Source organism: Klebsiella sp. HMSC09D12, from assembly GCF_001808475.1.
In the GTDB taxonomy this organism is placed as follows: domain Bacteria; phylum Pseudomonadota; class Gammaproteobacteria; order Enterobacterales; family Enterobacteriaceae; genus Klebsiella; species Klebsiella oxytoca.
This window is the reverse complement of sequence record NZ_KV793429.1, coordinates 57672-114031: the sequence shown is the minus strand read 5'-3', so window position 1 is coordinate 114031 and position 56360 is coordinate 57672. Positions and strand designations below refer to the sequence as shown.

Genomic DNA, 56360 nt, shown 5'->3' with positions numbered 1-56360 from the left:
GGTGATGTGCTTAATTTGCATGGTGATGTCAGCGGTAATTTATCTGCCATTCCTCCGCGCCTATGAACGCTCATTAATGAAAACTGAAGTCGAAAAAGCCAAAGCTGCGGTGCCGGTTGCCGAAACGGTCAGCCAATAATTAACTCATATATTTAATAGCATATTTATCATGACGGCATAAATAATGCGGAAAAGGGACTTTCACTGCATTATTTAAATAATAAGGTTAATGACCTCAGGAACTATTATGATTGAACTAGAAGATGCGGTAATGGAAATTATCGTTAATGCGGGACAGTCACGCTCATTATGTTTTGAAGCGCTGCATTGTGCCCGTAGCGGTAATATAGATGAAGCGCGCTTGCTGCTGAATGAAGCCGATGGCTACGCCCGCCGGGCGCACCAGATGCAAACCCAGCTTATCGCGCAGGATGCGGGCCAAGCGCGCCAGCCGATGACCCTCATTATGGTGCATGCTCAGGACCATCTGATGAATTCCCTGCTCGCGCGTGAATTTTCAGAAGAGCTTATTCATTTATACCAGCGTTAATTTATATCAATATTTAGCAACTGTACCCGGAATAAATAAACCAGCTTATCCTGGCGGGATAGCTATTATCTAAATATATAAATTACTAAAAGCGAGATAATGATGAAAACTGTAAAAATACTGCCATTAACCATGGCGGTCGTCGCCGCGCTGTGCCCAGTTTCCGTATTTGCACAAGAGTTTACTCAGGAACAGATCGACGCCATTGTCGCCAAAGCCGTCGATAAAGCCCTGGCCGAACGCCAGGCGAAAATCGATGCCGCCGCCGATAAAAAAGTGGACGTCATTACCAACCCGCAGACCACCGCAGCCACGCCGGATATGGCGATCCCCTTCGGCCTGAAGTTCAGCGGCTACGCCCGCTACGGCGCGCAGTTCCAGACCGGCGATCAGAAGTTTGTCGGCGTGGATGGTTCCTATAACGGCGCCTCGGCGATCGGTCGTTTAGGCAACGAAGGCAACGGCGGCGAATTTCAGATAACCAAAGCCTTTAAGAGCAGTCAAGGCGCGATCTGGGATATCAACGTCATGTTTGACCACTGGAGCGACGAAGTTAACCTGAAAAAAGCCTACGTCGGCGTTACCAACGTGCTGGAGTCTAACCCCAACGCCTATATCTGGGCCGGCCGCGACTTCCATCAGCGTCCGCAACAGGGGATTAACGACTACTTCTGGATGAACCATGACGGCCAGGGCGCCGGGGTGAAAAACTTTGACATCGGCGGCGTACAGTTTGACGTGGCGGCGGTGTCGCAGGTGGAATCCTGTAGCCCGGAAGTGATGGCCGACGAAGCGAACCCGTCGCGCATCACCTGTACCGGCGGCTCCGGAACCGGCGATGATGGCCACTATGCGCTGACCACTAAAACCCATAATCTTAAAGCCGGACCGATCGACGTTGAGGTTTACGCCAACTACGGTTTCGATTCGAAAGCGGTAGACAGCGACGAGCGTCTCGAAGCCTGGCAGGGCGGGCTGGTGCTGAGCCACACCAACGACAGCGGCGTCAATAAAGTGATTCTGCGCTACTCCGACAACTCGGATAACAGCGTCTATAACAAGACCGACGATCTCACCGCTATCTATGCCAGCTTTGAAGGGCTGCATAAATTCACCCAGCAGGCGCAGATCGAATATCTGCTGGCCTTCCACGACTATGACAACGGTAAAGACAATACCGACAATCGTAAAAACTACGGTGCCATTGTCCGTCCAATGTACTTCTGGAACGATGTCCACTCCACCTGGCTGGAAGCGGGCTATCAGCGCGTCGATTACGACCAGGGCGGCGATAACCACGGCTGGAAGCTGACGCTGTCGCAGAATATCGCCATCGGTATGGGGCCGGAGTTCCGCCCGATGCTGCGCTTCTACGTGACTGGCGGTCAGGTAGATAACAAGCGCACCGCAAAGGTCAACGGCACCAAAGACGAACAGCTGGATTCGCTGAACGTTGGCGGCATGTTTGAAGCGTGGTTCTAAGCTTGTGAAGCCGTCCCGGATGGCGGCTGTCGCCTTATCCGGGCTACCGTACCGCAGACAACGGTGAACCTGTAGCCCGGCTAAGCGCAGCGCGAGCCGGGAAGAAGCCGCATCGATATATTTATCCCGGCGTATTCCCCGGGTGGCGGCGTAACGCCTTACCCGGGCTTCCCTACCGAGCAACGGTGAATCCGTCGCCCGATGTGATGATTACCTCTGGCTCATCCGGCGGGCAATGCGCTCAAGCTTAATCATCAGCAGCAGCGTGATGCCCACCAGCACGATGGTCAGCGCCGAACCATCGGCAATATTGCCGCGATCGGTGAGGCTGAAAATCGTCACCGGCAGCGTCGTCCAGCCCGGCGGATAGATCATCACCGTCGCGCCCAGCTCCCCCATCGACAGCGACAGGCTCAGCGCCAGCGCGGAGATCATCCACGGAGCCATGAGCGGCAGCGTGACATGGCGCAGGCGATACCACGGCGATGCCCCGAGGCTGGAGGCGACGCTTTCAATATCGGCGGAAATCCGCGTCAGACCGGTGGAGACGTTGCTGAAGGTAAACGCAGAAATCAGCACGAAGTGCGCCGCCAGCACGATCCAGAAAGTACCGTTCATTTGTAGCGGCCCCTGGCTGAAAGCCACCAGAATGCCTAAACCCACCGATACCGAAGGAATGGCGCTCGGTAAATAGAACGCCAGCCCAAGATATTTTTGCAGCTTCGCGCCGTGCTGGCGCAGAGCCAGCGCAGCCCACGTGCCGCACAGCAGAGCGAACAGGCTGGCGCAAAATCCAACCATCAGGCTGGAAAAGAGCGCATCCCACGCAGCCCCGCGAAAGGCGTTCACAAAGTGCCCAAGGGTAAAACCGGACGGCAGCAGGCCGTTCCACTGCTGGCTCAGGCTGGACATCAGAATCACCGCCAGCGGCAGGAAGAAGAATCCGGCAAACAGCGTTGCCGCCAGCGCGCCCGCCGCCGCGCGGCCTTTACGCGACCAAATCAACATCGTTAGCTCCTCACGCCGGTACGCGCGGCGGCCAGGCGATAGATTATAAACAGTCCCAGCGACAGCAGAATATTTATCAGGGCAATCATGCAGGCCTGGCTGTAATCCGATTCGAGAATAGCCTTGCTGTACACCATCATCGGCAGCGTATTCACGCCTTTGGCGCCGATAAACAGTACGATGCCGAACTCGTTAGTCGTCAGCAGCAGGCACAGGCTACCGCCCGCCATCAGCGCCGGCAGCGCCGCCGGGAAAATCACCTGGCCGATAACCCGCAGCGGATGCGCGCCGAGAATACTCGCCGCCTCTAGCTGGCTTTTATCAATCTGCCGCAACCCGGCCATCAGCGGACGCATCACCAGAGGCGTGAAAACGGTGATTTCCGCCAGAATCACGCCCTGAATGGAATAAAGAAAATCGATCGGCGGCAGTTCGAAAGACAATAGCGACATTAGCGCGCCGTTCAGCAAACCCGCGGAGCCGTAGATAAAAGTAAACGCCAGGGTAATGAGAAAGGTCGGCAGGGCAATAAAGGTATCAATCACCCGGCTGATCAACTGGCTGCCGGGAAAGGGAATAAACACCAGAATCAGCGCCAGGACGCTGCCGAGCAGCAGGCAGCCCAGGGTGGCGAAGATCGCGATTTGCATCGTATTGAGCAACGCGTTGATAAAGCGCCGGGATCCCACGACCTGCCAGAAGGTTTCAAGGCTCAGGTGACCGCTGGCATCACGTAGCGCCTGTTCGCCGATCAGCAGCAGCGGATAGAAAAACAGGGTCGCCAGCACCAGCAGCGGCGGCAGAAGCCACAGTAAGGGCCGCAGCTGAACAGAGCGACGCGGGAGCGTTAGGATCTGCGACATTATGACACCTCAATCAGGACCGCATCGTTGGGTTCAAAATAGAGCGCCAGCCTGTCGCCGGCCCGCGGCAGCGGATCCACGTGGGTCATCACAATGCGCACCGCCTCCCCGGCCACGTCGCATAGCAGGTGGGTCAAATCGCCCTGCCAGTGCACCGACTGCAGGGTAGCGTTAAGCCGATTGCTGGTGGCCGTTCGCGGCGCGAGGCTCATATGCTGCGGACGAATACACAGAAGCTTATTATTGCCGTGCTGACCGCCGCGGCTGAAAGCGGTAATCAATCCACCGCCGCAGCTGACGCTGACCAGGCCAGGCCCTGCGGTATCTTTCAGCGCCGTCGCCTGCAGGATATTGGCGCGTCCGAGAAACTCGGCGGTGAAACGATTAGGCGGATAGTGGTAAAGCTGATGGGTTTCGCCATGGGCAATGAGCGAGCCGTCTTTCATGATGCCAATCTTGTCCGCCAGGGTCAGGGCTTCAGTCTGATCGTGGGTGACGTAGAGAATGGTCAGCTCCGGCAGTTCGCGGTGCAGGCGGGCAATTTCCTCCACCATGTTGTGACGGATTTGCGCATCCAGCGCCGAGAGCGGCTCATCAAGCAGCAAGACCCGCGGACGTACGGCGATGGCGCGGGCAATCGCGACGCGCTGCTGCTGGCCGCCGGATAGCTGGTGCGGATAGCGGCTGGCGTAATCCGCCATGCCGACGATTTTCAGGGCGTCTTTGACGCGTGCAGCTATCTCCGTTTTCGGCTGCTTCTGCGCCCGCAGGCCGAAGGCGACGTTATCTTCTACCTTCATATGCGGAAACAGGGCGTAGTTTTGCACCACCATGCCAAGGCCGCGTTGATACGGCGGCAGGTGGGTGACATCCGTATCGCCCAGCAAAATCCGCCCGCCCGCCGGCTGTACAAATCCGGCTATCGCCCGCAGCACCGTGGTTTTTCCGGATCCGGATGGACCGATCAGCGCCAGCACTTCACCCGGTTCAATAGTTAAGGTCAGTGGCTTCAGCACCACGTTGCCGTGATAAGAAACGCGCAGCGAGTCGAGAGTGATCCCGGACGTTCCCGTCGACGACGGGGGATGAGCGACGGTCGTTTTCATTAACATCACGCTTACTCGCTGTCGGTGACTTGATGCCAGCGGGCAATATCCGCCGACAGTGAAGCCGCAACCTCGTCCCAGTTGGGTTCCCAGCTTTTCACGCCGTTAAGCGCCGCTTTCGCCGCTTTAAAGTTAGCGTCTTCCGGCGTCACGTCGCTGCGCGCCGGCAGCCCCCAGGAGAGCGCGCTAACGCTGGCCTGAGCGGGCTTATCGAGCAGGAAGTTAATCAGCTTTTTACCGTTTTCACCGTTCGGGCCGTTTTGCACCAGACCGATGGTATAGGGCAGCGCCAGCGCGCTGCGTTCGCCTTTAGCGTCTGCGGGCCAGAAGATTTGCACATGCGGATTACGCGCCATCTGCGACAGGTTCATTTGCAGATCGCCGTTAGCGACGTACAGCTCACCTTTATTGACCAGCGCGGTCAGCTTACCGGTAGAAGCCGATGGTCCGACGTTGTTGGTCTGGAGTTTACCCAGATAATCGAACCCCGCATCTTTGCTGCCCAGGCTGTGGAACGCCTGCAGCATGACCGCCGTACCGTCGCCCGCCTGTCCCGGCGTCGAGTACTGCAGCTTGTTCCTGAAACGGCTATCGAGCAGATCCTGCCAGCTGGCCGGCGCGGTTTTCAGCAGCCTGCTGTTATAGATAAAGGTCAGATAGTTGTTCACCAGCGGCGAGTAGCGGTCGTGGACGCCGGGGATCTGGTCGCTGCCCTGCGGCTTAAATTCGGCCAGTAATTGTTCTTTGGCGGCGCGCTGGATAAACGGCGGCACCGTCACCAGCACGTCCGCCTGCGGATTGGTGCGCTCTTTTGCCAGCCGTTCGACAATCGCTCCGGAGCCGCCTTCAACGTACTGCACTTTGATGCCCGTTGCCTTTGTAAAAGCGGCAAACTGGTTCTGATACCAGCTGTTGTCGCCGTCGTGCAGGCCGTCGGCGGAATAAACGGTGACAACGTCAGCGGACCACACCGGGGCGCTGGCGAGTACGGTAACGGTTAACAGAGCAAGTCGGGAGAGTTTCATCGTATCAGCCTCTTCGGATGGTGATCTTTATGGTCTATACCAGATTGGCGTTCACGCTACCGGGGCTTTATGACAAAACGATGAATGAAGTGTGGCGAAAGGATTAAACGTAGGGAGATATACCGCTCCAGGAGGCGGCGCTTGACGCGCCTGTCCGGGCTACCCGTCCGCAGACGGCGGTGAACCCGTAGCCCGGGTAAGGCGCCAGCCGCAACCCGGGGAAAATGCTCGGACAGGACTCATAAAATCAATGGGTATCGACTTCGATGCGCAGGCTGTCGTGACGCCAGTACTCGATATCGTAATCGAGAATTCGCCCGTGTTGATCGTAGTTGAGCCGGCGCAGCAGCAGCGCCGGACGCCCTTCCATCACCCCCAGGGCTTCCGCGGCCTGGGGCGGCATCGAGGTGGGCCAGAACGACAGATGCATACTGGTATATATCAGGTCATAGCGGGTCTGATAAATCTCGGTCAGGCTGCCGTTTAAATCATGGCGCAGCAGCTCGGGAACCCTGGCGGGCAGACAGTGGTTTTCACAGTAGCAAATCGCCCGCCCGTCGGCATAACGCAGACGGGTGAGCAGGTAAACCTGATCGAATGGCTGCAGCGCCAGCGGCGCCATAACGTCCAGCGGAACGGCGGTTAAACGCCCGTCCAGCAGCACCGTTTTCGGCTCCCGCCCCTGCTCCAGGCACAGCTTATGGAAGTTGGTATTTTGCGTCGGATCCAACCAAAGCCGCTCCGGCGTGACAAACCAGCCGCGGCGGTCGGCGCGATAAATCACGCCGCTGGCCTCAAGCTGCGCCAGGCTCTCGCGCACCGTAATACGCGTGGTATTGAACAGCGCGCACAGCTCGCGCTCGGAAGGCAGTTTATCGCCGCTCTTCAACGCGCCGTTTTGAATACGCGCCTGTAGCTGCGCCTTGATCAGCAGATACTGTGGCGTCTCGCCAGAGGGTGATTTCATGTTCGCTCGCTGCCAAATTTGATGCGCTCATTATACATAACCAGATGAATTTTTTGTTGCAGCGCCACTTTCCCTTTGACCTTTTCCGCAGACGATCGCCATTATAAAAAATATCTGGTATAGACCAAATGGTGAAATAGATGAATTCACGCAATTATCTGCTGCTGACCCCCGGCCCGCTGACCACTTCCCGTACGGTAAAAGAGGCGATGCTGTTCGACAGCTGTACCTGGGACGATGACTACAATCTCGGCGTGGTTCAGGCCATCCGCCAACGGCTGGTGGAACTGGCGACGCCCGCCGACGGCTACACTTCAGTACTGCTGCAAGGCAGCGGTAGCTACGCGGTTGAGGCAGTGCTCGGCAGCGCGATCGGCGTGCAGGACAAGATTTTGATTATCAGCAATGGCGCCTACGGCGCGCGCATAATCGAGATGGCGAAACTGTTGAACATTGCGCACCACCCTTACGACTGCGGTGAAGTCGCGCGACCGGACGCTGCAGCGATCGAACGGATCCTGCAAACCGACCCGGCGATCACCCATATCGCTATGGTCCATTGCGAAACGACAACCGGTATGCTCAACCCGATCGAAGCGGTGGCGGCGCTGGCAAAACGGTACGACAAACGCTACATCGTCGATGCCATGAGCAGCTTCGGCGGCATTCCCATGGACGTCGCCGCGCTGAACATTGACTATCTGATCAGCTCCGCCAACAAATGCATACAGGGGGTGCCGGGCTTCGCCTTCGTCATTGCCCGGGAAGCGGAACTGGCAAACTGCCAGGGCCGCTCGCGCTCGCTGTCGCTGGATCTCTACGCCCAGTGGCGCTGCATGGAGGATAACCACGGCAAGTGGCGCTTTACTTCACCGACCCATACCGTGCTGGCCTTTGCCCAGGCGTTAAAAGAACTGGCGGAGGAAGGCGGCGTGAGCGCGCGTCACCAGCGATACTGCGCTAACCAGCAGCGTCTGGTGGCCGGAATGCGCGCATTAGGCTTTCAGCCGCTGCTCAACGATAGCCTGCACTCGCCGATCATCACCGCGTTTTACTCTCCGGATGCGCCGCAGTATCGCTTTAAGGATTTCTATCAGCGGCTTAAAGAGCAGGGTTTCGTGATCTACCCGGGCAAGGTGTCGCAAAGCGACTGCTTCCGTATCGGCAACATTGGCGAAGTGTACGACGCCGACATCACCGCCCTGCTGGCGGCCATTAAAAACGCCATGTACTGGCAACGCTAAGGAACCATCATGAACCGTATTAACGCCGTTATTCTTGATTGGGCAGGCACCACCGTCGACTTTGGCTCCTTCGCGCCGACGCAGATTTTCGTTGAGGCCTTCCGTCAGGCTTTTGCCGTGGAGATTACACTCGAAGAAGCCAGGGTGCCGATGGGTCTCGGCAAATGGCAGCATATTGCAGCGCTGGGGAAACTGCCCGCCGTGGACGCCCGCTGGCAGGCGAAGTTTGGCCGCGCGATGAACGCTGCCGATATCGATGCGATCTATGCCGCGTTTATGCCGCTGCAGATTGCCAAAGTCGTCGATTTTTCTGCGCCAATCGCCGGGGTTGTCGACACCATTGCCGCGCTGCGCGCCGAAGGTATAAAAATTGGCTCCTGTTCCGGCTATCCGCGTCCGGTGATGGAAAAGCTGGCGCCGGCCGCCGCCGCGCAGGGCTATGCGCCTGACCACTGGGTAGCGACGGACGACCTCGCCGTCGGGGGACGGCCGGGACCATGGATGGCGTTGCAGAACGTCATTGTCCTCGGCATCGACTCGGTAGCCCACTGCGTCAAGGTTGATGATTCCGCTCCCGGCATTACCGAAGGATTAACCGCCGGGATGTGGAGCGTGGGTCTGGCGGTTTCCGGTAACGAATTCGGCGCCAGCTGGGAGGAATATCAGCAGATGAGCGCCGAAGAGATCGCCGCCCGCCGCGAGCACGCCGCCGGGAAGCTGTCCGCCGCCGGGGCGCATTACGTCGTGGATACGCTGGCGGATTTACCGGGCGTCATTGCCGACATCAACCGTCGCCTGGCGCAGGGCGAACGCCCGTAGATTTATTGACGGTTCGCCTGACTGCGGCCGATTACACCCGTACTTTCGTCGCCACCAGTACACCGGTGAGCAGCATTAATGTACCGGAGAGGACCAGCGGCGAGAGCAGACCAAGGTGGTCCAGCGCCACGCCGCCCACCGCTGCGCCGCAGGTATTGGCCAGTTGGATCACCGCCACCTGAATCGACCCGGCTTTTTCCGCCTGATCGGACAGGGAGCGGGTGATCCACGTTGACCAGCCAACCGGCACCAGCGCGAAGGCAAAACCCCAGATAACGGCCACCGCCGACGCCACGATTTTACTCTCCCCCCACAGCACCAGCACCGCCGCGCTGATGGCCAGCACCACCGGAGCGATCGCCAGCGCCGCTTTCACCGATCGTTTGAGCAGCATCGAAGAGAGCGAGGTGCCGACGAAGCTGGCGATGCCGAAGCTCAACAGCACCAGCGTCAGGCCGTCAACGTCAAAGCCCGCCAGCGTCATATACACCGGGCGAATATAGGTAAAGAAGGCGAACTGGCCGGCGAAGGCCATAAAGATGGCGCACATCCCGGCCATTACGCCGGGGCGCTTTAACAGGCCAAACATATTTTGCTGCGCCGAGGTCGACTCGCCAGGCAAAGAGGGCAGCGCCTTCAACACCCAAATCGTACAGACCACGCCCATCACCGCGGCGGCGTTAAAGACGTTACGCCAGCCGATAATCCCGCCGAGGAAGCTGCCGAGCGGCGCGGCGATCACCAGCGCTATCGATACCGCGCCGAAAATGACCGACAGCGCTTTGGGCACCACGCGCATCGGCACCAGTCGCATGGTGAGCGACGCCGACATCGCCCAAAAACCGCCCAGCGCCAGCCCCAGGCAGGCGCGCCCCACCAGAAGCAAGGAGAAACTGTTGGCAAAGGAGACCAGCAGACAAGAGACGGTCAGCAGGACGGAAAACAGAATCACCACGTAGCGACGATCGGTACTGCGGATGATCGAGGTGATAAACAGGCTGGCAAACATCGCCACAAACGCGGTGGTGGTGACCGACTGCCCGGCAACGCCTTCTGAGATGCCCAAATCCTGTGCCATCGGCGTAAGCAGGCTTACCGGCAGGAACTCAACGGTAATCAGGCAGGCAACGCAGAAGGCCACCGCAAAAACCGCCGACCAGTTGGGTCGCGCCGCCTGATTAGCCTGCGGCGCAGAGGCATTCGAAGGAGTCATAAGTTACCTGCATGGTTGAATACGGAGGAGCCGCGCAGTGTAACATTTAAAATGTGACGAATTTAACGTTTTGACAACTTTCTCACCAGTATCGCCCGCGACAACAAGGTTCGCTGGATTAAAGATGGAATGCGATTCGCTTGCCGCCTGGCAGCTTAACATCAATACTTAACTCACCCCCGAGCGCCGCAACGTACCGCTTCAGCGTTGACAGGCGGGGGTCGTTATCGGCCTGCTCCATTTTAGCAATGGTGGGCTGTTTAACACCCATAGCCTTAGCCAGCTCGGCCTGAGACAAATTCAGCTCCTCCCTTAACATACTTAAAGCGATAACCTGACGCATCGCTTCGACTTTTTCAGCAATACGCGCCTGGCTTTCCGGGCTCTGTTTGGCCATTAATTCTTTAAGGGTCGCCATATTTTTTCCTTACTGATTAAGGTGCTTACGGTACTCAGCATCTGCAAGCTTGATCATATCTTTATAGAATCTCTTTTCATTTAACCCTGTTTTATCTCCGGCACATAACAGGATGCCACAACGAGAAGGATCAAATACAAAGAAAGCGCGGATCGGGCTACCTTGATGCTGAACGCGTAACTCTTTCATATTCGAAAAAGCAGAATCGTTTACTGTATCCGCAAACGGCCTTCCCAGTTGGGGGCCATACTCGGATAAGATCACCATAGCGGCGAGCATATCCTCTTTGAGTGCTTCGGTCTGCGCCTCAAACCACTTGTCGAAAACCTCCGTTGTTTCAACATTCCACATCAGCGATCCCTCATAGCCAATAAGCTATAAGCAAATTATAGCCTATTAGCTATAAAAACAATCCACCTCTTTGTAAAATGATTTATGCAGTGGTTAATCTGCTTTCAGGTATCGCCGTCGTCAGGCCACCCGTTAACGATGATTTCATTGGAAGTAAGGACAGATGATGCCACTTTGAGGTGATGACTTTTGCATAGTTGGTCTCGTCAGGAGGAGTTTTAACGAAGCCAACAGTGCACAGGGAAGCGCTATCAGTGTAGCCAGTGGACCCCATCTTCGGGTAAAAACAGCGTGTTATAGCGCTCCTGTAAAGCGTGCAGCTCGCTCACTTCCGGCTCCAGCTCGCGAAGGAAACCTTGCGCGAGGCGAATTTGCGCTTCGGTAATTGGCGCCGCGAGGCGGGCCTTTTTCATCAACCGATACCAGTAATGCAGGTTCTGCTCGCTGCCGTCGACGATAGCAGTCTGCCAAATCAGCAGCACCTGAGCGGCATTTTGCAAATGCGCTTCATTCGGCCGTTCCAGGTAGCGCAGATACTCGTTACCGGCCGTTTTTCCCAGCTGATCGATCATCGATTCCAGCGGTACCGGCGTAATGCCTAACCGTTCGCTCAGACGGCGAATCGCACGGCGTGAATCAGAGGTAAGCACCCGAAATCCCACAACAAATACCACTATCAGCGTGGCCAGTCCTAACCAGATCATGCATCCTCTCATTCAATCGCAGCACCACTATCATAATGGGAAATTGCCCGCTGTCGACTGTCGGTGGTACCAGAATGTGACTTATCGCGACCTCGTCTCGCTATCATCAAACCGCCCGGCAAGAGGTATAAAAAAGCCCGGCGCAAAGGCCGGGCAACGTGACTCACACCCAATGACTCAGGCAGTCTGCAAAGTTTGTGTCTTTTTCTGACGGCGAATTTTACGTTCTTCAAACACCGCAACGATGGCCATCAGGCAGATGCAGCCAATTGCCGCCGCATCCAGCGCCGCAAAGGTCCCCGCCCAGCCGGTGAGGCCAAAAATCGGCGTTCCGTCGGCGATCATCCCGAGGCCGAGCTTGGCGAAGCTATCGCCGATCAGATAGGCAAAGGTGCCCTTGATCCCGTCGGCTGCGCCAATCGCTTTTTTCGGCACAAAGCCTACTGCGGCAACGCCGATCAGCAGCTGCGGGCCAAAAACCAGGAAACCCAGCGCAAACAGCGATGCGAGATAAACGTACTGGTTACTGGCGTGCTGATAAACCCCAAGGGTGGCGATAATCAGCGCCAGCGCAATGCAGGCTACCAGCGCCCGACGACCGTTTGCCAGATCCGACAGCCAGCCCCATAGCAGCGTGCCGACCAGCGCGCCTACTTCAAAAAGGGTAAAGCCCTGAATCGCCACTTCTTTGGAGAGCTTCAGCTCCTGGAAAGCGTAAACGGTGGACCACTGGTCAATGCCGATGCGCACCACGTACAGAAAGATGTTGGAGAAACACAGCAGCCAGATAACTTTGTTCTTCAGCACGTACTCGACAAAGATCTGCCATTTGGTCATGGCGTTCTCTTCCGTCTCTTTATCCTCTTCGCTGATCTCTTCGCCAAACAGCTCTTCGGCGTTACCGAGACCGTAAGATTCCGGGGAGTCGCTGCCGAAGCGCAGGCCGATAAAACCGACGATTAGCGCAATAATCGACGGGAAGATAAACATCCCGATGACGTGGCCGTCGAACAGGTAGTTCGCGCCAAACAGCGCCACGCCCGCGGCGCCGGCGCCGCCGAGGTTGTGAGAGATATTCCAGAATCCGAGGAAGGTGCCGCGTTTACGGCGGGGCGTCCACTTGGTAATGGTCGAATAGCTGCACGACCCGCCGGTGCTCTGGAAAAAGCCGCTCAGGGCGTAGAAGGCGATCATCAGGAACAGGCTGGTCGACCCCGCACCCATGCTGGCGCTGAAGCCGAGCATACAAATGGCCGAGAGGATCAGCATAAACGGCAGGAACTGCTTGGTGTTCTTACCGTCTGCGTAGTAAGAAACCAGCGTTTTACCCACGCCGTAGGTGATAGAGAATCCGAGGCCGATCATCCCCAGCTGCGTCATGCTCAACCCGTAGGTGGAGATCATGTCGTTCTGCGCGATATTAAAGTTTTTGCGGATCAGGTACATGGTCAGATAGCCGATGAAAACCACCAGATACGACTGCATGAACGGTTTGAACCACATTTTGCGCCGCGCTTCGAGCGGCAGGTCCAGGGTAGGCTTGCGCACCTGGTTTAAGAAGGCCAGCATGATTGGGTGACTCCTGAGCTGATTTACTACCTGCGAATAGCAGGCATTGTAAAAATCAGCCGGAAGACCCGCCTGAGACAGCGTCCAGGCGAAACCGGGAAAATTTCTTAGTTTTACGCCATTCGGCGGAGAAAGGTGAGGCAGATCACGCTTCTCTCGGCGCCTGGGCATTTAGAAACGGCAGCAGCAGCAGAGCGGAGATGCCGGCAGCAATGGCGATGACCACGAAAAAACCGCTCCAGTGCCAGATCTCCATGACCTGCGCCAGCGGCCAGCCGGAGAGCGACGCGCCAAGATAGGCAAACAGCCCGACAAAGCCGGTTGCCGCCCCCGCCGCCTCTTTGTGCGAGCACTCCGCCGCCGCCATGCCAATCAGCATCTGCGGGCCAAAAACGAAAAAGCCGGCGGTAAAGAAACAGGCCGCCTGCATCACGTAGCTGGCGAACGGCATCAGCCACAGGCCGCCGACCGACAGCAAAATCCCGGCGGCGAAAATCAGGTTCATCGGCCCGCGATTGCCGTTAAACAGCTTATCCGAGCCCCAGCCCGCCACCAGCGCGCCGATAAAACCGCCTACCTCGAACATGGTGACCGCAGAATTCGCCGTGACCAGATCGACGCCGAGCGTTTCCGACATATAGAGATTGCCCCAGTCGTTAATCGCTGCGCGCACTACATATACCAGCACGTAGCACAGCGAGAGCAGCCAGATATAGGGATTCAACAGCACGTATTTGGTGAGGATCTCTTTGCGAGTCAGCCCTACCCCTTCCTGCTGCTGGGCAATCTCCAGTTCATCGTGACGCCAGTCGCCTACTGCGGGCAGCCCTACCGCCTGCGGCCGGTCGCGCAGTCGCCAGCAGAGAAACAGCCCGGCGAGGATCGCCAGCATGCCGGCAATCATCATTCCCGTTCGCCAGCCGTAGTGCAGCGCCGCCGCGCCAACCACCATCGGGATCAGCGCCCCGCCGACGTTATGCGCCGTGTTCCACAACGCCCACCAGCCGCCGCGTTCGGTACGCGAATACCAGGCCGTCAGCAGACGCGCGCACACCGGCGACCCCCAGCCCTGGAAGAAGGCGTTCAGGGCCCACAGCAGCGCGAAGGCCCACAGCGAAGTGGAAAAGCCAAACAGGATATTCACTACGCCGGTGGCGACCAGACCAATCCCCATAAAATAGCGAGCATCAGAGCGGTCGCTGACGATACCGGAGAAAAACTTCGATAGCCCGTAGGTGATGTAGAACAGCGTTGCCAGCAGGCCGATATCGCTACGCGTCAGTACGTTGCTGGCGAGGATTTCCGGCACGGCGGCATTAAAGCTTTTACGCGTAAAATAAAACAGCGCATAGCCCAGCCAGATGGTCAGCAGAATATGTCGACGCCAGTAGCGGTAGCGCTCGTCCAGCGCCTGTTTATCGGTAATCGGCGGAGCATCGGGCGGAGATTTCAAAAAGGCAAACATCGTCGTTCCTCAGGCGTAGCGCAGCGGCAGGCTGACGCAAACGCGGGTGCCGTGGGTGCAGGAGATGGTTAAGGTGCCGCCCAGCGCGCTGACGCGTTCGCGCATGCCGGTGAGGCCAAAGCCCTGCTGACCGGAGCCCGGCGGCAGGCCGCAGCCGTCGTCCTCCAGCACCAGCATCAGCCGCTGCTCCTGCTGCCAGCCCTGCAGCGTGACGGCGCTGGCGCTGGCGTGTTTGACAATATTATTCAGCCCCTCCTGACAAACGCGGAACAGGGTGACTCGCTGGTTTTCACTCAGCAGCGACTCATCAATACGCCACTCCAGATGGCTGACCATACCGCGATCCTCCAGCTCCATTTCGCGCATCAGCGAGCGAACCGCCTGCTCAAGCGTCAGATCGTCCAGCTGGCGCGGGCGCAGGCGGCCCAGCAGGCGGCGCACCGAATCATAGACGCCGAGCGAAAGCTGTTCAATCAGCTGCCCGCTCTGCCTGACGCTGGCGCTGTTCGGCGCCAGACGCTGGACGATCCCCGCCTGGGTGCGGATGGCGGTAATGGTCTGGCCGATATCATCGTGCAGCTCGCGGGCGACCTCGCGACGTACGCTCTCTTCGGTTTCCAGCAGACGTTCCGCCAGCCGCTGGTTACGCACCAGCTCGTTTTGCAGCGACTGGTTCAGCTCGCGCAGCCGCTGAATGCCGGCGCCCAGCAACAGGCCCGTCAGGCTTTGCGCCAGCAGCGAAAGCAATAAATCCACCGGGTGTTCGTGCCAGGTCTGGCTGGCGATCAGCGCGATAGCGTTCATCAGGGTCGCGATCAGCGCGCCCTGCCAGCCGTAATGCCAGGCCAGAGCGATAATCGGCAGCGCCAGGCAGAAGGGCGTAAATCGTGAGAGCTCGGCGGGTAGCCCCAGCTGAAGCCAGAGGCTGACGCTGAACAGCAGCAGGTACCAGACAAGATGCCGCCCGCGCCAGTTCACCGGCTGCGAGACCAGCGATGGCCCCAGCGGCCGCCAGACGGTGCTGGTGAGATAGTGCCAAATCACCAGGCAAGTGGGAGCCAGCGTCAGGCCGCCGGTCAGGGTCAGCAGCAGCGCGTTCAGCCCCTCTTTACCCTCCAGCAGCCACGGCAGCGACTGAAGCAGCGCAGCGGCGATCAACGCGCCCCCCTGGCGCAGCAGGGTGAGCCAGTCGCGCTGCTGACGATAGCGCGAGATCAGCGCCACCGGCAGCAGGGTCAACAGACTTCCGGTCATCAATATTATCGGGTGCGCCAGCGCAACTTCCTGCGCCAGCCAGAGGATCAGCAGCCACTCCGCGCCCAGCAGAACCGGCCAGTAGCCGCGCGGGCACTGCAGCATCAGGCCAAGACGCAGCCCGAAGGGAAACAGCAGTACCGCAAGATCGGCACGCTCTACCAGGTGCAGGCTGATGCTCCACAGGCAAAACCACGCGGCGGAAAAGATAAAGCAACAGCCGATAACCGAGAGCAGCCGGGAGAGAAAGGCGTTCATTGCCAGCTATCGAACATGCGGCGCGCCAGCTCAACGTCGTTGCTGACGCCCAGCTTTTCCAGCAGATTGGCACGATGAACGTGCACGGTTTTTGGCGACAGGCCCAGCTCGGCGGCAATCTCCTTTACCGCCATCCCCTGCGCCAGCTTTTCCGCCACTTCGCGTTCGCGTTTGGTCAGCGGGTCCCGTCGTCCGGCCGCCAGCTTCATGGCGATATCCGGCGTCAGATAGCAGCCGCCGGCCGCCACGGTGCGGACGGCAGCGATCAGCTCATCCGGGCTGCAGCGCTTGGAGAGAAAACCGCGCGCGCCGGCGTTCAGCGCCTGCTCCACCAGCGCCGGACTGTCGTGCACCGACAGCATTACGATCGCCATTCCTTTCGGTAGCTGGCTTAACAGCTCAAGCCCGGAGATATCCGGCATCGAGATATCGCAGATGCAGACCTGCACGCCGCGGCCGGGCAGCCCCGCCAGCGCTTCGCGCCCGGAACCGAATTCTGCGACGACCTGAAAATCGGCTTCCAGCCCCAGCAGTTGGGCAAAGCCGGAGCGGACGATAAGATGATCGTCAATAAGGGCGATTGTGGTCATGGCGATTCCTGGGAGGATAAAAAACGCGCTTACCTTAACGGTATAAACGTCATCCTTCAAGCTGCCTCTGTCCCCCAGTCGCTTACCTGAGTAAGCGCCCGGGGATGCTCATACTTGCTGCCCTGATGCGGCTTGAGTGATTTTGTCTATCGCGCGCCGCGGTTCAAGCCGCGAGCGATTATTCGAAGAACACCGCAATTTTGCTGAACATGGAGGGATCGGACTGATTGCGTACCACTTTCTCAACGTCTTCCAGCTTTTCAATCTGACTAATCATCTGCCCGAGGCGCTGATCGTCGTTGACCAGTAGCCAGATGCGGCTCTGGTTGCTGTCCTGAATCGGCAGACAAAGAATGCCTTCCACGTTAAATGCGCGGCGGGCAAACAGGCCGCAAACGTGGGTCATCACGCCGGGATGGTTGCGCACGGTGAGCTGTAGAATAACGTTTTCATGAGTCGCTTGTTGCATGGCTTATTCCCCCACCATTTCAGTATTGGCCGCACCCGGCGGTACCATCGGATACACTTTTTCTTCAGCATCGATACGCACGTGGATCAGCGCCGGACCCGGGCGGTCGATAATCGCCTGCAGCGCCGCCTGCGGGTCGGCTTCGTTATTTAAATCACAGGTTTGCAGACCAAAACCGGCGGCAATCTGCATAAAGTTGACCATGCCAGGATAGGTTGCGGCGAATACGCCCTGCTTATAGAACAGGCTCTGCTGCTGATAAACCAGCCCCAGCGCTTCGTTATTCATGAGGATAATTTTCACGTCCAGCTGATTTTCCGCCGCGGTAGCCATTTCCTGAATGTTCATCATCAGGCTGCCGTCTCCGGAGAAGCAGATGACCTTGCGCTGCGGGTTAGCCAGCGCCGCGCCTACCGCGGCAGGCAGACCAAAGCCCATGGTGCCGAGGCCGCCGGAGGTCAGCCACTGGCGCGGACGGTTCAGCGGATACGCCTGCGCGACCCACATCTGGTGCTGGCCGACGTCGGTGGTCACGATTGCCTCATCGTCAACGCAGGCGGCAACGGCGTTAATCAGGCCATAGTGGGTAAGCGGGTCTTGCTCCTGCGGAATGGTGCAGGGGAACTCCCGCTGCAGATCGGCCACCAGCTGCAGCCATTCGCTGCGCGGCTGCGCCTCGACCTGCGGGATCAGCTGCGCCAGCACTTCGCCAACATCGCCCTGAATCGCCACGTGCGGCTGTTTGATTTTACCCAGCTCAGAGCGGTCGATATCAACGTGGATAATTTTCGCATTCGGGCAGAACTGCTCGGTTTTACCAATCGCCCGGTCATCAAAACGCGCCCCTAAAACAACCAATAAATCAGCCTCTTGCAAAATAAAATTGGTGCTGCGCGCGCCGTGCATCCCCAGCATGCCCAGCGACAGCGGATGCGCTTTCGGCAGCATCCCCAGCGCCATCAGGGTCTGGGTGGTCGGCAGGTTGGCTTTTTCCGCCAGTTGGCGAATGTGCTCAGGCGCGTTGATCACCCCACCGCCCAGATAGAGCACCGGACGCTGCGCGGCGTTAATCATCGTCGCCGCTTCACGCACGCTGGCGCTATCGAACATCGGAGCCGCCGTACGGGCGCCGGGTTCCGGCAGGGCATCGAGCTCAATGGTCGCGGCCTGAACATCCTTAGGAATATCTATCCACACCGGCCCTGGTCGCCCGGACTGCGCGATGCGAAACGCGTCGCTCATCACCTGCGGCAGTTCAGCGATGTTGCGTACCAGATAGTTATGTTTCGTGATGGGGATAGAGATACCGTAGGTGTCAACTTCCTGGAAGGCATCGGTGCCGATCATTGAAGCCGGAACCTGGCCGGTAATGCACACCAGCGGAATCGAATCCAGACGGGCATCGGCGATAGCGGTGATCAGGTTAGTGGCTCCCGGGCCGCTACAGGCCATACACACCGCCGGTTTGCCCTCGGTGCGCGCCATGCCCTGGGCGATAAATCCCGCGCCCTGCTCGTGACGCGCCAGAATATGGCGGATCTGAGTGCTTTGACTTAACGCATCGTAAATCGGAAGGATGGAGCCGCCCGGAATGCCGCTGACCGTAGTGATCCCCTGACGCTCCAGTAAATGAACGACTAACTGTGCGCCAGTGAAGCGCATTTTTTGTGATGTTGTGCCCGAACTTGCCATGCTCCAGTCCTTTTATTCTGGGCCGACTTACCGGGGGGCATGAAACGAAAAACCCCGCTCGGTTTGCGCCGGCGGGGTTTGGAATTCGTGTTGTTCCGGACCCTACGGCGCGTTGCCGACGACGACCACCACAGACACGACGACCACCGCGGCAGGCGCGGTTAGTAGTAGGGTCGAAGTCAGCGTGGTAGCGTTCATTAGGGACCTGTTGTCTCAAAAAAGGGAATGAATTTATACAAACACAGCTTTTGTCATTTCACAATGGATTTATTTTCAACCAGGAAAAACTGCGCGGAAGATCACATTAATTTGCGGCGGGATAAAAACAAAAAACCCCGCCGCGGCGAGGTTTTCTGCTCGGTATTTTACGGTTGGTGGCCGCAAGCACACTGTATTACGTCAACGAAAAAAGTATACGCGATCGGGGAAGAAGGCGCAATTTTCACGACGGTTTTTGCTGATTTAGAGTATGGATCGCGTATGCAAATTTGTCCAAAAAATACTGTTCATACATACAGTATTCATTCTATACTGAGGGGGTACGCAGGGTGAATCTGGGGCCGCACTTTTACCGGCGCAAAAAAAGTCCTGGCTGAAACGGGTGGTGCCGTCAGCGCCTTAACCCCAGAAGAGCACACTGTGTTACGTCAACAAATACCCCGAATCATTTAGCCCGCAACCCACTGGTCGCGCCTGAATGATGACGGGTATACCCTGGCTGGCAACAGGCGGCGGAAAGGTACGCCAGCCGGTTGTGCTCCTGAACCAGAGGAGACGCGTATGGGCGGAGTGGATATCGTTGTTCTGATCCTGAAACTCATGGTTGCCGTGTTGCAACTACTTGATGCAGTCCTGAAACAGTTCCGCTGATTCAGGTTCAAGTCGCACCTGAGAGGGGCGGGAAACCGCCCCTCTACAGGCTAACCTGACGGAGAAAATTATGGCCCCCTTGTTGATTGCCGCCATCACCCCGGACGAACCCGGTTTTTCGGCACTACGCGCCGAAAGCCTGACGCAAAACCTGACTATGCTGGGCCGCCTGGCGGAGAACTGGCAGAGCGAGATAAACCGCTTTAACGCGCCGGGAGAAAAGCTGCTGGGCGCTTTTGCATTTGGGCAGCTGGTCGGGGTTTGCGGGCTCAATGTCGACCCTTTTAGCCAGCAGCCGCGAGCCGGCCGCATCCGCCATTTATATATCGGCGAGCGCCACCGTCGGCAGGGGATCGGGCATCAGCTGCTGGTCTCGGTTATTACCCACTCCGGCGCCAGCTTTGATTTTCTCAACACCCATGCGCCGTCAACGGCCTGGTCGTTTTATGAAAATCTGGGATTTCGCCCGGTCTATGATGAACCGCGGGTCACCCATCGCCTGTTTTGTTCGCTCTAGCTGTCTCTGGTTGCCAAAGCGCGCCCATGTTACAGTCCAGTGACGATTTATCCCCCAGCGCCAGGCTGCAATGACCATTACCGTATTCTGTATATTGCTGTTCGCCGCCCTGCTTCACGCAAGCTGGAACGCTATCGTTAAAGCCAGCGGCGATAAAATGTACGCGGCGATTGGCGTTAGCGGCTCAGCCTCGCTCATCGCCCTGGTTTTGCTCCCTTTTGCCCCCCAGCCGACGCTGGCCAGCGTGCCGTTTCTTGCTGTCTCCTGCGCGCTACAGGTGGTGTATACGGTGCTGGTGGCGAAAACCTATCAGGTCTCGGATATGAGCCAGACCTATCCGCTGATGCGCGGAACCGCGCCGCTGCTGGTGGCGATAATCAGCGTTATCTTCCTTGGCGACCACCTCTCTCCGCTGGCGTGGCTGGGCATCGGCGTCATCTGCCTGGCGATACTGGCGATGGCGTTTAACGGCCGATCCCGTTCAAGCACCGGTATCCTATTAGCGCTGATCAACGCCTGCTTTATTGCCGGTTATACGCTGGTAGACGGAACCGGGGTGCGGCTTTCAGAAACCGCACTGGGCTATACGCTATGGACCTTTTTTATGAATGGCTTCTGTCTGCTGGGCTGGGCGATGATTGCCCGACGCCCGCAGGCCAGCCGCTATCTGCGCCAGCACTGGAAGAAAGGCCTGGTCGGCGGCGTTGGCACTATGGGTTCTTATGGCCTGGCGCTGTGGGCAATGACCCAGGCGCCGCTAGCGGTGGTCGCCGCCCTGCGCGAAACCTCAATTCTTTTTGGCGCGGTTATCGCGTTTATCCTGTTGAAAGAAAAGATGGTTCCATTACGCATCGTGGCTGCCTGCGGCATTGCCGCCGGGGCGATTCTGCTGCGGCTGTCGTAAACCACACATGGCAACATTAGTTGCCGATTGTTGTTTACAAAACCTGCCTGAACATCCCCGATAATCCCCCCTTACAGGGTTGTTCTGTCATTTTAATATGGTAGATTCCTCCATCGTTTTGCGGATGTGCCAGTCACATATTCTTTACCTTCAACTTTCTACAAAGTATTCATCGACATGAAACGGCATAAGAACTTCAATTTGTTGTTGATGCTGGTACTGCTGGTGGCCGTCGGCCAGATGGCGCAGACCATTTATATCCCGGCGATTGCCGATATGGCGGTATCGCTAAACGTGCGTGAAGGCGCGGTACAGAGCGTGATGGCCGCTTATCTGCTGACCTACGGCGTCTCGCAGCTTTTCTACGGCCCGCTCTCCGATCGCGTTGGCCGGCGTCCGGTGATCCTCGTTGGGATGTCTATTTTTATGCTGGCGACGCTGATTGCCATTACCACCCATAGTCTGCCAGTGTTGATCGGCGCCAGCGCACTGCAGGGAATGGGTACTGGCGTCGGCGGCGTGATGGCGCGTACCCTGCCGCGTGACCTGTATGAAGGCGCGCAGCTCAGGCACGCCAATAGCCTGCTGAATATGGGAATTCTGGTAAGCCCACTGCTGGCCCCGTTGATTGGCGGTATTCTTGATACCTTGTGGAACTGGCGGGCCTGCTTCGTATTCTTGCTGATTCTTTGCGCTGGCGTCACCTTCAGCATGGCGCGCTGGATGCCGGAAACCCGGCCCACCGGCGCACCGCGCACCCGTCTCATCACCAACTATAAAACGCTGTTCGGTACCGGCGCGTTCAACTGCTATCTGCTGATGCTGATCGGCGGCCTCGCGGGCATTGCCGTATTCGAAGCCTGTTCCGGGGTGCTGATGGGGGCGGTGCTGGGACTGAGCAGTATGTCGGTCAGCATTCTGTTTATTCTGCCGATTCCGGCGGCGTTCTTTGGCGCCTGGTTTGCCGGGCGGCCAAACAAACGCTTCCCGACGCTGATGTGGCAGTCGGTGATTTGCTGCCTGCTGGCGGGCGTGCTGATGTGGATACCGGGCCTGCTGGGCGTGATGACCGTCTGGACCCTGCTGGTTCCTGCTGCGCTGTTCTTCTTTGGCGCAGGAATGCTGTTTCCGCTGGCAACCAGCGGCGCGATGGAACCTTTCCCGTTCCTTGCCGGCACCGCCGGGGCGTTAGTGGGCGGATTACAAAACATCGGTTCCGGCGTGCTGGCGTGGCTGTCGGCGATGATGCCGCAAACCGGCCAGGGCAGCCTCGGCCTGCTGATGATGCTGATGGGATTGCTGATTCTGCTGTGCTGGCTGCCGCTGGCGTCGCGGTTTCATCAACATCAGCAGCCGGTTTAAGGCTTCTTGGCGGGTTCCCCGGGTCGCGACGCGGCGCGTCTTACCCGGGCGACAAAATGACGGACGCCGGTAAACCCGTAGCCCGGCGAAGCGCAGCGCAAGCCAGGAAGCGGTGGCGAATTATCAGCCCCGGCATAATTCCCGGAGGCGATGCTGCGCATCTGTCCGGGCTACCGGCCCCCAGACGGCGGTAAACCCGTAGCCCGGTCATACACACAGCGCCACCGGGATGAAACTAAGCCGGTCATCATAATTGCGCCTGGCTCTGCAGCCAGTGGATAAAAGCATCGATTTTCGGCCACTGACGGCCCGGCAGGGTCGTCACGTAGTAGTGCTGATGGCATTTCAGGGTCATCTCGCCGAACGGCGCGATCAGTTCTCCGCTCTCCAGGCGCTTTTGCACCAGCCGCTTACGCCCCATCGCCACGCCGACGTGATTCATCGCGGCAATCACCGCTAAATCCGAACGATCGAAGCCAATACCCGACGATTGCGGCAACTCGATGCCGAATGTCTGCGCCCAACTGAACCACTCATCGGTGCCGGAATCGTTACTCCAGGCCTGACGATCGTGCAACAGCGTACAGTGGCGAAGATTACCGGGATTCTGCGGTAGCTGATGCTGGCGCGCGTAGTTCGCCGTGCAGACCGGCACGATGGCCTCATCCATCAGAAAATGGTGGCTCAACTGCGATGAAGGCGCATCATCGAAGTAGATCGCCAGATCAATGCCCGCACGCTGCATATTAACGTTATCGTTGCCGGTCAGCACGGTGAGCGATATCGACGGATAGCGGCGGGTAAAATCGCCGAGCGCAGGCACCAGCCAGCACTGGGCGATGGACGGGCGCGAATACACCGTTAAGGTTCCCGACAGCTCCTGATTTTTAATATCCAGAATCTCCTGGTTTAAGCTATCCAGCGAGGACTTCAGCGCCCAGTACACCCGCTTACCTTCATGCGTCAGCTCTACCTTGCGATGCGAGCGCACAAACAGCTGGATCCCCAGCTCTTCTTCCAGCTGGTTGATACGGTGGCTCACCGCGCTCGGCGTCAGCGACAGCTCCTCCGCCGCCAGCGCAAACGACTCATGCCGGGCGGCGACTTCAAAGGTATACAGCTTCGATAGCTGCCAGCCGTTAAGCAGGCGAGTGCCTAACTCTTTTAGTGTTTCCATCTCTTACTCCTTCACTATTCCCCGCCGAGTGTAAGAAATTTTTCGCGCCAGCTGCGCGTTAAAGATGAATAAAAGTGATTCATAGCACACATAACAGACAATTTTAGAGCAAAATCACCTTTTTGATTCAATCTGGTTCATCTGAAGGGCCGTTTATATCGTTTGTCAGCAGGCGTCGTTTTTCTGTTCAATAGCGATAGATTATTCACAGGCGAGGTGGGGTATGGAATCTCAGATCTGGGTTGTGAGCACGCTGCTGATCAGCATCGTGTTGATTGTGTTAACTATCGTCAAACTGAAGTTTCACCCGTTTCTGGCGCTGCTGCTGGCCAGCTTTTTCGTCGGCGCCATGATGGGCATGAGCCCGCTGGATATGGTTAACGCCATCGAGAGCGGGATTGGCGGCACGCTGGGCTTCCTGGCGGCGGTAATTGGGCTGGGGACGATTCTCGGCAAAATGATGGAGGTCTCCGGCGCGGCTGAGCGTATCGGCCTGACGCTCCAGCGCTGCCGCTGGCTGTCCGCTGACGTCATTATGGTGCTGGTGGGCCTGATTTGCGGGATCACGCTGTTCGTTGAAGTAGGCGTGGTGCTGCTGATCCCGCTGGCGTTTTCCATTGCCAAAAAGACCAACACGTCGCTGCTCAAGCTGGCCATCCCGCTGTGTACGGCGCTGATGGCGGTACACTGCGTGGTGCCGCCGCATCCGGCGGCGCTGTTTGTCGCGAATAAGCTGGGCGCGGATATCGGGACGGTGATCGTATACGGTCTGCTGGTGGGCCTGCTGGCTTCGCTGGTCGGTGGCCCGCTGTTCCTGCGGCTGCTCGGCAACCGCCTGCCGTTTAAAGCGGTTCCGGCTGAATTTGCCAATCTCGAAGTGCGCAAAGAAGAGACCCTGCCTTCGCTTGGCGCCACCCTGTTTACCGTCCTGCTGCCGATCGGCCTGATGCTGGTAAAAACCATCGCCGAACTGAATATGACCAAAGGCGGCACGCTGTATATGCTGCTGGAGTTTATCGGTAACCCCATCACCGCCATGTTCATCGCGGTCTTTGTGGCCTATTACGTGCTGGGCATCCGTCAGAATATGGGCATGAGCATCCTGCTGACGCATACGGAAAACTGCTTCGGCTCTATCGCCAATATCCTGCTGATTATCGGCGCAGGCGGGGCCTTCAACGCCATCCTGAAGACCAGCGGTCTGGCCGATACGCTGGCGGTAATTCTGTCGAACCTCGATATGCACCCGATTCTGCTGGCCTGGCTGGTGGCGCTGATTCTGCATGCCGCAGTCGGTTCCGCCACCGTGGCAATGATGGGCGCAACCGCCATCGTCGCACCGATGCTGCCGCTCTATCCCGGCGTGAGCCCGGAAATCATCGCTATCGCCATCGGCTCCGGCGCGATTGGCTGCACTATCGTGACGGACTCCCTGTTCTGGCTGGTTAAGCAGTACTGCGGGGCAAGCCTTAACGAAACGTTCAAATACTATACCACAGCGACCTTTATCGCTTCGCTGCTTGCACTGGCCGGTACATTCCTGCTTTCTTTCATCATCTGAGCGCAAAGAGACGTAATATGAAAAACGCTGACATGACCAATTTACTCGCGCAGTTTCCTCTGCTGGAGGAACTGATAGCCCTGAAAGAAACCACCTGGTTTAACCCGTCAACGACGTCGCTGGCGGAAGGGTTACCCTACGTTGGCCTGACGACAGAAGACGTTCAGGACGCCCACGCCCGGCTCGATCGTTTTGCGCCATACCTGGCGGAAGCCTTTCCGGAAACCGCAGCCACTGGCGGTATTATCGAATCAGAACTGGTAGCCATCCCGGCAATGAAGGCCCGGCTGGAAAAAACCTTTCATCAACCGATTGGCGGCGATCTGCTGCTGAAAAAAGACAGTCACCTGCCGATTTCCGGCTCGATTAAGGCCCGCGGCGGCATTTATGAAGTGCTGACGCATGCGGAAAAACTGGCGATCGACGCGGGATTATTAAACACAACCGATGATTATCGTAAGCTGCTAACCCCCGAGTTCAGGGCCTTCTTCAGCCAGTACAGCATCGCCGTTGGCTCCACCGGCAACCTGGGAATGTCGATTGGCATTATGAGCGCACGCATCGGCTTCAAGGTGACGGTACATATGTCCGCCGACGCCAGAGCGTGGAAAAAGGCCAAACTGCGCAGCCACGGCGTAACGGTGGTGGAGTACGAAGAGGATTACGGCGTGGCGGTTGAGCAGGGACGGCAAGCCGCCGAGTCCGACCCGAACTGCTTCTTTATCGATGACGAGAACTCGCGCACCCTGTTCCTCGGCTACTCCGTGGCCGGTGAGCGGCTAAAAGCGCAGTTTGCCCGCGAAGGGCGCGTAGTGGACGCCAGTCATCCTCTGTTTGTTTACCTGCCGTGCGGCGTTGGCGGCGGCCCCGGCGGCGTGGCGTTTGGCCTGAAGCTGGCGTTTGGCGATAGCGTACACTGCTTCTTCGCCGAACCGACCCACTCCCCGTGCATGTTGCTGGGTGTCTATACCGGTCTGCATGACCAGATTTCGGTTCAGGATCTGGGGATTGATAATCTGACCGCCGCAGACGGCCTGGCGGTAGGCCGCGCCTCCGGTTTCGTGGGTCGGGCAATGGAGCGCCTGCTGGATGGGTTCTACTCTCTCGATGACCAGACCATGTACGATATGCTGGGTTGGTTAGCCGAAGAAGAAGGTATTCGCCTGGAGCCATCCGCTCTGGCCGGCATGGCCGGGCCGCAGCGGGTCTGCGCCAGCCAGGCGTATCAGCAGATGCACGGTTTCACCGCTGAGCAGATGCGCAATGCGACCCATCTGGTGTGGGCAACCGGCGGCGGCATGGTGCCGGAAGAGGAGATGGCGCAGTATCTGGCAAAAGGACGGTAAACCTGCAGCAAGGGCAATACGATGGCGACGAAGCCTCTTTCGTCGCCATTTTTTTAGCGCAGCAGATGCATAAGCTCAACCGGCGAACGGTGCTGATTGAGTAGATCGCGCAGAACGCGCATATAGGGAGCGCTCCAGCTATAAAACTGCCGGTATCCCTCACAAAGGGCATTGGAGCCATCCTCCAGACGCAGCTGCGGGCAGCCCCCACCGCATAATCTTAGCCAGGCGCAGCCAGCGCAGGCCGGCCCCGGCGGATTATTAGCATACTGCACCGACTCGCCGCGCCATGCGCGCAGCGTGGCCTCAAACAGCGGCACGACGATACGATTAGCATCTTCTTTGACCCAAATCGCGAAAACCGCGCAAAGAAAATCCCCCCACAGACGGGCGTCGGCGGGCTGCAGATGGGGAATAAACTTGATAGCCACTGCCCCCTGGGCGCTCAACTGATGGTAGACGAGCTCGGGGCGTTCACACTCCTGACGATGAATGATCACTTCATGCACGGGAATATCGCTCGCCAGAGACTGGCAGTTGCCGCAGTGCCGATCGTCACCGTAGTCAGCCTGACATCCTGTCATGTCACATCCTTAATAAACAAAATCACCTGTCGTATATGGGTTACAGCAAACAACAATGACAGGGAAAGTACTGCGAATGCGATCAAAAATTTGTCACGAACCGCCTGCGGCTGAGCAAAATCGCTTTGCTCGACGTTCATCAGATTACGGCTGCGGGTATAGCGCCAGAGGATAATGGCAACGAACGGCAATATGCCCAGCGAGATCCAGAATGGAAGCCCCGCCTGATGCCAGTGGTGCTTAATCGCCAGCGCCAGCAGCGCGCCATAGCCCAGCAGGGTTCGAAACCAGGCCAGCGACGTGCGCTCCGGCTGCAGCCCCGGATCGCTCTCACGACGCGCCCGACGATTATCCGGCATAGAGCACCAGCGCCATCACCACCACGATAACGATGGTCAACAGAATGCTGATCAGCAGCAACGTGCGGGTATAGGGCAAATCCTGCTTAAGGCGCATCGCTTTTTCGTTGCTCAGCCAGCGTAAATAGCCGTATATCGCCAGACCGCCGGCAAACAGGCACAGCAGCAGAGCGAGGATTTCGCGAATCAGCGGCGTGGCGAAATCCGGCGCCAGCTGGTCGAGGCCAACGCCACCGGCCAGAAAGCCGAGAGAAGTGCGGATCCACGCCAGAAAGGTACGTTCATTGGCCAGCGAGAAGCGGTAATCCGGTGCTTCGCCAAGGCGGGATATTTTCATCATAACTCCTTGATGGGTTCCCGATTGCGTAAAATACCGGCGATTCTACCTGAGAGCCAAAGCCGAAGGCATTAATAATCGCCCCATTTCAGAGAAAGTTCAGGCCTGACAGCCGCTTAAAGTCGGGCTATCAGGCCGATGATGGACGGCCATATCGTGCAAGTTATGGCCCAGCGGGTCCGCGTTTCTACCGGGCAATACCTGACGAGCGCTCTTTTCCCGCGCGTTGAACTCGTCAAAACTTCTGTTTTTTCTCCTCCACCTTCACGCCCCGCGTCGGCAGTCCAGTGTCATAGTCGCGCACGACCGGCGAGTAGCCGTCCTGCGGGCGCGGGCGGAAAGCGCCCATCCAGCGCGGCAGGGCATCCGGCCGCCACGGACGCAAGCTCCATTGATAAGTACGGAACGGGTCGCGGATTTTATCCATATAGTTAAGCAGCGCATCGTGCATTTGACAGCGAACGTCGGCGAAATCGGGGCGATTAATAAGATTATACAGCTCATCCGGGTCGTTTTTCCTGTCGTACAGTTCATCGCTGGTAAACAGGTTAAGCACCAGTTTATACTCATCCGTCACCCAGCAGCGCACCGGGATAAACCCGCCAAAGCTGTCATGTTCAATCTCATAGCGATTGAATTCCACCATCACCCCGCGCGACGTATCGGCGTTAAGAATATTATCCCCCGGCAGAATATCGGGCTTAGGGATACCCGCCAGCGCCATCATCGTCGGTAGCAGGTCGATATGGCTGACCGGCGCGTCGATCTGCATGGGTACGCCCTGCGGCGGGCGCATGATCAGCGGAATACGAGTGATATCGTCATACATCGCCGCGCCTTTGCTAATGAGCCTATGGGCGCCCATCATCTCGCCGTGATCGGAAGTATAAATAACCCAGGTATTGTCCCGCTGCTGTGGCGTTAAGGCGTTAATCACCCGACCAATCTGATCGTCGACAAAGTCGTTGCAGGCAAAGTAGAGCGGATGATGATAGCGCCCATCTTCACCTACCGGGGAGGGCATCGCCTGCGACCACAGGCGATGGTGTTCCGGTTTATCGGCGAGCGAGTCATGAGCCTTTGGCCCAAGATCATAATAAAAGTCCTGGTACTTGCGCAGATACTCTACCGGGCAGGTAAACGGATGGTGCGGCTCATCGTAGGAAACCACCATCAGGAACGGCTCGTCAGCGCGGGCGGGCTGGCGCAGGAAGTCGACCGCCCGGTTGCTGATGCGGTGCGCCCAGGTGAAGGTTTCATCTATCCCATGCTGCAGTAAATCTTCTACGCTGTTCAGGCCGTTACGCCACAGGCCGATCTCTTCCTCAGTCAGCTCTGCGAGGTAATTCGCGCCGTCAAACCAGTAGTCAGCGTCCCACTCGGGCGGGCACTCGCCGGTACCAAAGTAGTCGTGACCATCCAGATGCCACTTGCCGATATAGCAGGTGCGGTAACCCGCATCCTTAAAGTAGCGCCCCATGGTGGAGATATTTTTTCCCGGCGCGACGTTATTGGTCCACGGGCCGGACTGGTTGGCATAGATTCCGGTAAACAGTCCGGCACGTGCCGGGGTGCATACCGGCGAGCAGGTATAGGCGGAATTGAAGCGGATACCTTCGGCGGCCAGACAATCAATATTTTGGGTATTCAGCGGCTTACCGCTGTAACAACCCACCATATTGGTAGCCTGGGTATCGGTCATAATAAACAGGAAATTGGGGCGACTCATGATTTTTCCTTCACATCGATAGCATAGGAAGCTGGAGCGGAGCGGCGTTCCCGCCAGCTGCTGTAAATCAGATAGATAATGACCGCTGCGGTAATGGCGTAGCTCACCGCCGCCAGCCAGCGAGTGCCGTAGCCGCCAAACTCGGCGAGGCCCGCGTAAACGCCGATCATCGCGAACAGAATGCCCACCGAGGCAATTTTCACGTGCCGGTACGGCTGCATATCAACGGCAAACGCATCATGGAATGTAAACGGCGTCGCCCGCGGCTTAATGAAGCCGATAACCAGCATCACCACCACGTTGATGCAGAACGTGCAGGCGAGCACGTAGAGGAAATGGAAATCAAATTTCACCAGGTAATTAATCGTGATGTAGCTAACAATCCCCAGCCCCATCGCTACTTTGGCGGCGATCGCCGGGATACGCGGAAAGAAGAAGCCCATAATGATGATGGTTACCAGCGGCACGTTATAAATACCGTTGAGCTGCTTCATCCAGCTATACAGCCCCTGCGGCGCATTAGCGATCCACGGCGCGACAATCACCGAGATCACCGCAATAAAAAGGCCAAATTTCCGCCCAATGCGCACCAGCTGCTCCGGCTGGGCGTTTTCATTGATGATGCGCCGGTAAATTCCCATGCTGAACAGGGTACTGGCGCTGTTTAAAAAGCCGTTAAAGGTACTGATAACGGCGCCAAACAGAACGGCGCCAAAAAAACCGACCAGCGGAAGCGGCATGACCTTGTTGACCAACGTCGGATAGGCCATATCCGCGCTCGGCAGATCCTGGTAGAGATGAAAGGCAATTAAACCGGGAAGCACCAGAATCAACGGATCGAGCATCTTGAGAACCGCCGTCAGCAGCGCCCCTTTCTGCCCCTCCGCCAGGCTTTTTGACGCCAGGGTACGCTGCACTATCCCCTGATTAGTACACCAGTAGAAGGTGTTCACCAGAATCAGGCCGGTAAACGCCGCGCCAATCGGTAGGGGGTCGCTGCTGCCGCCAATAGAGTTCAGCTTCTCCGCGTGTACCGTCGTCAGCTGCTCGATACCCTGTAAAAAACTCCCCTTCCCCATCGCCATCAGGCCAAAAATCGGTACCATCAGGCCGCCAATCACCAGGCCGATTCCGTTAATGGAATCAGCGATTGCCATCGCGCGCATGCCGCCGATTACCGCGTATAAAATCCCGGCCAGACCGAGCAAAATCACCAGTAACCAGATGGCGGCGCCCTGGGTCAGGCCCAGCGATTCACCAATATGAAAAAGGCTATTCAATGCCAGCGCGCCGGAGTAAAGCACGATGGGTAAAAAGCAGATACCGGTGGCGATAAGAAAGCAGAAGTCGATAATAATGCGGGTCGTTTTATCGTACCGCTCTTCCAGAAAGTCCGGGATGGTGGCGATACCGCGCTGCAGATAGCGGGGAAGAAAGATCAGCGCCAGGAAAATCAGCGTCACCGCCGATGTCACCTCCCAGCCCATAACCGACATGCCGCTTTTGTAAGCCTGGCCCGATAATCCCACCAGCTGTTCGGTCGATAAGTTGGTTAACATCAGCGAGGCGGCGATGACCGGCGCTTTCAGCGAACGGCCGGCAAGGAAATAGCCCTGCTGCGAGCCGGTATCCGCTTTTCTTACCTTAAACCAGGTAATGATAGCCACCAGCAATGTAAACCCGACAAAGCTCAAAATTTGTATGGCATTCATCTTAAAGCCCTTATTTGTCATTATATCCCGGCGCTATCCGGTACAGAGGAATAGCGTTTTATCCAGGTAAGGCGATGATTTATATAAAACGAGATGCAATGTATCCCTGCAAGGCTATTTCTTGCTAAATTCACCTCATCAGGTTGCAGGCATCATTGGCCGATGGGAAATTAAAATGAATGGAAAAATACAGATTTCGCATGTAAAAAACGAAACTACGTATAACATTCCGTTAGTTCTGGAAGAAAATGTGATCTCAAGCGGGATTTCACTGCTCTCGCTATGGCATACCCTGGCCGATGAAAGCTACCGGGTCAGCTGGCCGCGCGATAAAAAGAAACCGCTTATCGCCAACTCATGGGTGGCGATATATACGCTCCAGGGATGTGGTAAAATATATCTCAGAGACCACACTGAAATAACCTTAAACGGTAACTGCGTCATATTCTTAAAACCCATCGAGATCAAATCCTATCACTGCGCCGGATTGGTCTGGGAACAATACTGGATGGAATTTATTCCTACTACGCTGATGCCTATTCCGGTATTACAAATCGGTACTATTTATCACGCCGATATTTTTAATAAGGAACTCAATGAAGTGGCCTTATTGATTGCTGACCGCGATCCGCTAAAGAATAATCTGGCCGTCGCCTACCTCACGAAAATCATTTATCAATGGATTTGCCTGATCGCCGAAAATGGCAAAAAAGATCGTCAACTGCAAAAGCTGGAAAAACTGATTGCCGCTCTACACGCTAATCCGCAAAAGCGCTGGAGCGTAGCCGATATGGCTGATGCTATGCAGTGCAGCGAACCCTGGCTGCGGCGCCTCTTTTTGCGTCATACCGGCAAAACGCCAAAGGAGTATTACCTTAACGCCCAGCTTGAGCTGGCGCAGTCGCTATTAAAGCAGGAGGGGAATACGGTGGGTAAGGTGGCGGAGATGCTGAACTTCTTCGACTCCTTTCATTTTAGCAAGGCGTTTAAACGCCGCTTCGGCTATGCGCCCTCAGCGGTACTAAAAATGAATGACCGGCACCCTATGGATGCCGGTCAGCAGGATTAATGCAGTTCCGGCCAGTACTCTTTATTGGCCGCGATCAGGTCATCAAGAATCGCTTTGGCGACCGATGCGCTCGGCACGGTTTTCGACAGCGCAATCGCCTGCCATAGCTTATGGTAAGAACGCTGTTCCCAGGCATCCACCACCAGTTTTTCCACCGCGACCTGCTGGCTCATCATCCCTTTCTGGAAGTGCGGAATATCGCCAACCGTCAGCGGCTCCGGTCCGTTGTGGCCAACCAGGCACGGAATTTCCACCATCGCATCGGCATCGAAGTTATGAATCGCGCCGTTGTTCGGCACAATCAGCAGCATGCGTTCCTGGGTATTAAAAGCAATTGCCGCCGCCAGATCGACGATATAGGAAGCATGTTCGTCAATTTCCAGATCCCCCGCGGATGAGTTACCGGCCTCAATAATGGCCCGGCAGGCGCTAAAGACGTTTTTCTCGCGATGATCCATCACCTCGTTGGCGCGGGTACGTTCCGGGTTAGAGTGCGCCACGACGTAGTCCGGGAACAAATAATACTTGAGGTAAGTATTGGGCATCGTATCCGGATCCAGCGCCTGCACGTCCTTCGCCTTGGCGAAGGTATCGTTCCAGCTGGCCTCGGTATGCGGGTCGTTTGACGGCGGCACATAGCCGAATTTCGCCACATGTTCGCGTAGTTTCGGCATCAGATCGTTGCCCTGTAAATCTTCAATCGAGGTCCACCAGCCGAAGTGATTCAGACCGTAGTAGCGCACGCGCATCTGTTTGCGGTCCTTAAGACCCACGATTTGCGCCATGCGCCCTTCGATACCGATCGGCATATCGCAGATGTTGAGAATTTTAGCGTTCGGACGCAGGCGACGGGTCGCTTCCGCCACAATTGCCGCCGGGTTGGAGTAGTTCAGCATCCAGGCGTTTGGCGAATATTTTTCCATATAGTCCACCAGTTCCAGAACGCCGCCGATGGAGCGCATACCGTAGGCGATACCGCCAGGACCGCAGGTTTCCTGCCCCAGCACACCGTGACGCAGCGGAATTTTTTCATCTTTTTCACGCATCGGATATTTGCCCACGCGGATATGCGCCATCACGAAATCAACGTCGGTAAAGGCCGCCTGCGGGTCAGTGGTGTAGCTGAACGCGATATCCGGCGCCTGCTCTTTGAGAATGACTTTGCACGCCTCGGCGATGGTCTCCTGACGCGCGCCGTCGTTGTCGTAAAATTTCAACGACCGCAGCGGGAAGCGATCCTGGTTCGCTAACAGCATCAGCACGATGCCCGGGGTGAAGGTACTGCCGCCGCCTGCGATAACAACTGAGAATTTTTTCATGATACTGCCTCCGTCATGGTGGTTTGTTCGGTCTGTAGAGAATCTTTTATCAGGGTTTCCAGCTGGTCGCGGACCTGAGGAACGTGCAGGCCGACGATGACCTGAATTGCGTTGCCGCGGCGGACTACGCCGTGGGCGCCCAGCGCTTTAAAGACGTCGTCGCTTTGGGTCTTCGCCATATCGACCAGCGCAATGCGCAGCCGGGTGGCGCAGTTATTGATGCTCTCGATGTTGCCCGCTCCGCCCAGCGCCTGCAGGAAGCCGGCGGCCTGGCCCAGTTTGGTATCTGTAGCCCCCGCAACGCTGGTTTTGCCGCGCGCGGCCTGGTAATCCGCTTTGCTGTAGAGCTTAATTTCACTCTCTTCACGGCCCGGCGTTTTCAGGTTCAGGCGCAGAATCAGAGTGCGGAAGATAACGAAGTAGATCGCGGTGAAGCATGCGCCAACGCCTATCTGGATAAACATCATCGACGCGTGGTTGTGGAACATCGGGATCCAGTTTTGCGGCAGGAACTGGTCGAGCAGGCCGCCGCCAAAGTTGCCTACCACGCCGCAGATATACATCACCGTCGCCATAGTGGCCGCCAGCACCGCATGGACGGCAAACAGCAGCGGCGAGATAAACAGGAAGGTGAACTCTAACGGCTCGGTTATTCCCACCAGTACGGCGGTCAAGGTGGCAGGAATCAGCAGACCGGCGACTTTCACGCGGTTTTCCGGTGCTGCGGTGTAGTAGAGCGCCAGCGCGATCCCCACGGAACCAAAGACCTTCGAGTTACCGTGCAGCGCGAATCCGCCTTCCGGGAACAGGGTTTTCAGCGCCTCGGTACTCTGGCTGAATTCATGTAAATGCTGCGCCCAGTAAACCTGAATACCGCTTTCCACTACCGCCGGGCCGAAAATAAACGGTCCGTAGACGAAGTGGTGTAAACCGGTCGGGATCAGGATACGTTCAAGGAAGATATAGACCCAGACGCCCAGCGCCCCGGCCGAGCGTAAAAAGGCCTGCAGGGATTCGATACCCATCTGCACTTTTGGCCATCCCAACAGCGTCAGCCAGGCGCAGGGAATCATCGCCAGGAAGGCGACAATCACCACAAACGAGGAGCCCTGGAAAATCCCCAGAAACACCGGCAGCGGTTTATCGAAGTAGCGGTTATGCAGGGCGGTCACCAGCCCGGAGATAACGATCGCGCCAATAATGCTGGTATCGAGCGTTTTTATCCCGGCCATCATCGTCAGGCCGCTGCCTGCCGTTGGTTCAACGGAGAAGTCGACGCCGAAGAAGTGGCCCCAGGTCATCCCCATGGCGTTGATGAAATAGTTCCAGGTCATGAAGCTGACCAGTACCGCCAGACAAGCCCGGCCCTGAGCTTGTTTCGCCAGGCCGATCGGCAAACCGACGGCAAAAATCAGCGGCATATTACGAAAGACGGTCCAGCCGCCCTCTTCAATGATGTAAACGATCTGAGCAAACAAACTATCGGGGGCTGTGAGCGCTTCGCCGACGAACATCGGGTTACGCAACATAATGGCGATACCCACCACGATCCCGGCGAAAGGAAAGAGTAAAACCGGGGTAAACATGGCGCCGCCAAAGCGTTGTATTTGACTGAGCATTTGAAAATCCTCATGTAACAACTTATAGGGTGAGTGGCCTTATTGATACCCGGCATGCTCCACGAACAATGGTGAATAATTCAGGGTAACTATTGGTACTGGCCTGGGACGAGAATAGAAATTTGCCCGAGCGGCAACATGCGGCGCCGTTGCGATTCGTGATCGCTTTCATGGTTTTAATTACATCAATGTTGTCTACTTTCTTATAAAAAATTAGACATGATGAATTATGGCGTTTACATCAGCCTGATTAATATTTTCTCTTCCTGATTATTAACTTGTTTTTTATAGATAATTTTTTACCTGACATAAATGGTGACAACATTAATAGAGGTCTACTGGTGATCTACAAATCTATCGCCGACAGATTACGTTTACGGCTTAATTCTTCCGATTTCGAGGTCGGCAGCCCACTTCCCGGGGAAAAAAAGCTGGCGGAAGAGTTCGGCGTTGCGCGCATGACCATCCGCAAAGCCATCGATCTGCTGGTCAGTTGGGGACTGGTGGTGCGTCGGCACGGCTCCGGCACCTATGTCGCCCGCAAAGACCTGCATCATGAAACCAGCAATCTAACCGGACTGGCCGAAGTGCTGCGCAAGCAGGGCAAAGAGGTGGTCAGCCGGGTATTGGTTTTTGAGGTGATGCCCGCGCCCCCGGCTATCGCCAGCCTGCTGCGGATACAAATTGATGAACGGATCTACTTCTCGCGCCGGGTACGCTATGTCGATGGCAAGCCGCTAATGCTGGAGGATAGCTATATGCCGGTAAAGTTGTTTCGCAATCTGTCGCTGGTGCACCTGGAGGGATCGAAGTTCGATTACATTGAGAAGGAGTGCGGAATAACCATTAGCGGTAACTATGAAACGCTGTCGCCGGTGCTGGCGGACAGGCAGCTGGCGCAGTCGATGAACGTGCCGGAACAGACGCCGCTGCTGCGTATAACCTCCCTTTCCTACAGCGACAGCGGCGAATTTCTTAACTACTCGGTGATGTTCCGTAACGCCAGCGAATATCAGGTGGACTACCATCTGCGGCGCGTCCAGACGGAGCACCCGTTAGCCTATCCCCCAGAACAGCACCGCCAGTAGCTGCGGGGTAATAATACGTAAGAACATAACCAGCGGATAAACGGTCGCGTAGGAGAGCGCCGCCGCGCCGCTGGTGGCATGCAGGTTATTGGCAAACGCCAGCGCCGGAGGGTCGGTCATTGAGCCGGCCAGCATCCCGCACAGGGTCAGGTAGTTCATCTTCGCCAGGATGCGCGCCAGAATACCCACCGTCAGCAGCGGTATCGCGGTGATAAAGATGCCGTAGACAATCCAGCTCATCCCGTCGCCTTCAATCAGCGTTGCGACAAAATCGCCGCCGGATTTCAGGCCAACCACCGCGAGGAACAGCACAATGCCCAGTTCGCGCAGCGCAAGGTTGGCGCTGGGCGGCATAAACCAGTACAGCTTACCGATGCTGCCGATACGTCCGAGGATCAGGGCCATAATCAGCGGCCCGCCTGCCAGACCCAGCTTCAGCGCCGCCGGGAATCCCGGAATAAACAGCGGAATGGAGCCCAGCAGCACGCCCAGGCCGATGCCGATAAATACCGGCAGCATCTGCACCTGCTGCAGTTTTTGCTGGGCGTTGCCCAGCTCGGCGGCTACCGCATCAATCGCCTCCGGGCGGCCGACGAGGTTAAGAATATCGCCGAACTGCAGGCTGGCATGGCTGCTGGCGACCAGTTCAACCCCGGCGCGATTGAGCCGCGAGATCACCACATCATAGCGCTGCTTAAAGTGCAGATCGCGAATGCGTTTACCCAATACTTTTTCGTTGGTCACCACCACGCGCTCGACTTTCAGATCGGTACCGCGAGTGGAGAGCGAAGTGGAAACTTCCTTGCCAATCACCAGCTGAGCGTTGTGCAAATCCTCCGGTCGCCCGACCAGGTGCAGCAGGTCCCCAAGCTGAATCAGGGTATTCGGCGCGGGCACCATCAGCATCTCCTCGCGCTTGAGACGCGAGCAGATCAGCTTGTCGCTGTTAAGCATCGGCACATCCTGAATCGCCATATTGTTCAGGTTGGGGTTTTCAACCCGCACGTTGATGGTCTGGAGATGCGCATGGCCATTGCCGCTGTTTTCATCAAATTGCTGAGCCTCTTTCTCAACGTTGATGCGGAAGAACAGCCGGACCAGCCACATGGTCAGCAAAATGCCGCAAATACCGAATGGATAGGCCATGGCGTAGCTCATACCCATCTGATCGACGGTATCAAGCGGCACGCCAAGGTCGCGCAGGATCTGCTGCCCGGCCCCCAGCGCAGGCGTGTTGGTTACCGCACCGGAAAAGATCCCGAGCACCACGGGGAGAGGGATATCAAACAGTTTATGCAGGACCGCGGTAACCAGACCGCCGAGAATCACAATCAGAATGGCGAACAGGTTAAGCCGCAGGCCAGAGACGCGCAGCGAAGCGAAGAAGCCCGGCCCCACCTGGATCCCGATGGTGTACACGAAGAGGATCAGGCCGAATTCCTGAATAAAGTGCAGCATGGGGCTACTGAGCGTAATGCCCGCCTGGTCTACAAAGTGGCCGACGATAATACCGCCAAACAGCACGCCTCCGATACCGAAGCCGACACCGCGCACTTTTACATTGCCGATCCACAATCCGACTACCGCCACCAGCGCCAATACGCTAACGGTCAATGCTATATCACTCATCGTCTCTTCCCTGTGTATAACATTACGCACAATGAGGATTATGACCGGTAGTCACCAGGCTGTATGCCGCCTGGCGCACAATAATCACGGGATCAGCCAACGACCACTTTGTTGAACGCAACAAGAAAGGACAAAGTAATGTGTATCACGCACAAAAAAGCCCCGAAAATCGGGGCCTGATAAGTGATTCGCTTAATTAGCTCTGTAACGCAGGGCGCTCGCTGATGGCGATGCGCTGCGGGGCGATCTGTTCCGGCTCGTTGCGGGTCAAATCGATATGCAGCAGGCCGTTGGTAAAGGTTGCCCCGGAGACTTCCATATTTTCGGCGAGCGTGAAGCTCAGGCTAAATGCCTGGTTAACCAGCCCCTGGTGCAGCCATTTGGTCTCTTTTTCCGGCTGCTGCGGCGCGCCTTTTACCGTCAGGCGCGTGCCTTCAAGCTGGATATCCAAATCTTGCTGACGGAAACCGGCCAGCGCAAGGGTAATGCGATAGTGGTTATCGTCACTTTTTTCAATGTTATAAGGCGGGAAGCTCTGGCTTTCACCGGCGGTTTGCAGCGCGTTGGCCAGTTTGTCAAAACCGATCCATTGACGCAGAAGCGGGGATAAATCGTAGTTACGCATAGTCTTTCTCCTTCTAAGAAGCGAGTGGATGTTTGCAAATCCTGCGGATTCGCCTTTGCCCCCTGACGGCAGGCACTGTTTTCAGCAATACCGGGCCGCCTTCGCGGCCCATCAAATTAGTTGATTTCGATACGGCGCGGTTTATTCGCTTCAGGAATAACGCGCTCAAGGTCGATATACAGCAGACCGTTTACCAGGTTAGCACCGCGAATATGAATATTTTCTGCGAGCTGGAATTTACGCTCAAAGTTGCGCTCAGCGATGCCCTGATACAGGTAGGTACGCTCTTTCTGCTCGCCGGCATGGGCGCCTTTTACAATAAGCAGATTATCCTGGGCGGTAATTTCCAGTTCGCTCTCGGCAAAACCGGCAACGGCAATCGCGATGCGGTAGTTGTTCTCGTCTACTAACTCAACGTTGTACGGAGGGTAGCCGCCATTGCTCTGGCTTTGATTATTTTCTAACAGATTGAAAAGGCGGTCGAAACCAATAGCAGAACGATACAGCGGGGAGAGATCGAAATTACGCATAATACATAGCTCCTGAAATCAGCGAGAATTATCTGACCTTCCATCATGGACAGGCCGTTATTACCCGGAATACCCATTCGGCGTATTCTCAGGGAGACACATTCCTAAAATGGGTATATCCATGGTCTTTTCAAGGGGAAAAAGGCAAATTTTTTTGCAGTTTGCAGTCTATTGCTTAGACTGGAGTGACAGCACAAAAGGCAAAGTGCGACGCCTGCCACAGTGCGGCGCAATGGCACTATGCATCCATGGAATGGCCCGATATAACCGATAGGTACGCCATTCTTCAGACTGCTTCCCAGCTGGCCGCATTCTGAATGAGGTTGTACTTCGAAGGTTCTATCAACGCCCGTAACGATGACGGAAGAATGATGAAAAACGGTCTTTTAAAGCTGGTCCTGTTCGGCGGGATAATAAGTTTGGGCGGTTGCTCCAGCGTGATGTCACATACTGGCGGCAAGGAAGGAACCTATCCTGGAACGCGCGCCAGCGCGCAGATGCTCGGGGATAGCAACGCAAACTGGGGCACGAAATCGCTGGTGGCGTTGGATATGCCGCTCACGGCGGTCATGGACACGCTGCTGCTGCCGTGGGATATGTTCCGTACCGACAGTTCGGTGAAATCGCGCGTGGAAAAGAGCGAGGAAGAGACGCTGGCGACCAATTCCGTGATCCCGCCAGCGCGGATGCCAACCCCCTGATTTAGCGCGCCGTTTCGGTTACCCAGAGCTGGCGGTAACCGTCCACCTCCTCCATCCAGGCAAGCTGTTTGCCGTCTGGCGAAAAGACGATCGCATCGGCCGATGGCAGATGGGCATGCTCATCGGTCAAAAAGTCGATTTCCCCGTTCTGCGCGTCACAGATCGCGATGCGGTTTTCCAGCACAAAGCCCAGCCATTTTCCTGAGGGATGCCAGTTAAACGCCGACTGGATATCGGAGCGGTTGTGGGTCAACTGCCGCAGCCCGTCCCCCCACGCCGAAATGAGCCACATTTGCACCACGCCAGCCTCATCACGCATCAGAAAAGCGATGTCCGTTGCCGACGGATTGGCGCGTACCCAATGGCGGGGCGTAGTCACCAGCCCTGGATAACGGCGTTGGTGGGTAAACGTTAAGCGACGCTGAACAACGCCGGCAGGAGGCGCCGGCATCGTGGTTTGCGTTCCTGCCAGCGGCGCATCGCCCACTTGCTTCCAGCCCCGTTCGCTCTCCGGCAGTTCGACAATAAACAGCTCCGGCACTTTGTCGCCATTTATCGCCAGCGTATCGCCAATAAACGCCAGCGCCCCGTTGCCTACCCATCCCTCTTCATAGGCGCGATTAATCTCGTCGCTGCCCGGCGCCGGGGTTGGCGTTGTACGGCTGACCAGCACGCTCCAGTGGCTGCCGCCGTATTCACGTGGATGATCGCCACGCGGTACTACCGGGCCATAGGGAACCGCCACGCCAACGTTGCGCAAATCCAGCGCCGGATCGCGTTCATGCAGCACGTGGTCGTTATAGGTAAAGCTGACAAATTCACCGTTCGGACTGAAAACATGCACATGACTGCCGCCGCGCAGCGCGCCGGGAGTATAGGGAGCGGTAATATCCATCGCATCCAGGTTGTGGGTTTCTCCCTGGTACGTCACCACGCCGCGACGATGGTGGAAATCGTAATGCCAGCCCTCGTCAGGGTTTTCCGGGCCGTGGATGAAGACATATTTATCTACCGATGGATGAACGGTCACCACGCCAACGTATGCGCCTTGCCCGGCACGGTAGAGGATCTCAACGTCTCCCGTATCGACGTTCACCCGCTCGATGGTTTCGCCGGTAAAGGAAGCGCCAGAAGGGCGAACGTCAAAGACCAGCCAGCGGCTGTCTGCCGTCCAGGTGCGAGTGTTGGTCAACTGATGATGACGGGGAGCAAAGGTGACTTGTTTCATAAACATACCCTGATGCGAGACTTTCGCATCAGGGTATCGTATCGGAAAGAATTAGCCTACGCGTTTGACATCCCCCACCAGCAGGATATAAGAGAGCGCGCCAATCAGCGCAATAACGGAAATATAAACCAGCGCAGGCGCAAAACCATAGTCCTGGACCAGATAACCCACCACCAGCGGAACGGTGATACCGCCCAGCCCGCCGACGAAATTAAACATACCGCCGGTCAGCCCGATAAGCCGCATCGGCGCAAGCGACGATACCAGCGACCAGGTAATGGAAGCGAAGCCGTTGCCGAAGAAGGCCAGCGCCATCAGGATCATAATCCACACCGGATCGTTGGTGTAGTTCGCCCCCATGATGCAGGTCGAGATCAGCAGTCCGCAGATAATTGGCGTTTTACGCGCGGCGCCTAACGAGAAGCCTTTTCGGACCAGCCTGTCCGCCAGCCAGCCGGAGAGCAGCACGCCAACAAAGGCGGCAAGGAACGGCACCGTTGTCATAAAGCCCGCTTTCAGCGCCGTAATCCCCTTTTCCTGGGTCAGATAGTTAGGGAACCAGGTCAGGAAGAACCACAGCGTGGAGGTTACGGCAAACTGCCCGAGGTAAACGCCGATTAGTTTGCAATGGAATACCAGCTTCCAGTCGGCTTTGGTCAGCGGCTGCCGCGCCTCTTTTTTAACGGGCGCATCGCCGTCCACCAGGCCACCGCCGTCGCGAATATAATCCAGTTCGGCTTTGCTGATACTTTTTGTCAGACGCGGCGGCTGATAAACCTTAAACCAAATTAAAGACCATATTATCCCGATAGCGCCGGTAACGATAAATACCCAGTGCCAGCTCAGCATTTCCTGGATCCAGATTAATAGCGGGGTCAGGAATGCCAGCCCGACAAACTGTCCTGAAGTGTAAAAACCGACGGCTGATGCGCGCTCGTGCTCCGGAAACCAGCTGGTCACCATGCGATTATTAGTGGGAAAAGCCGGGGCTTCAAAGATCCCGGTAATCGCGCGCAGACCAATCAACGACATCAGTCCCGTGGCAAATCCCTGCAGTAGCGTCGCCACTGACCAGCCAAAAATAGCGATAAAGTAGGTTAGTCGCGATCCCACGCGGTCAAGGAACCAACCGCCGGGGATCTGGCAAAGCGTATACAGCCACGCGAAGGCGGAAAATACATATCCCATTTCCGCTTTGGTAATACCAAACTCTTCCTGAATATGCGCCGATGCCACGGCAAGGTTGGCGCGATCAACATAACAAATCACCACGGTAATAAAGATCATAATCAGCGTCAAATAACGACGACGCCCGGGTTTTGCAGCTGTAACTGAAATATCCATCGCAATCTGTCTCCAGATTTTGGGCATAGCGAAGCCGCTCACCATGCCCGGTAATTTACAGAGGGTTTATTTAAATTTTTTATGAATAACTTAACCGTAATGCGCTAAATAATTTGTGCTGGGGAAAGGCGGCAAATTTTCGCATTCCCAGGAGCATACATTAGTATGTGACTGGGATAAGAAAATGCAGCCAACGCATCAGCAGCGCAAAGTATGACGCGCATTTACCATTCCGCGACGCTACCATCCTCATGCCGCCACAACGGATTACGCCAGTCCGGCGCATTTTGACTTAATTCAATTACCCGCGCTTCATCGATCTCTACGCCAAGCCCTGGCTTCATTAATGGTTTAAAGAAGCCGCCTTCCATATTGAAGTCTTCTTTATTTTTTACAAAGTCGAGTAATTCCGCGCCCTTGTTATAGTGAATACCCATACTTTGTTCCTGGAAGACGGCGTTATAGGAGACAAAATCGACGTGCAGACAGGCGGCAAGCGCAATGGGTCCCAGCGGGCAGTGCGGCGCCAACGCCACGTCATAGGCCTCAGCCATTCCAGCGATTTTATAGCACTCGGTAATACCGCCGGCGTGCGACAGGTCGGGTTGCAGAATAGCCAGCCCACCGGCTTCCAGCACGCGTTTAAACTCGAAGCGCGAGAACATGCGTTCGCCCGCCGCAATAGGAATCGAGGTTTGCGCCGCCAGCCGCGGATAGTATTCTGCCTGCTCGGCAAGAACCGGCTCTTCAATAAATAGCGGGCGATATTGCTCCAGCTCTTTGATAAGTACCTTCGCCATCGGCGCGCTCACGCGACCGTGGAAATCGAGACCAAATTCAATTTCATTGCCGAACGCTTCGCGAATTTGCGCCACGGTATTCACCGCAGCGTCCACCGCACGAGAATTATCGATCAGCCCCAGCTCCTCGCAGCCATTTAATTTAAAGGTATCAAAACCAATTCCGCGCAACTTTTTGATACCGTCAATCACTTCTGCCGGCCGATCGCCGCCAACCCAGCTGTAGGCTTTGATTTTGTCACGTACCAGGCCCCCCATCAGCTGCCAGACCGGGGCATTCAGCACTTTGCCTTTAATATCCCACAGGGCCTGGTCGATACCGGCGATGGCGCTCATTAAAATCGGGCCGCCGCGATAAAAGCCCGCGCGGTACATCACCTGCCACAGGTCGTTAATCTGCGCCGGATCCTGGCCTATCAGATAATCGCCGAGCTCATGCACCGCAGCCTCCACGGTGCGCGCGCGCCCTTCAATCACGGGCTCGCCCCAGCCAATCACGCCTTCGTCGGTTTCAATTTTTAAAAACATCCAGCGCGGGGGTAAACGATACGTGGTGAGTTTGGTTATTTTCATTGCACTGCCTCTCGATACGCTTTAACAAATGCTGCCGCCTGCCGTGCGGTACGCTCTACGGATTGCCCGGCGCGATAGAGATCGCTGCCCAGCCCGGCACCGGTACAACCGGCTTTTAGCCACTGCGCCAGGTTCTCCGGCGTCACGCCGCCCACGGCGAAAACGGGCACCTCCGGCGGCAAAACGGCTTTTAGCGCTTTGATGTAGTCAGGGCCAAAAGCCGAGGAAGGGAATACTTTTAAAGCCTGTGCGCCAGCATCCAGCGCGGTAAAAGCTTCCGTCGCCGTCGCGCATCCGGGACAAACGGTCATGCCGAAGCTCACCGCGCGGCGAATCACCTCTGGCTGAATATTGGGCGTAACGATAAGCCTGCAGCCCATTTCGGCAAGCCTGTCCACACGTTCAGGCTTAAGTACGGTGCCCGCGCCTATCAGCGCTCTGTCGCCATAAGCCTCAACAACGGCGGAAATGCTTTTTTCCCACTGCGGAGAATTGAGCGGGATTTCAATGGCGTCGAAGCCAGCATCAATGACGGCGCCGACATGTTCCAGCGCCTCTTCCGGCGTAATGCCGCGCAGAATAGCGATAAGCGGTAGTTTAGTTTGCCACTGCATGGGCGATGCTCCTTATTCCGGTCTGAAATGCGGTGTCGCCTGACACCACGGTCGTCTGACGGCCAATAGCGCCAAGCGCCTGCTGATAGCGGTCTGCCAGCGCCTCTCCGGCAACGAGGGTGACCTGGCGATCGTGGAAATGGGCGCTCATGGTGGCGACTTCCGCGCCAATCAGCAGGCCGGAGAGAAATTCGCTCACCTGTTCGCGCGGCAGTGAGCCCAGCACGTGCGCAGCGCGTACCTCAAAAAGCTGCGGCAGGATGTCTGGCGAATGCAGGCCGCGCTCAAGCCCGGCGTTAAACGCGTCAGGAGCTGAGACCTGCTCCGGTAACCCGGCGCCGACCAGCGAGTGGCGCAGCAGCAGGTGGTGGAGTTCGCCGGTCATCACCGTGCGAAAGTCGCTAATTTGTTGGCGGTCAGCCTGCACCCATTTGCAGTGGGTGCCGGGCATAACGTAGACGGAGGAAGGAGCTATTGCCCGCGCGCCGAGGAGCTGAGTCTCTTCGCCGCGCATCACATTATGGTTATCGTCGCGAGAGACGCTGAGTCCGGGAATAATCCAGACCTGGTCGCTAACAGCGGTTAATTGTTCGCCAATGGCGGAAAAATGGACGGGAACTGGCAGGTAGGGCGCCGCCTTCCAGCCGACATTACTGCCGACCATTCCCGCCATCACTACCGGGGTAGCGCTGTCGCGCCAGCCCGCGGTTATTTCGCTAAACACCGCTGCGGGGGAGTGTCCGTTCAGGCGCGTGACGCCTGCTTCCGATTGCCTGCTCTCCAGACACTGCTCGCCCTGATAAAGCCAGGCGCGCAGGTTTGTCGATCCCCAGTCAATTGCGATGTAGCGAGATGTCATGTGATTTCCTTTAACCTTCGTGTCGAGCTGGCGATCATGGTGAGCGCCGCCTGCTCCGCCGCTTCGCTGTCCTGATGCCGGATGGCGTCAAACAGCGCCTTATGTTCCTGGAGCGTTTTCGGCATGTTGGCCTCATCGCCCATCCAGGTCCTTTCAAATACCGCCCGCTGTAGCGAGCTGATCGCCACGTTGAGCTGTTGCAGTACCGGGTTATGTACCGACTGCAGCACCGCCTCGTGGTAGCGAATATCCGCTTCGTTAAACGCTTCCCTGTCCTGGTTGTTGGCGATCATGTCGTTGAGCGCTTCTTCTATTTGCGCCAGGTCGCTCGATGTTGCGCGCTCTGCCGCCCAGCGGGCTATCGCCGGTTCAACCAGATTACGTACCTCGCTCATCGCGCTAATCAGCCGCGGGTCGTAATCGCTCTCCAGCACCCACTGTAAAACGTCGGTGTCGAGATAATTCCACTGGTTGCGCGAGGCAACGAATGCGCCGCGATAGCGCTTCATTTCAATCAGTCGCCTGGCCATCAATGACCGGAACACTTCGCGAATGATATTGCGCGAGGTAGCAAACTCCTCACACAGCTCGGCTTCCGCGGGCAGCGCAGAGCCGGGAACGTATTTACCGCTGACAATCTGCTTGCCCAGCGTGATGACGATGCGATCGGTTTTATTGAGAGTCATGGAGAGTCCTTGTGCTCTGGATGTACCTCTCTACTTTACCGCGACAGGCGGATTTGACCGCAACTTTGTAGTACTAACGTGATACCACTCGTCATCGCCATGGGCACAATGTAGTACAATACAAACATGTTGTACTACAATTTAGATCACAAAAACGACAATCAGGCATGAAGATTTTCTGGCGGGGTAAACTCAGGGTATAAAAAAACCCGCGATAAACGCGGGTTTTTCAGAAAACAATTTTTAGTTTAAGACATATTTTTCAATAGCATATGCCACACCGTCTTCCAGATTGGATTTGGTGATAAAGTTTGCCGCTTCTTTGACGGCAGGGATCGCGTTGTCCATCGCCACGCCGACGCCTGCATATTCGATCATTGCAATGTCATTTTCCTGATCGCCAATCGCCATCACCTCTTCCGGCTTGATACCCAGCGTATCGGCCAGCGATTTCACGCCGGTGCCTTTAGTGACGCGTTTATCAAGGATTTCCAGGAAGTAGGGCGCGCTTTTCAGCACGGTGTATTTCTCTTTCACTTCAGCCGGGATGCGGGCGATAGCCTGGTCCAGAATGGCCGGTTCATCGATCATCATCACTTTCAACAGCTGGATGTTGGGATCCATATTTTCGGCTTCGCAGAAGACCAGCGGGATTGTCGCCACGTAGGATTCATGCACCGTGTAATAGCTTACATCGCGGTTAGCGGTATACAGGGTATTACGATCCAGCGCGTGGAAGTGGGAGCCGACATCACGGGCCAGCTGTTCCAGATAGCGATAGTCGTCGTAGCCCAGCGCGGTTTGCGCAACGGTACTGCCGTCGCTTGCCTTCTGTACTAAAGCGCCGTTGTAGGTGATGCAGTAATCTCCCGGCTGCTCCATATGCAGTTCTTTCAGGTAGCTGTGCACGCCTGCGTAAGGTCGTCCGGTGGTTAACACCACGTTGACGCCGCGTTCGCGGGCTGCGGCAATCGCGGTTTTCACCGCAGGAGAGATGGTATGGTCAGGCAGCAGCAGCGTGCCGTCCATATCAATTGCGATTAGTTTAATAGCCATGAAATCCCCGGGTAAGATGAGTCCTTACTCATGCTAACGCGATTAAGCCTACAAAAACAGAGCTACATTACGCAGCGGAACACCCTCTTTTAGGCAGAACCCGGGGACCGGGATCTTACTCGCGGGTCAGAACGATTTTACCAAACGCCCCGCGATCGAGATGTTCAAGCGCCTGTTCAAGCTGGTTAAAACGGTAACGGTGTTCAATCACCGGTTTTAACCCGGTCACGTCAACGGCGCGGACGAAATCTTCCAGCGCACGACGGTGCCCGACACCAATACCCTGAATCACCGGGGATTTCAGCAACAGTTCGCCAGCCGGTAGCGAGATTTCACTCCCGGCCAGCACGCCAATGACCGATATGCGGCCATGAACCGCAACGGCGCGCAGGGAATGTCGCAGATTCTCCCCGCCAACGGTTTCAATAATATGATCGATGCCGCGATCGGCGGTCAGTTCGTAAATTCCTTCCGTCCAATCACTTTTGAGCCGGTTTATCCCATGATCGGCGCCAAGTTGTTTAGCCCGCGCCAGTTTTTCATCACTTCCTGATGTGACAAAAACCTTTGCCCCCTGTGCTTTTGCAATTTGCAAAGCGAATATCGCCACACCGCCCGTCCCCTGTACCAGCACCGATTGCCCGGCGTGTAAATGACCGCGTTCCACCAGCGCGAACCATGCGGTAAGCCCTGCACAAGGGAGCGTGCTGGCTTCTGCATCATCAAGGGTTTCCGGTGCAGCCACCAGCCAGTTTTCATTCACAACCACGTACTCAGCCAGCATGCCCTGGAAGTACCCGCCGGTGGTTTTATAAGGCAAAGTGCGGGCATCTGACGCTGGTCTACCGTCGATCCACTCCGGGAAAAAGGTGGAGATCACCCGAGCGCCGGGTTTGAAACGCGTGACGCCCTCGCCCGTGCTCTCCACCACGCCCGCCATATCAGACGCCGGCGTAAACGGGAAGGAAAGCGCAATAGGCATGGTGCCTTCAATGACCATCTTATCGCGATAGTTGAGCGCAACGGCATTCACCCGCACGCGGACTTCACCCGGGCCCGGCTGCGGAACAGGCGCCTGAATAAGATTGAGGTTCTCACGCCCGAGGGCGTCCATAGACCAGCGTTGCATTGTCTGCGTCATTTTTCACTCCTGCCATCAAATAAGCTTGAAGTGACAGTTTACCGTTGACCATGGGTAACCAGTGGCGATAAGTTTTCCCTCTATTGGTGACTTAAAAGATACAATCCATGACCGATACGCTGAAGGATATTCCGGTTTTTGTGGCCGCCGTTGAGGCGGGAAGTTTTTCTCAGGCCGCAATTCGTTTGCATTTGTCGCGCTCGGCGGTAGGAAAGAGTATCGCTCGGCTTGAAGAGCGGTTGGGGGTACGTCTGTTTCAACGTACGACCCGCAGCCAAAGCCTGACCGACAACGGCGCCCTTTTTTATGAACGTTGTCAGCGCGCGCTGGAGGAAATTCGTGGAGCAGAGTCGCTGCTGGAAACAGGGAAACAGCAGGTTAGTGGCCGCCTGCGCGTGGCCATGCCGGTGCTGTTTGGTCGCCAGTGCGTGGCCCCACTGCTGATCGAGCTTGCGCAGGAACACCCAGGTCTCGAGCTGGAGATGTCATTCAGCGATCGCGTGGTGGATCTCGTCGAGGAAGGGTTTGATATGGCGGTGCGTAACGGCCCCCTTCAGGACAGCAGCGTTCTGGTCGCCAGAAAGCTGGGAGAACACCGCATGGTGCTGTGCGCCGCGCCGGATTACCTGCTGAAGAAGGGTCTGCCACAAAGCGTTGATGATTTACCCCACCATGCGGCCATTAACTATCTGCAAGCAGGCAGAGTGCTATCCTGGCAGCTGATGGATAAAGAAGGAGTCTCGCACACCTTTACTCCCCGTTCATCGCTCAATATGGATGATTTGCAGGCAATCTGCGACGCTGCGCTGGCCGGCCACGGCATTGCATGGCTGCCCTGCTGGATGGCCAGCAAAGAAATTCATCAGGGAAAACTCGTCCCGCTTTTAAAGCAGGCGCCGGATGTGCGCTTCGACGTTCATGCGGTCTGGCAACAGACGCCGCATCTACCGCTGAGGGTGAGAATTGCCGTCGATATGCTCGCCAGCCGTTTACCGTCCGTGATGTCGCTGGATATGCCTGCGCCCACAAAAAAGCCGCGCTAAATGCGCGGCCTGAGTAGGGCTGTAGACGACGATTAAATATCGATGTTCGCCGCTTTGAGGGCGTTCTCTTCGATAAAGGCGCGACGCGGTTCAACGGCGTCACCCATCAGGGTGGTGAACAGCTGGTCAGCGGCAATCGCATCCTTCACGGTCACGCGCAGCATGCGGCGGCTATCCGGGTCCATAGTGGTTTCCCACAGCTGGTCCGGGTTCATCTCGCCAAGACCTTTATAGCGCTGGATAGAGAGGCCGCGGCGCGACTCTTTCACCAGCCAGTCCAGCGCCTGTTCAAAGCTGGCAACCGGCTGACGGCGCTCGCCGCGCTCAATAAAGGCATCCTCTTCAATCAGACCGCGCAGCGTTTCGCCCAGCGCGCAGATACGGTGGTATTCCGGCCCGGTGACAAACTCATGATCCAGCGGATAATCGGTATCCACGCCGTGGGTACGCACGCGAACGATCGGCTCAAACTGCTGCAGCTCGGCGTTCTCGCGGACATCAAATTTCCACTGGCTGCCGTGCTGCTCTTTCTCATTCAGCTCGCTCACCAGGGCGTTGATCCAGCGCGTCACGGTCTGCTCATTCGCCAGGTCGGCCTCTGCGAGCGTCGGCTGATAGATAAGCTCTTTGAGCAGCGCTTTAGGATAACGACGTTCCATACGCGTAATCATTTTCTGCGTGGCGTTATACTCGGCAACCAGTCTCTCCAGCGGCTCTCCGGCCAGGGCCGGCGCGTTGGCGTTGGTGTGCAGCGTTGCGCCATCCAGCGCGATGGAGATTTGGTACTGATCCATCGCCTCATCGTCTTTAATATACTGTTCTTGCTTGCCTTTCTTCACTTTGTACAGCGGCGGCTGGGCAATATAGACGTGGCCGCGCTCAACGATTTCCGGCATCTGACGGTAGAAGAAGGTCAACAGCAGCGTACGAATGTGCGAGCCGTCGACGTCCGCATCGGTCATGATGATGATGCTGTGGTAGCGCAGTTTGTCCGGGTTGTACTCGTCGCGACCAATGCCGCAGCCCAGCGCGGTAATCAGCGTCGCCACTTCCTGCGAAGCGAGCATTTTGTCAAAGCGCGCTTTCTCAACGTTGAGGATTTTCCCCTTCAGCGGCAGAATCGCCTGGTTCTTACGGTTACGCCCCTGCTTAGCAGAGCCGCCCGCAGAGTCCCCTTCCACTAAGTACAGTTCAGAGTGTGCCGGGTCGCGTTCCTGGCAATCCGCCAGTTTGCCCGGCAGGCCAGCCAGGTCCAGCGCGCCTTTACGGCGGGTCATTTCACGCGCGCGGCGCGCGGCTTCACGCGCACGGGCGGCATCGATGATTTTGCCCACTACGATTTTGGCGTCAGACGGGTTTTCCAGCAGGTACTCGTTCAGCAGTTCGTTCATCTGCTGTTCGACCGCCGATTTCACCTCAGAGGAGACCAGCTTGTCTTTGGTCTGCGAGGAGAATTTCGGATCCGGCACCTTCACGGAAACCACGGCAATCAGGCCTTCACGGGCGTCGTCGCCGGTAGCGCTGACTTTCGCTTTTTTGCTGTAGCCTTCTTTATCCATATAGGCGTTCAGGGTACGCGTCATCGCCGCACGGAAGCCCGCCAGGTGAGTACCGCCGTCGCGCTGCGGGATATTGTTGGTAAAGCAGTAGATATTTTCCTGGAACCCGTCGTTCCACTGCAGCGCAACTTCAACGCCGATACCGTCTTTTTCAGTGGAGAAATAGAAAATATTCGGGTGGATCGGCGTTTTGTTTTTGTTCAGATATTCCACAAAGGCTTTGATACCGCCTTCGTAGTGGAAATGATCTTCTTTGCCGTCACGCTTGTCGCGCAGGCGAATCGACACCCCGGAGTTCAGGAACGACAGCTCGCGCAGGCGTTTTGCCAGAATCTCGTATTCGAATTCGACAACGTTGGTAAAGGTTTCGTAGCTCGGCCAGAAGCGCACCATGGTACCGGTTTTTTCGGTTTCGCCGGTAACCGCCAGCGGAGCCTGCGGCACGCCGTGGGCATAAACCTGACGGTGAATTTTGTTATCGCGTTGAATAACCAGCTCCAGCTTCTGCGACAGGGCGTTAACAACGGAAACGCCTACGCCGTGCAGACCGCCGGAAACTTTATAGGAGTTATCATCGAATTTACCGCCTGCGTGCAGAACGGTCATGATCACCTCCGCCGCCGACACGCCCTCTTCCGGGTGAATACCGGTTGGAATACCGCGGCCGTCATCCTGTACGGAGACGGAGTTATCGCTGTGGATCGTAACAACGATGTCTTTACAGTAACCTGCGAGCGCTTCGTCGATAGCGTTATCCACAACCTCGAATACCATGTGGTGCAGACCGGTGCCGTCATCCGTGTCGCCGATATACATACCCGGGCGCTTACGCACCGCATCCAGCCCTTTCAGGACTTTGATACTGGAGGAGTCATAAGAATTCGACATCAACGTTTCTCGCTCATTTAATCTTAGGTTAATCCGCTATTTTACCCTTTTCCACGGTAAACATCTTCGAATTTTCGTCCGACATGTCTATAACGTGTTCAGCGCTAATGGCGCTGACGAAAACCTGCGACTGCGTGGCTTTTAAACGGCTGGCCAGCAGCCCGCGCCGCGCGTCGTCGAGTTCCGAGGCAAAATCATCTATCAGGTACAGGCAGCGTCGCCCGCTCTCGCGGGTCAAAAACTCACCTTGCGCCAGCCGCAGGGCGCACATCAGCAGCTTAAGCTGCCCGCGCGACAATGTATCCTCTACCGGCGCGCCGTCGGCACGAATGCGGAAATCCGCTTTGTGCGGACCGTGCGCGGTATAGGTTAACATGCGATCGCGTTCGAAATTTCGTTCCAGCACCTCGGCATAATCCGTTTCTTTCTCCCAGCCGCGCTGGAAAGAAAAGGTGAGGGCGAACTCAGGTAAAAACTGCCGACAGGTATCCGCCATATCTTCGACAATAGCGGCGCTATATTCGGCGCGCCAGCGGCTGATTTGCTCCGCCAGCGGGATCAGCTCAAGATCCCATGGCCGCAGCTGGGCATAGCGACTCACCTGACGCAGCGCGGCGTTGCGCTGCTTCACCAGGCGCTTCAGGTTGCTCCAGGCGGTAAAGAATCCGGCTTCGTTGTGGAAGCATCCCCAATCAAGGAACGCTCTTCTGTATTTGGGGCCGCCGTTGAGTAAAGTAAACCCCTCTGGCGTAATCAGCTGCATCGGCATCAGAAGCGCCAGCTCCGCCACTTTATGGCCGTCAGTGCCGTCGATACGAACCTTGCTGTCGCCCTGCTTATCTTTCGTCAGGCCGATGGCGACTTCTCGCTCTTCGCCCTGCAGGCGACCGTGCAGAACAAATGACTCCTGCTCGTGACGAATCACGCGGCCAATCTGCAAGCTACGAAACGCCCGACCGTGGCCGAGCGTATAGATAGCTTCAAGCACGCTGGTTTTGCCGCTGCCGTTGGCGCCAACCAGGAAGTTAAAGCCGGGGGATAAGGCGAGATCCGCATTTTCAATATTGCGGAAGTCTTTGATTAGAAGTCGGGATAGCGACATATCAGCTCGTCATCATTCAAGGGGCGTAGGTGTCGCAGCCAGTTCGTCTACCGCCAGCGCGCAGAAAGCGGAGCGTACACGAAGTACGTGAGCATTTCGAGCACTGCCGGAAGGCGAAATGGCAAGTAAACCAGCCCCTTTGCAGATTCTACAATCGCATGGGCATGACGACGTAGGCTGCGGATTGCGAAGCCGCATCCTCAATCTGCACGCTCGAAACGGAATCCGTCAGGAGAATACGTACGTTCTCACACTTCAGCGCGTTCAGCACATCCAGTACATAGCTGACGTTAAAACCGATTTCCATTTCCGTACCGGCATAGGTAACGTCCAGAATTTCTTCCGCTTCTTCCTGTTCCGGGTTATTGGCGGTGATTTTCAGCTGATTTTCACTGACATACAGGCGCACGCCGCGGAATTTTTCGTTAGAAAGAATCGCCGCCCGGGCAAAGGCCTGCTTGAGAATATCGCAGCCGGCGTCCAGATGCTTGTCCGGGTTCTTCGGCAGTACGCGGCGATAGTCAGGGAAGCGACCATCGACCAGCTTCGAAGTAAAGATAAAGTCGCCAACGTGAGCCCGGATGTTGTTGCTGCCGATCTGTACGCGCAGCGGCGTATCGCCGCCATCAAGCATACGCATCAGCTCAATCACGCCTTTACGCGGCACGATCACCGAATGATTGGGCAGGGACTCTTCCAGCGGCATAGAGCAGACCGCCAGGCGGTGGCCATCGGTCGCTACGGTGCGCAGTTCGCTGCCTTCGGTTTCAAACAGCATACCGTTTAAGTAATAGCGAACGTCCTGGTGAGCCATCGAAAACTGCGTCGCCTCAATCAGGCGCTTCATGGTCGCCTGCGGCAGGGTAAACTCAACTTCGCTCTGCCAGTCGTCAAGGTTAGGGAAATCCGCCGCCGGTAGCGTCGAGAGCGAGAAACGGCTACGCCCGGAACGCACCAGCATACGCTCGCCTTCCAGCTGTACCGCGATCTCCGCGCCTTCAGGCAGGCCGCGGCAGATATCAAAAAATTTACGCGCCGGAACGGTTGTTGCTCCCGCTTCGTGCGGCTGAATCAGCGCAACGCGCGCGACCATTTCCATTTCCAGATCGGTACCGGTCAGCGACAGCGCGCCATCGGTAACCTGAAGGAGCAGGTTGCCAAGAATCGGTAGCGTCGGACGACCACCTAAAGGACCACTTACCTGTTGCAGCGGTTTTAATAAATGTTCACGTTCTACGGTAAATTTCATAGCGTCACGAGGATAATGTTCTGATTAAATTGGAAAAATCTTCTTTGATATCGTGGCTTTCTTCACGCAACTGCTCAATCTTGCGGCAAGCGTGCAGGACGGTGGTATGGTCGCGACCGCCAAACGCATCGCCGATTTCCGGCAGACTGTGGTTGGTCAGCTCTTTTGCCAGCGCCATCGCCATCTGGCGTGGGCGCGCCACCGAACGGGAGCGGCGTTTAGACAGCAGGTCCGCTACCTTAATTTTGTAATACTCCGCCACCGTCTTTTGAATATTGTCGATGGTGACCAGTTTTTCCTGTAAAGCCAACAGATCGCGCAGCGCTTCGCGGACGAAGTCGATAGTGATCGCCCGGCCGGTAAAGTTGGCATTGGCGATAACGCGGTTCAGCGCCCCTTCGAGCTCACGTACGTTAGAGCGCAGACGCTTGGCGATAAAGAACGCCACTTCGCCCGGCAGGCGGATGTCGTTTTCATCCGCTTTTTTCATCAGGATCGCCACGCGAGTTTCCAGCTCTGGCGGTTCGATCGCAACCGTCAGACCCCAGCCGAAGCGTGATTTCAGACGATCTTCAACCCCGTTGATCTCCTTCGGATAGCGATCCGAGGTCAGGATGATCTGCTGATTGCCTTCCAGCAGGGCGTTAAAGGTATGGAAAAACTCTTCCTGCGAGCGCTCTTTATTAGCAAAAAACTGGATATCATCGATCAGCAGGGCGTCAACGGAGCGGTAGTAGCGCTTAAATTCTTCAATGGCGTTGTTTTGCAGAGCTTTTACCATGTCCTGCACAAAGCGCTCGGAGTGCATGTAAACCACTTTTGCGTTGGGTTTACGCGCCACAATCCCGTTACCAACCGCGTGTAAAAGGTGAGTTTTACCCAGGCCGGTGCCGCCATAAAGAAACAGCGGGTTATACGCGCCGCCGGGGTTATCCGCTACCTGACGCGCCGCCGCGCGAGCCAGCTGGTTAGATTTACCCTCGACGAAGTTATCAAACGTATGTTTCACATTGACGTTGGAGCGATAGGTCGGTTCTGCCGGCGCCGGCACGTTATCCCAGCCTGGACGCACGATAGTCGGGGCAACGCGCGCCGTCTGAACCTGCTGCGCAGGGGCGACCGCGGCAACGCTTACCGCGCCTCTCTGCATCTGAACGGCAGGCTTCGCGCCGACTTCAAAGCGCAGCTGTGGGGCATCCGCACCGCAAAAATCATTGAGGAGTCCATTGATATTATTGAGGTATTTATCCCTTACCCAATCGAGCACAAAACGGTTTGGCGCATACAGTGCCAGCGTGTTATCGCTCAACTCCGCCTGCAAAGGGCGTATCCACATGCTGAATTCTGTGGCTGGTAACTCATCCTGCAATCGGGCAAGACACTGCTGCCAAAGCGAAAGTGACACGGCGGACTCCACTCGAACAAAAATCGATATATAAAGAGAAACTGAAACAATCGTGATTGTTGGCACACGTCGACAAGACCCTGCATAGCCGAAAAGCCCCTGCACAAAAGGGGTGACGTGCGAACCGCTATCTGCGGTTATTACCCGATGCGGATCTCTGGATCCCGATCGGGACCGGGGATCATAGCCTAAACTGAGAAAGAGATCTTGTGTTTCTCAACAGATTCTTCCCGATTTATCCACAGGAAGGATCGAAGCTGGATAAGTGTAATCGATCCTGGCTGGAGTGAAGCACGATTTCAGCCGCATATTGGAAAAATTAATGAGCTACGCGGGTTTTGAGCCTAATCGATCTAACAAAGATCCTTTACGATCCTTGCGCTTTATCCACCAGGTCGTATAATCCCCCACCCGGCGCGTAATGCCCGTTTTCCGCAGCGCGCCATCGCCTGTTTTTTGTGCGGCAAGGTGCGAGAAATAAGGAAAGAGAATTGACTCCGGAGTGTACAATTATTACAATCCGGCCTCTTTAATCACCCACGCTGAGGCGTAGGCCGTTCGAAATTCGTTCGGATTTACGCGAAAGTCAGTGAAATTATTCAAGTTTAGGTAGAAATCGCCATGAAACGCACTTTTCAACCGTCTGTACTGAAGCGCAACCGTTCTCACGGCTTCCGTGCTCGTATGGCTACTAAAAATGGTCGTCAGGTTCTGGCACGTCGTCGTGC

Annotated in this window: 55 protein-coding genes and 1 other annotated feature (2 of these 56 cut by a window edge); of the genes, 16 read left to right on the top strand and 39 right to left on the bottom strand. The window is 56.5% G+C overall.

Features of this window, described 5'->3' with window-relative positions; all coding sequences use genetic code 11:
- The 3 genes from HMPREF3178_RS06705 to HMPREF3178_RS06695 all read left to right on the top strand — a co-directional run.
- Positions 1–139, top strand: partial view of a PTS cellobiose transporter subunit IIC gene (locus HMPREF3178_RS06705; RefSeq protein WP_004107062.1) — the end only. Its footprint begins 1187 nt before the window's first position; the window shows 139 of its 1326 coding nt (coding positions 1188–1326); its start codon lies off the left edge, out of view; its stop codon occupies positions 137–139.
- Between the two features lie 108 nt (positions 140–247).
- Positions 248–550, top strand: coding sequence for a PTS lactose/cellobiose transporter subunit IIA (locus HMPREF3178_RS06700; RefSeq protein WP_004107064.1), 303 nt, complete (start codon positions 248–250; stop codon positions 548–550).
- A 102-nt stretch (positions 551–652) separates the two neighbouring features.
- Complete coding sequence (locus HMPREF3178_RS06695; RefSeq protein ID WP_029496765.1) at positions 653–2032, top strand: carbohydrate porin; 1380 nt, start codon at positions 653–655, stop codon at positions 2030–2032.
- Positions 2033–2242: 210 nt separating this feature from the next.
- Here HMPREF3178_RS06695 and phnV read toward each other — a convergent pair whose 3' ends face one another.
- The 5 genes from phnV to phnR all read right to left on the bottom strand — a co-directional run bounded on the left by phnV (position 2243) and on the right by phnR (position 7001).
- The gene (gene phnV / locus HMPREF3178_RS06690) at positions 2243–3040 is read right to left on the bottom strand and encodes a 2-aminoethylphosphonate ABC transport system, membrane component PhnV (protein WP_017145207.1); all 798 of its coding nucleotides are present in this window, start codon (positions 3038–3040) and stop codon (positions 2243–2245) included.
- Between the two features lie 2 nt (positions 3041–3042).
- A complete protein-coding gene (gene phnU / locus HMPREF3178_RS06685; protein ID WP_004107074.1) occupies positions 3043–3903 on the bottom strand; it encodes a 2-aminoethylphosphonate ABC transporter permease subunit in 861 nt (286 codons plus the stop codon).
- Positions 3903–5015: a 2-aminoethylphosphonate ABC transport system ATP-binding subunit PhnT gene (phnT, locus tag HMPREF3178_RS06680; RefSeq protein ID WP_004107077.1), complete on the bottom strand. Its 1113-nt coding sequence runs from the start codon at positions 5013–5015 to the stop codon at positions 3903–3905. The genes phnU and phnT overlap by 1 nt, the downstream gene beginning before the upstream one ends.
- 5 nt (positions 5016–5020) lie before the next feature.
- Positions 5021–6034, bottom strand: a complete 1014-nt coding sequence (gene phnS, locus HMPREF3178_RS06675) for a 2-aminoethylphosphonate ABC transporter substrate-binding protein (protein ID WP_004107080.1) — start codon at positions 6032–6034, stop codon at positions 5021–5023.
- Between the two features lie 247 nt (positions 6035–6281).
- Positions 6282–7001, bottom strand: a complete 720-nt coding sequence (gene phnR / locus HMPREF3178_RS06670; RefSeq protein WP_004107085.1) for a phosphonate utilization transcriptional regulator PhnR — start codon at positions 6999–7001, stop codon at positions 6282–6284.
- 140 nt (positions 7002–7141) lie between these two features.
- Between phnR and phnW the strand changes: the two genes are divergently transcribed.
- On the top strand, positions 7142–8245 hold the full coding sequence (gene phnW / locus HMPREF3178_RS06665; protein WP_017145206.1) for a 2-aminoethylphosphonate--pyruvate transaminase: 1104 nt from the start codon (positions 7142–7144) through the stop codon (positions 8243–8245).
- 9 nt (positions 8246–8254) lie between these two features.
- Entirely contained in the window at positions 8255–9064 is an 810-nt protein-coding gene (gene phnX / locus HMPREF3178_RS06660) for a phosphonoacetaldehyde hydrolase (RefSeq protein WP_017145205.1), read from the top strand.
- Between the two features lie 31 nt (positions 9065–9095).
- On the opposite strand, the gene nepI is transcribed toward phnX, so the two are convergent.
- From nepI to ivbL, 11 genes are all read right to left on the bottom strand, one after another.
- Positions 9096–10277, bottom strand: coding sequence for a purine ribonucleoside efflux pump NepI (gene nepI, locus HMPREF3178_RS06655; protein WP_017145204.1), 1182 nt, complete (start codon positions 10275–10277; stop codon positions 9096–9098).
- Positions 10278–10395: 118 nt separating this feature from the next.
- Positions 10396–10695: a helix-turn-helix domain-containing protein gene (locus HMPREF3178_RS06650; protein WP_017145203.1), complete on the bottom strand. Its 300-nt coding sequence runs from the start codon at positions 10693–10695 to the stop codon at positions 10396–10398.
- Positions 10696–10704: 9 nt separating this feature from the next.
- A complete protein-coding gene (locus HMPREF3178_RS06645; RefSeq protein ID WP_017145202.1) occupies positions 10705–11046 on the bottom strand; it encodes a type II toxin-antitoxin system RelE/ParE family toxin in 342 nt (113 codons plus the stop codon).
- Between the two features lie 251 nt (positions 11047–11297).
- On the bottom strand, positions 11298–11750 hold the full coding sequence (locus HMPREF3178_RS06640; RefSeq protein ID WP_004116616.1) for a DUF1198 domain-containing protein: 453 nt from the start codon (positions 11748–11750) through the stop codon (positions 11298–11300).
- Positions 11751–11927: 177 nt separating this feature from the next.
- Complete coding sequence (gene uhpT, locus HMPREF3178_RS06635; RefSeq protein WP_004107098.1) at positions 11928–13319, bottom strand: hexose-6-phosphate:phosphate antiporter; 1392 nt, start codon at positions 13317–13319, stop codon at positions 11928–11930.
- A 145-nt stretch (positions 13320–13464) separates the two neighbouring features.
- On the bottom strand, positions 13465–14784 hold the full coding sequence (locus tag HMPREF3178_RS06630; RefSeq protein ID WP_004107101.1) for an MFS transporter: 1320 nt from the start codon (positions 14782–14784) through the stop codon (positions 13465–13467).
- Between the two features lie 9 nt (positions 14785–14793).
- Positions 14794–16275: a signal transduction histidine-protein kinase/phosphatase UhpB gene (gene uhpB / locus HMPREF3178_RS06625; RefSeq protein ID WP_160887321.1), complete on the bottom strand. Its 1482-nt coding sequence runs from the start codon at positions 16273–16275 to the stop codon at positions 14794–14796.
- A gap of 17 nt (positions 16276–16292) precedes the next feature.
- A complete protein-coding gene (gene uhpA / locus HMPREF3178_RS06620) occupies positions 16293–16886 on the bottom strand; it encodes a transcriptional regulator UhpA (protein ID WP_004107112.1) in 594 nt (197 codons plus the stop codon).
- 178 nt (positions 16887–17064) lie between these two features.
- A complete protein-coding gene (ilvN, locus tag HMPREF3178_RS06615) occupies positions 17065–17355 on the bottom strand; it encodes an acetolactate synthase small subunit (RefSeq protein ID WP_004107116.1) in 291 nt (96 codons plus the stop codon).
- Positions 17356–17358: 3 nt separating this feature from the next.
- Entirely contained in the window at positions 17359–19047 is a 1689-nt protein-coding gene (ilvB, locus tag HMPREF3178_RS06610; protein WP_004107119.1) for an acetolactate synthase large subunit, read from the bottom strand.
- Positions 19048–19149: 102 nt separating this feature from the next.
- Positions 19150–19245 carry an ilvB operon leader peptide IvbL gene (gene ivbL, locus HMPREF3178_RS29670; protein ID WP_004107123.1) on the bottom strand — a complete coding sequence of 32 codons (96 nt, stop codon included), beginning with the start codon at positions 19243–19245 and terminating at the stop codon, positions 19150–19152.
- A 582-nt stretch (positions 19246–19827) separates the two neighbouring features.
- On the opposite strand from ivbL, the gene tisB reads away from it, so the two are divergent.
- The 4 genes from tisB to emrD all read left to right on the top strand — a co-directional run bounded on the left by tisB (position 19828) and on the right by emrD (position 22700).
- Positions 19828–19917 (top strand): type I toxin-antitoxin system toxin TisB, encoded by a 90-nt coding sequence (gene tisB / locus HMPREF3178_RS06605; protein WP_004107126.1) that lies wholly within the window; start codon positions 19828–19830, stop codon positions 19915–19917.
- Between the two features lie 70 nt (positions 19918–19987).
- Positions 19988–20434 carry a GNAT family N-acetyltransferase gene (locus HMPREF3178_RS06600; protein ID WP_004107128.1) on the top strand — a complete coding sequence of 149 codons (447 nt, stop codon included), beginning with the start codon at positions 19988–19990 and terminating at the stop codon, positions 20432–20434.
- A 70-nt stretch (positions 20435–20504) separates the two neighbouring features.
- Positions 20505–21338: a DMT family transporter gene (locus tag HMPREF3178_RS06595; protein WP_004107130.1), complete on the top strand. Its 834-nt coding sequence runs from the start codon at positions 20505–20507 to the stop codon at positions 21336–21338.
- Positions 21339–21515: 177 nt separating this feature from the next.
- Positions 21516–22700: a multidrug efflux MFS transporter EmrD gene (gene emrD / locus HMPREF3178_RS06590; protein WP_017145200.1), complete on the top strand. Its 1185-nt coding sequence runs from the start codon at positions 21516–21518 to the stop codon at positions 22698–22700.
- Positions 22701–22947: 247 nt separating this feature from the next.
- Here emrD and dsdC read toward each other — a convergent pair whose 3' ends face one another.
- Positions 22948–23877: a DNA-binding transcriptional regulator DsdC gene (dsdC, locus tag HMPREF3178_RS06585; protein ID WP_004107132.1), complete on the bottom strand. Its 930-nt coding sequence runs from the start codon at positions 23875–23877 to the stop codon at positions 22948–22950.
- Between the two features lie 223 nt (positions 23878–24100).
- Between dsdC and dsdX the strand changes: the two genes are divergently transcribed.
- The gene (gene dsdX / locus HMPREF3178_RS06580) at positions 24101–25438 is read left to right on the top strand and encodes a D-serine transporter DsdX (protein WP_004107133.1); all 1338 of its coding nucleotides are present in this window, start codon (positions 24101–24103) and stop codon (positions 25436–25438) included.
- A 17-nt stretch (positions 25439–25455) separates the two neighbouring features.
- Positions 25456–26784: a D-serine ammonia-lyase gene (gene dsdA, locus HMPREF3178_RS06575; protein WP_004107134.1), complete on the top strand. Its 1329-nt coding sequence runs from the start codon at positions 25456–25458 to the stop codon at positions 26782–26784.
- 53 nt (positions 26785–26837) lie between these two features.
- Here the strand turns inward: dsdA and HMPREF3178_RS06570 are convergent, their stop codons facing one another.
- The 5 genes from HMPREF3178_RS06570 to HMPREF3178_RS06550 form a co-directional block, all read right to left on the bottom strand.
- Positions 26838–27368 (bottom strand): radical SAM protein, encoded by a 531-nt coding sequence (locus HMPREF3178_RS06570; protein WP_004107135.1) that lies wholly within the window; start codon positions 27366–27368, stop codon positions 26838–26840.
- A complete protein-coding gene (locus HMPREF3178_RS06565) occupies positions 27365–27727 on the bottom strand; it encodes a DUF202 domain-containing protein (protein ID WP_004107142.1) in 363 nt (120 codons plus the stop codon). Before HMPREF3178_RS06565 ends, HMPREF3178_RS06570 begins: the two co-directional genes overlap by 4 nt.
- Complete coding sequence (locus HMPREF3178_RS06560; RefSeq protein ID WP_004107145.1) at positions 27717–28064, bottom strand: YidH family protein; 348 nt, start codon at positions 28062–28064, stop codon at positions 27717–27719. Before HMPREF3178_RS06560 ends, HMPREF3178_RS06565 begins: the two co-directional genes overlap by 11 nt.
- A 235-nt stretch (positions 28065–28299) precedes the next feature.
- Positions 28300–29793 carry a sulfatase-like hydrolase/transferase gene (locus HMPREF3178_RS06555; RefSeq protein ID WP_004107147.1) on the bottom strand — a complete coding sequence of 498 codons (1494 nt, stop codon included), beginning with the start codon at positions 29791–29793 and terminating at the stop codon, positions 28300–28302.
- Entirely contained in the window at positions 29790–31505 is a 1716-nt protein-coding gene (locus tag HMPREF3178_RS06550) for a solute:sodium symporter family transporter (protein WP_004107149.1), read from the bottom strand. Before HMPREF3178_RS06550 ends, HMPREF3178_RS06555 begins: the two co-directional genes overlap by 4 nt.
- Before the next feature lie 175 nt (positions 31506–31680).
- Here HMPREF3178_RS06550 and HMPREF3178_RS06545 point away from each other — a divergent pair, with 175 nt between their 5' ends.
- Positions 31681–32574 (top strand): helix-turn-helix transcriptional regulator, encoded by an 894-nt coding sequence (locus HMPREF3178_RS06545; RefSeq protein WP_004107151.1) that lies wholly within the window; start codon positions 31681–31683, stop codon positions 32572–32574.
- Here the strand turns inward: HMPREF3178_RS06545 and HMPREF3178_RS06540 are convergent.
- Entirely contained in the window at positions 32571–33893 is a 1323-nt protein-coding gene (locus HMPREF3178_RS06540; RefSeq protein ID WP_004107159.1) for a 6-phospho-alpha-glucosidase, read from the bottom strand. The two genes, HMPREF3178_RS06545 and HMPREF3178_RS06540, sit on opposite strands and share 4 nt — an antisense overlap.
- Positions 33890–35512: an alpha-glucoside-specific PTS transporter subunit IIBC gene (locus tag HMPREF3178_RS06535; protein WP_004107161.1), complete on the bottom strand. Its 1623-nt coding sequence runs from the start codon at positions 35510–35512 to the stop codon at positions 33890–33892. Before HMPREF3178_RS06535 ends, HMPREF3178_RS06540 begins: the two co-directional genes overlap by 4 nt.
- 341 nt (positions 35513–35853) lie before the next feature.
- Here HMPREF3178_RS06535 and HMPREF3178_RS06530 point away from each other — a divergent pair, with 341 nt between their 5' ends.
- A complete protein-coding gene (locus HMPREF3178_RS06530; RefSeq protein WP_004107162.1) occupies positions 35854–36600 on the top strand; it encodes a GntR family transcriptional regulator in 747 nt (248 codons plus the stop codon).
- Here the strand turns inward: HMPREF3178_RS06530 and HMPREF3178_RS06525 are convergent.
- The 3 genes from HMPREF3178_RS06525 to ibpA form a co-directional block, all read right to left on the bottom strand.
- Complete coding sequence (locus HMPREF3178_RS06525) at positions 36568–38229, bottom strand: putative transporter (protein ID WP_004107165.1); 1662 nt, start codon at positions 38227–38229, stop codon at positions 36568–36570. The two genes, HMPREF3178_RS06530 and HMPREF3178_RS06525, sit on opposite strands and share 33 nt — an antisense overlap.
- Before the next feature lie 196 nt (positions 38230–38425).
- Positions 38426–38854, bottom strand: a complete 429-nt coding sequence (ibpB, locus tag HMPREF3178_RS06520) for a small heat shock chaperone IbpB (RefSeq protein ID WP_017145199.1) — start codon at positions 38852–38854, stop codon at positions 38426–38428.
- A gap of 116 nt (positions 38855–38970) precedes the next feature.
- Positions 38971–39384 (bottom strand): small heat shock chaperone IbpA, encoded by a 414-nt coding sequence (gene ibpA, locus HMPREF3178_RS06515; RefSeq protein WP_004107169.1) that lies wholly within the window; start codon positions 39382–39384, stop codon positions 38971–38973.
- Positions 39378–39452: a sequence feature (ROSE (Repression Of Heat Shock gene Expression) occurs in the 5'-region of heat shock genes and acts as an RNA thermometer to modulate expression.), on the bottom strand. It overlaps the preceding gene by 7 nt.
- A gap of 300 nt (positions 39453–39752) precedes the next feature.
- Here ibpA and HMPREF3178_RS06510 point away from each other — a divergent pair.
- Entirely contained in the window at positions 39753–40085 is a 333-nt protein-coding gene (locus HMPREF3178_RS06510) for a YceK/YidQ family lipoprotein (protein ID WP_029496763.1), read from the top strand.
- 1 nt (position 40086) lies between these two features.
- On the opposite strand, the gene HMPREF3178_RS06505 is transcribed toward HMPREF3178_RS06510, so the two are convergent.
- The 8 genes from HMPREF3178_RS06505 to HMPREF3178_RS06470 all read right to left on the bottom strand — a co-directional run bounded on the left by HMPREF3178_RS06505 (position 40087) and on the right by HMPREF3178_RS06470 (position 48386).
- Positions 40087–41313, bottom strand: coding sequence for a DUF3748 domain-containing protein (locus HMPREF3178_RS06505; protein ID WP_004107173.1), 1227 nt, complete (start codon positions 41311–41313; stop codon positions 40087–40089).
- A gap of 51 nt (positions 41314–41364) precedes the next feature.
- Positions 41365–42702: an MFS transporter gene (locus HMPREF3178_RS06500; protein ID WP_071530268.1), complete on the bottom strand. Its 1338-nt coding sequence runs from the start codon at positions 42700–42702 to the stop codon at positions 41365–41367.
- A gap of 179 nt (positions 42703–42881) precedes the next feature.
- A complete protein-coding gene (gene dgoD / locus HMPREF3178_RS06495; RefSeq protein ID WP_004107175.1) occupies positions 42882–44030 on the bottom strand; it encodes a galactonate dehydratase in 1149 nt (382 codons plus the stop codon).
- Positions 44027–44644, bottom strand: coding sequence for a 2-dehydro-3-deoxy-6-phosphogalactonate aldolase (locus tag HMPREF3178_RS06490; RefSeq protein ID WP_017145197.1), 618 nt, complete (start codon positions 44642–44644; stop codon positions 44027–44029). Before HMPREF3178_RS06490 ends, dgoD begins: the two co-directional genes overlap by 4 nt.
- Entirely contained in the window at positions 44628–45503 is an 876-nt protein-coding gene (locus HMPREF3178_RS06485) for a 2-dehydro-3-deoxygalactonokinase (protein ID WP_004107182.1), read from the bottom strand. Before HMPREF3178_RS06485 ends, HMPREF3178_RS06490 begins: the two co-directional genes overlap by 17 nt.
- The gene (gene dgoR, locus HMPREF3178_RS06480) at positions 45500–46189 is read right to left on the bottom strand and encodes a D-galactonate utilization transcriptional regulator DgoR (RefSeq protein ID WP_004107184.1); all 690 of its coding nucleotides are present in this window, start codon (positions 46187–46189) and stop codon (positions 45500–45502) included. The genes HMPREF3178_RS06485 and dgoR overlap by 4 nt, the downstream gene beginning before the upstream one ends.
- A 243-nt stretch (positions 46190–46432) precedes the next feature.
- Positions 46433–47245 (bottom strand): sugar-phosphatase, encoded by an 813-nt coding sequence (yidA, locus tag HMPREF3178_RS06475; protein WP_004107186.1) that lies wholly within the window; start codon positions 47243–47245, stop codon positions 46433–46435.
- Positions 47246–47360: 115 nt separating this feature from the next.
- On the bottom strand, positions 47361–48386 hold the full coding sequence (locus tag HMPREF3178_RS06470) for a zinc-dependent alcohol dehydrogenase family protein (RefSeq protein WP_004107189.1): 1026 nt from the start codon (positions 48384–48386) through the stop codon (positions 47361–47363).
- Between the two features lie 107 nt (positions 48387–48493).
- On the opposite strand from HMPREF3178_RS06470, the gene HMPREF3178_RS06465 reads away from it, so the two are divergent.
- Positions 48494–49429 (top strand): LysR family transcriptional regulator, encoded by a 936-nt coding sequence (locus HMPREF3178_RS06465; RefSeq protein ID WP_017145196.1) that lies wholly within the window; start codon positions 48494–48496, stop codon positions 49427–49429.
- Between the two features lie 32 nt (positions 49430–49461).
- Here the strand turns inward: HMPREF3178_RS06465 and gyrB are convergent, their stop codons facing one another.
- The 4 genes from gyrB to dnaA form a co-directional block, all read right to left on the bottom strand.
- Positions 49462–51876 (bottom strand): DNA topoisomerase (ATP-hydrolyzing) subunit B, encoded by a 2415-nt coding sequence (gene gyrB, locus HMPREF3178_RS06460; RefSeq protein WP_004107195.1) that lies wholly within the window; start codon positions 51874–51876, stop codon positions 49462–49464.
- Positions 51877–51904: 28 nt separating this feature from the next.
- Entirely contained in the window at positions 51905–52978 is a 1074-nt protein-coding gene (gene recF / locus HMPREF3178_RS06455) for a DNA replication/repair protein RecF (RefSeq protein WP_004107198.1), read from the bottom strand.
- A gap of 148 nt (positions 52979–53126) precedes the next feature.
- Positions 53127–54227 carry a DNA polymerase III subunit beta gene (gene dnaN / locus HMPREF3178_RS06450; protein WP_004107206.1) on the bottom strand — a complete coding sequence of 367 codons (1101 nt, stop codon included), beginning with the start codon at positions 54225–54227 and terminating at the stop codon, positions 53127–53129.
- Positions 54228–54231: 4 nt separating this feature from the next.
- Entirely contained in the window at positions 54232–55632 is a 1401-nt protein-coding gene (gene dnaA, locus HMPREF3178_RS06445; protein WP_004107208.1) for a chromosomal replication initiator protein DnaA, read from the bottom strand.
- 621 nt (positions 55633–56253) lie between these two features.
- Between dnaA and rpmH the strand changes: the two genes are divergently transcribed.
- Positions 56254–56360 carry the 5' portion of a 50S ribosomal protein L34 gene (rpmH, locus tag HMPREF3178_RS29660; protein WP_004871828.1) on the top strand. Its footprint extends 34 nt past the window's final position, so 107 of the gene's 141 nt are visible here — the first part of the coding sequence; its start codon is at positions 56254–56256; its stop codon lies beyond the right edge, outside the window.

Excerpts from the sequence above, each read along its gene's own strand:
- HMPREF3178_RS06700 (WP_004107064.1), top strand. The coding sequence starts at position 248 with ATGATTGAACTAGAAGATGCGGTAATGGAAATTATCGTTAATGCGGGA.
- HMPREF3178_RS06695 (WP_029496765.1), top strand. The coding sequence starts at position 653 with ATGAAAACTGTAAAAATACTGCCATTAACCATGGCGGTCGTCGCCGCG.
- phnV (WP_017145207.1), bottom strand. The coding sequence starts at position 3,040 with ATGTTGATTTGGTCGCGTAAAGGCCGCGCGGCGGCGGGCGCGCTGGCG.
- phnU (WP_004107074.1), bottom strand. The coding sequence starts at position 3,903 with ATGTCGCAGATCCTAACGCTCCCGCGTCGCTCTGTTCAGCTGCGGCCC.
- phnT (WP_004107077.1), bottom strand. The coding sequence starts at position 5,015 with ATGTTAATGAAAACGACCGTCGCTCATCCCCCGTCGTCGACGGGAACG.
- phnS (WP_004107080.1), bottom strand. The coding sequence starts at position 6,034 with ATGAAACTCTCCCGACTTGCTCTGTTAACCGTTACCGTACTCGCCAGC.
- phnR (WP_004107085.1), bottom strand. The coding sequence starts at position 7,001 with ATGAAATCACCCTCTGGCGAGACGCCACAGTATCTGCTGATCAAGGCG.
- phnW (WP_017145206.1), top strand. The coding sequence starts at position 7,142 with ATGAATTCACGCAATTATCTGCTGCTGACCCCCGGCCCGCTGACCACT.
- phnX (WP_017145205.1), top strand. The coding sequence starts at position 8,255 with ATGAACCGTATTAACGCCGTTATTCTTGATTGGGCAGGCACCACCGTC.
- nepI (WP_017145204.1), bottom strand. The coding sequence starts at position 10,277 with ATGACTCCTTCGAATGCCTCTGCGCCGCAGGCTAATCAGGCGGCGCGA.
- HMPREF3178_RS06650 (WP_017145203.1), bottom strand. The coding sequence starts at position 10,695 with ATGGCGACCCTTAAAGAATTAATGGCCAAACAGAGCCCGGAAAGCCAG.
- HMPREF3178_RS06645 (WP_017145202.1), bottom strand. The coding sequence starts at position 11,046 with ATGTGGAATGTTGAAACAACGGAGGTTTTCGACAAGTGGTTTGAGGCG.
- HMPREF3178_RS06640 (WP_004116616.1), bottom strand. The coding sequence starts at position 11,750 with ATGATCTGGTTAGGACTGGCCACGCTGATAGTGGTATTTGTTGTGGGA.
- uhpT (WP_004107098.1), bottom strand. The coding sequence starts at position 13,319 with ATGCTGGCCTTCTTAAACCAGGTGCGCAAGCCTACCCTGGACCTGCCG.
- HMPREF3178_RS06630 (WP_004107101.1), bottom strand. The coding sequence starts at position 14,784 with ATGTTTGCCTTTTTGAAATCTCCGCCCGATGCTCCGCCGATTACCGAT.
- uhpA (WP_004107112.1), bottom strand. The coding sequence starts at position 16,886 with ATGACCACAATCGCCCTTATTGACGATCATCTTATCGTCCGCTCCGGC.
- ilvN (WP_004107116.1), bottom strand. The coding sequence starts at position 17,355 with ATGCAACAAGCGACTCATGAAAACGTTATTCTACAGCTCACCGTGCGC.
- ilvB (WP_004107119.1), bottom strand. The coding sequence starts at position 19,047 with ATGGCAAGTTCGGGCACAACATCACAAAAAATGCGCTTCACTGGCGCA.
- ivbL (WP_004107123.1), bottom strand. The coding sequence starts at position 19,245 with ATGAACGCTACCACGCTGACTTCGACCCTACTACTAACCGCGCCTGCC.
- tisB (WP_004107126.1), top strand. The coding sequence starts at position 19,828 with ATGGGCGGAGTGGATATCGTTGTTCTGATCCTGAAACTCATGGTTGCC.
- HMPREF3178_RS06600 (WP_004107128.1), top strand. The coding sequence starts at position 19,988 with ATGGCCCCCTTGTTGATTGCCGCCATCACCCCGGACGAACCCGGTTTT.
- HMPREF3178_RS06595 (WP_004107130.1), top strand. The coding sequence starts at position 20,505 with ATGACCATTACCGTATTCTGTATATTGCTGTTCGCCGCCCTGCTTCAC.
- emrD (WP_017145200.1), top strand. The coding sequence starts at position 21,516 with ATGAAACGGCATAAGAACTTCAATTTGTTGTTGATGCTGGTACTGCTG.
- dsdC (WP_004107132.1), bottom strand. The coding sequence starts at position 23,877 with ATGGAAACACTAAAAGAGTTAGGCACTCGCCTGCTTAACGGCTGGCAG.
- dsdX (WP_004107133.1), top strand. The coding sequence starts at position 24,101 with ATGGAATCTCAGATCTGGGTTGTGAGCACGCTGCTGATCAGCATCGTG.
- dsdA (WP_004107134.1), top strand. The coding sequence starts at position 25,456 with ATGAAAAACGCTGACATGACCAATTTACTCGCGCAGTTTCCTCTGCTG.
- HMPREF3178_RS06570 (WP_004107135.1), bottom strand. The coding sequence starts at position 27,368 with ATGACAGGATGTCAGGCTGACTACGGTGACGATCGGCACTGCGGCAAC.
- HMPREF3178_RS06565 (WP_004107142.1), bottom strand. The coding sequence starts at position 27,727 with ATGCCGGATAATCGTCGGGCGCGTCGTGAGAGCGATCCGGGGCTGCAG.
- HMPREF3178_RS06560 (WP_004107145.1), bottom strand. The coding sequence starts at position 28,064 with ATGAAAATATCCCGCCTTGGCGAAGCACCGGATTACCGCTTCTCGCTG.
- HMPREF3178_RS06555 (WP_004107147.1), bottom strand. The coding sequence starts at position 29,793 with ATGAGTCGCCCCAATTTCCTGTTTATTATGACCGATACCCAGGCTACC.
- HMPREF3178_RS06550 (WP_004107149.1), bottom strand. The coding sequence starts at position 31,505 with ATGAATGCCATACAAATTTTGAGCTTTGTCGGGTTTACATTGCTGGTG.
- HMPREF3178_RS06545 (WP_004107151.1), top strand. The coding sequence starts at position 31,681 with ATGAATGGAAAAATACAGATTTCGCATGTAAAAAACGAAACTACGTAT.
- HMPREF3178_RS06540 (WP_004107159.1), bottom strand. The coding sequence starts at position 33,893 with ATGAAAAAATTCTCAGTTGTTATCGCAGGCGGCGGCAGTACCTTCACC.
- HMPREF3178_RS06535 (WP_004107161.1), bottom strand. The coding sequence starts at position 35,512 with ATGCTCAGTCAAATACAACGCTTTGGCGGCGCCATGTTTACCCCGGTT.
- HMPREF3178_RS06525 (WP_004107165.1), bottom strand. The coding sequence starts at position 38,229 with ATGAGTGATATAGCATTGACCGTTAGCGTATTGGCGCTGGTGGCGGTA.
- ibpB (WP_017145199.1), bottom strand. The coding sequence starts at position 38,854 with ATGCGTAACTACGATTTATCCCCGCTTCTGCGTCAATGGATCGGTTTT.
- ibpA (WP_004107169.1), bottom strand. The coding sequence starts at position 39,384 with ATGCGTAATTTCGATCTCTCCCCGCTGTATCGTTCTGCTATTGGTTTC.
- HMPREF3178_RS06510 (WP_029496763.1), top strand. The coding sequence starts at position 39,753 with ATGATGAAAAACGGTCTTTTAAAGCTGGTCCTGTTCGGCGGGATAATA.
- HMPREF3178_RS06505 (WP_004107173.1), bottom strand. The coding sequence starts at position 41,313 with ATGAAACAAGTCACCTTTGCTCCCCGTCATCATCAGTTGACCAACACT.
- HMPREF3178_RS06500 (WP_071530268.1), bottom strand. The coding sequence starts at position 42,702 with ATGGTGAGCGGCTTCGCTATGCCCAAAATCTGGAGACAGATTGCGATG.
- dgoD (WP_004107175.1), bottom strand. The coding sequence starts at position 44,030 with ATGAAAATAACCAAACTCACCACGTATCGTTTACCCCCGCGCTGGATG.
- HMPREF3178_RS06490 (WP_017145197.1), bottom strand. The coding sequence starts at position 44,644 with ATGCAGTGGCAAACTAAACTACCGCTTATCGCTATTCTGCGCGGCATT.
- HMPREF3178_RS06485 (WP_004107182.1), bottom strand. The coding sequence starts at position 45,503 with ATGACATCTCGCTACATCGCAATTGACTGGGGATCGACAAACCTGCGC.
- dgoR (WP_004107184.1), bottom strand. The coding sequence starts at position 46,189 with ATGACTCTCAATAAAACCGATCGCATCGTCATCACGCTGGGCAAGCAG.
- yidA (WP_004107186.1), bottom strand. The coding sequence starts at position 47,245 with ATGGCTATTAAACTAATCGCAATTGATATGGACGGCACGCTGCTGCTG.
- HMPREF3178_RS06470 (WP_004107189.1), bottom strand. The coding sequence starts at position 48,386 with ATGACGCAGACAATGCAACGCTGGTCTATGGACGCCCTCGGGCGTGAG.
- HMPREF3178_RS06465 (WP_017145196.1), top strand. The coding sequence starts at position 48,494 with ATGACCGATACGCTGAAGGATATTCCGGTTTTTGTGGCCGCCGTTGAG.
- gyrB (WP_004107195.1), bottom strand. The coding sequence starts at position 51,876 with ATGTCGAATTCTTATGACTCCTCCAGTATCAAAGTCCTGAAAGGGCTG.
- recF (WP_004107198.1), bottom strand. The coding sequence starts at position 52,978 with ATGTCGCTATCCCGACTTCTAATCAAAGACTTCCGCAATATTGAAAAT.
- dnaN (WP_004107206.1), bottom strand. The coding sequence starts at position 54,227 with ATGAAATTTACCGTAGAACGTGAACATTTATTAAAACCGCTGCAACAG.